Annotated in this window: 55 protein-coding genes and 3 pseudogenes (2 of these 58 only partly in view); 33 read left to right on the forward strand and 25 right to left on the reverse strand. The window is 70.9% G+C overall.

Features of this window, described 5'->3' with window-relative positions; genetic code table 11:
* Positions 1 to 1,174, reverse strand: partial view of a MoxR family ATPase gene (locus tag AB0D59_RS12960; protein ID WP_362564278.1) — the 5' portion only. The gene continues 53 nt to the left of window position 1, outside the view; only the first 1,174 of its 1,227 coding nucleotides appear in the window; it begins with the start codon at positions 1,172 to 1,174; its stop codon lies beyond the left edge, outside the window.
* On the reverse strand, positions 1,155 to 2,789 hold the full coding sequence (locus tag AB0D59_RS12965) for a hypothetical protein (protein WP_362564280.1): 1,635 nt from the start codon (positions 2,787 to 2,789) through the stop codon (positions 1,155 to 1,157). The genes AB0D59_RS12960 and AB0D59_RS12965 overlap by 20 nt, the downstream gene beginning before the upstream one ends.
* Positions 2,790 to 3,323: 534 nt before the next feature.
* On the opposite strand from AB0D59_RS12965, the gene AB0D59_RS12970 reads away from it, so the two are divergent.
* Entirely contained in the window at positions 3,324 to 4,988 is a 1,665-nt protein-coding gene (locus AB0D59_RS12970) for a phospholipid carrier-dependent glycosyltransferase (RefSeq protein ID WP_362564282.1), read from the forward strand.
* Between the two features lie 139 nt (positions 4,989 to 5,127).
* Here the strand turns inward: AB0D59_RS12970 and AB0D59_RS12975 are convergent, their stop codons facing one another.
* Positions 5,128 to 6,045 carry an aminoglycoside phosphotransferase family protein gene (locus tag AB0D59_RS12975; protein WP_362564284.1) on the reverse strand — a complete coding sequence of 306 codons (918 nt, stop codon included), beginning with the start codon at positions 6,043 to 6,045 and terminating at the stop codon, positions 5,128 to 5,130.
* A gap of 320 nt (positions 6,046 to 6,365) precedes the next feature.
* Here AB0D59_RS12975 and AB0D59_RS12980 point away from each other — a divergent pair, with 320 nt between their 5' ends.
* Entirely contained in the window at positions 6,366 to 7,154 is a 789-nt protein-coding gene (locus AB0D59_RS12980) for an SAM-dependent methyltransferase (RefSeq protein WP_362564286.1), read from the forward strand.
* 160 nt (positions 7,155 to 7,314) lie between these two features.
* Here the strand turns inward: AB0D59_RS12980 and AB0D59_RS12985 are convergent, their stop codons facing one another.
* From AB0D59_RS12985 to AB0D59_RS12995, 3 genes and pseudogenes are all read right to left on the reverse strand, one after another.
* On the reverse strand, positions 7,315 to 7,848 hold the full coding sequence (locus AB0D59_RS12985; RefSeq protein ID WP_362564288.1) for a GNAT family N-acetyltransferase: 534 nt from the start codon (positions 7,846 to 7,848) through the stop codon (positions 7,315 to 7,317).
* Positions 7,849 to 8,246: 398 nt separating this feature from the next.
* Entirely contained in the window at positions 8,247 to 8,624 is a 378-nt protein-coding gene (locus AB0D59_RS12990) for a TetR-like C-terminal domain-containing protein (protein WP_362564289.1), read from the reverse strand.
* An 18-nt stretch (positions 8,625 to 8,642) separates the two neighbouring features.
* Positions 8,643 to 8,735: pseudogene (locus AB0D59_RS12995) on the reverse strand (TetR family transcriptional regulator); the annotation flags it as partial.
* On the opposite strand from AB0D59_RS12995, the gene AB0D59_RS13000 reads away from it, so the two are divergent.
* From AB0D59_RS13000 to AB0D59_RS13025, 6 genes are all read left to right on the forward strand, one after another.
* Positions 8,712 to 9,086 carry an SDR family oxidoreductase gene (locus AB0D59_RS13000; protein WP_362564291.1) on the forward strand — a complete coding sequence of 125 codons (375 nt, stop codon included), beginning with the start codon at positions 8,712 to 8,714 and terminating at the stop codon, positions 9,084 to 9,086. The pseudogene AB0D59_RS12995 and the gene AB0D59_RS13000 overlap by 24 nt on opposite strands.
* A 509-nt stretch (positions 9,087 to 9,595) precedes the next feature.
* Positions 9,596 to 10,120, forward strand: coding sequence for a PadR family transcriptional regulator (locus AB0D59_RS13005; protein ID WP_362564293.1), 525 nt, complete (start codon positions 9,596 to 9,598; stop codon positions 10,118 to 10,120).
* Complete coding sequence (locus tag AB0D59_RS13010; RefSeq protein ID WP_362564295.1) at positions 10,117 to 10,803, forward strand: ABC transporter ATP-binding protein; 687 nt, start codon at positions 10,117 to 10,119, stop codon at positions 10,801 to 10,803. Before AB0D59_RS13005 ends, AB0D59_RS13010 begins: the two co-directional genes overlap by 4 nt.
* The gene (locus AB0D59_RS13015; RefSeq protein WP_362564297.1) at positions 10,800 to 13,052 is read left to right on the forward strand and encodes an FtsX-like permease family protein; all 2,253 of its coding nucleotides are present in this window, start codon (positions 10,800 to 10,802) and stop codon (positions 13,050 to 13,052) included. Before AB0D59_RS13010 ends, AB0D59_RS13015 begins: the two co-directional genes overlap by 4 nt.
* Positions 13,053 to 13,238: 186 nt before the next feature.
* The gene (locus AB0D59_RS13020; protein WP_362564299.1) at positions 13,239 to 13,445 is read left to right on the forward strand and encodes a DUF6191 domain-containing protein; all 207 of its coding nucleotides are present in this window, start codon (positions 13,239 to 13,241) and stop codon (positions 13,443 to 13,445) included.
* Positions 13,446 to 13,519: 74 nt separating this feature from the next.
* Positions 13,520 to 14,722, forward strand: a complete 1,203-nt coding sequence (locus AB0D59_RS13025) for an acetylhydrolase (RefSeq protein WP_362564301.1) — start codon at positions 13,520 to 13,522, stop codon at positions 14,720 to 14,722.
* A 171-nt stretch (positions 14,723 to 14,893) separates the two neighbouring features.
* Here the strand turns inward: AB0D59_RS13025 and AB0D59_RS13030 are convergent, their stop codons facing one another.
* The 4 genes from AB0D59_RS13030 to AB0D59_RS13045 are packed head-to-tail and all read right to left on the reverse strand — an operon-like array spanning position 14,894 to position 17,260.
* Positions 14,894 to 15,253, reverse strand: coding sequence for an ASCH domain-containing protein (locus AB0D59_RS13030; RefSeq protein ID WP_362564303.1), 360 nt, complete (start codon positions 15,251 to 15,253; stop codon positions 14,894 to 14,896).
* Positions 15,250 to 16,371, reverse strand: a complete 1,122-nt coding sequence (locus AB0D59_RS13035; protein ID WP_362564305.1) for a hypothetical protein — start codon at positions 16,369 to 16,371, stop codon at positions 15,250 to 15,252. The genes AB0D59_RS13030 and AB0D59_RS13035 overlap by 4 nt, the downstream gene beginning before the upstream one ends.
* A 45-nt stretch (positions 16,372 to 16,416) precedes the next feature.
* Positions 16,417 to 16,845 (reverse strand): hypothetical protein, encoded by a 429-nt coding sequence (locus tag AB0D59_RS13040; protein ID WP_362564306.1) that lies wholly within the window; start codon positions 16,843 to 16,845, stop codon positions 16,417 to 16,419.
* A complete protein-coding gene (locus AB0D59_RS13045) occupies positions 16,832 to 17,260 on the reverse strand; it encodes a hypothetical protein (RefSeq protein ID WP_362564308.1) in 429 nt (142 codons plus the stop codon). The genes AB0D59_RS13040 and AB0D59_RS13045 overlap by 14 nt, the downstream gene beginning before the upstream one ends.
* A 119-nt stretch (positions 17,261 to 17,379) precedes the next feature.
* Between AB0D59_RS13045 and AB0D59_RS13050 the strand changes: the two genes are divergently transcribed.
* From AB0D59_RS13050 to AB0D59_RS13070, 5 genes and pseudogenes are all read left to right on the forward strand, one after another.
* The gene (locus tag AB0D59_RS13050; RefSeq protein WP_362564310.1) at positions 17,380 to 18,423 is read left to right on the forward strand and encodes a hypothetical protein; all 1,044 of its coding nucleotides are present in this window, start codon (positions 17,380 to 17,382) and stop codon (positions 18,421 to 18,423) included.
* A complete protein-coding gene (locus tag AB0D59_RS13055; RefSeq protein ID WP_362564312.1) occupies positions 18,420 to 19,109 on the forward strand; it encodes a YdcF family protein in 690 nt (229 codons plus the stop codon). The genes AB0D59_RS13050 and AB0D59_RS13055 overlap by 4 nt, the downstream gene beginning before the upstream one ends.
* Positions 19,110 to 19,137: 28 nt before the next feature.
* Positions 19,138 to 19,863 (forward strand): WbqC family protein, encoded by a 726-nt coding sequence (locus AB0D59_RS13060; RefSeq protein ID WP_362564654.1) that lies wholly within the window; start codon positions 19,138 to 19,140, stop codon positions 19,861 to 19,863.
* A complete protein-coding gene (locus AB0D59_RS13065; protein WP_362564313.1) occupies positions 19,860 to 20,414 on the forward strand; it encodes a flavoprotein in 555 nt (184 codons plus the stop codon). The genes AB0D59_RS13060 and AB0D59_RS13065 overlap by 4 nt, the downstream gene beginning before the upstream one ends.
* Positions 20,415 to 20,640: 226 nt before the next feature.
* Positions 20,641 to 21,021, forward strand: a pseudogene (locus tag AB0D59_RS13070) (tyrosine-type recombinase/integrase); the annotation flags it as partial.
* A 67-nt stretch (positions 21,022 to 21,088) separates the two neighbouring features.
* Here AB0D59_RS13070 and AB0D59_RS13075 read toward each other — a convergent pair.
* A complete protein-coding gene (locus AB0D59_RS13075) occupies positions 21,089 to 21,763 on the reverse strand; it encodes a hypothetical protein (RefSeq protein ID WP_362564315.1) in 675 nt (224 codons plus the stop codon).
* A 302-nt stretch (positions 21,764 to 22,065) separates the two neighbouring features.
* On the opposite strand from AB0D59_RS13075, the gene hemL reads away from it, so the two are divergent.
* From hemL to AB0D59_RS13115, 8 genes are all read left to right on the forward strand, one after another.
* Positions 22,066 to 23,394, forward strand: a complete 1,329-nt coding sequence (gene hemL, locus AB0D59_RS13080) for a glutamate-1-semialdehyde 2,1-aminomutase (RefSeq protein WP_362564317.1) — start codon at positions 22,066 to 22,068, stop codon at positions 23,392 to 23,394.
* Positions 23,391 to 24,074 carry a histidine phosphatase family protein gene (locus AB0D59_RS13085; RefSeq protein ID WP_362564319.1) on the forward strand — a complete coding sequence of 228 codons (684 nt, stop codon included), beginning with the start codon at positions 23,391 to 23,393 and terminating at the stop codon, positions 24,072 to 24,074. Before hemL ends, AB0D59_RS13085 begins: the two co-directional genes overlap by 4 nt.
* A 135-nt stretch (positions 24,075 to 24,209) precedes the next feature.
* A complete protein-coding gene (locus AB0D59_RS13090; protein WP_362564321.1) occupies positions 24,210 to 25,469 on the forward strand; it encodes a hypothetical protein in 1,260 nt (419 codons plus the stop codon).
* Between the two features lie 66 nt (positions 25,470 to 25,535).
* The gene (locus AB0D59_RS13095) at positions 25,536 to 26,126 is read left to right on the forward strand and encodes a TlpA disulfide reductase family protein (RefSeq protein WP_362564323.1); all 591 of its coding nucleotides are present in this window, start codon (positions 25,536 to 25,538) and stop codon (positions 26,124 to 26,126) included.
* Between the two features lies 1 nt (position 26,127).
* Positions 26,128 to 26,904, forward strand: coding sequence for a cytochrome c biogenesis protein CcdA (locus AB0D59_RS13100; protein ID WP_351694294.1), 777 nt, complete (start codon positions 26,128 to 26,130; stop codon positions 26,902 to 26,904).
* A gap of 3 nt (positions 26,905 to 26,907) precedes the next feature.
* Positions 26,908 to 28,611, forward strand: coding sequence for a cytochrome c biogenesis protein ResB (locus AB0D59_RS13105; RefSeq protein WP_362564325.1), 1,704 nt, complete (start codon positions 26,908 to 26,910; stop codon positions 28,609 to 28,611).
* Positions 28,608 to 29,702, forward strand: coding sequence for a c-type cytochrome biogenesis protein CcsB (gene ccsB, locus AB0D59_RS13110; RefSeq protein ID WP_362564327.1), 1,095 nt, complete (start codon positions 28,608 to 28,610; stop codon positions 29,700 to 29,702). The genes AB0D59_RS13105 and ccsB overlap by 4 nt, the downstream gene beginning before the upstream one ends.
* A 114-nt stretch (positions 29,703 to 29,816) precedes the next feature.
* Entirely contained in the window at positions 29,817 to 30,215 is a 399-nt protein-coding gene (locus AB0D59_RS13115) for an SRPBCC family protein (protein WP_362564328.1), read from the forward strand.
* Positions 30,216 to 30,268: 53 nt separating this feature from the next.
* On the opposite strand, the gene AB0D59_RS13120 is transcribed toward AB0D59_RS13115, so the two are convergent.
* Entirely contained in the window at positions 30,269 to 32,461 is a 2,193-nt protein-coding gene (locus AB0D59_RS13120; protein ID WP_362564330.1) for an AAA family ATPase, read from the reverse strand.
* 232 nt (positions 32,462 to 32,693) lie between these two features.
* On the opposite strand from AB0D59_RS13120, the gene AB0D59_RS13125 reads away from it, so the two are divergent.
* Entirely contained in the window at positions 32,694 to 33,092 is a 399-nt protein-coding gene (locus AB0D59_RS13125; protein WP_362564332.1) for a hypothetical protein, read from the forward strand.
* Between the two features lie 132 nt (positions 33,093 to 33,224).
* On the opposite strand, the gene AB0D59_RS13130 is transcribed toward AB0D59_RS13125, so the two are convergent.
* From AB0D59_RS13130 to AB0D59_RS13155, 6 genes are all read right to left on the reverse strand, one after another.
* Positions 33,225 to 34,772, reverse strand: coding sequence for a hypothetical protein (locus AB0D59_RS13130; protein WP_362564333.1), 1,548 nt, complete (start codon positions 34,770 to 34,772; stop codon positions 33,225 to 33,227).
* Entirely contained in the window at positions 34,772 to 36,859 is a 2,088-nt protein-coding gene (locus tag AB0D59_RS13135; RefSeq protein WP_362564335.1) for a hypothetical protein, read from the reverse strand. Before AB0D59_RS13135 ends, AB0D59_RS13130 begins: the two co-directional genes overlap by 1 nt.
* 71 nt (positions 36,860 to 36,930) lie before the next feature.
* On the reverse strand, positions 36,931 to 38,073 hold the full coding sequence (locus AB0D59_RS13140) for a helix-turn-helix transcriptional regulator (RefSeq protein WP_362564337.1): 1,143 nt from the start codon (positions 38,071 to 38,073) through the stop codon (positions 36,931 to 36,933).
* A gap of 371 nt (positions 38,074 to 38,444) precedes the next feature.
* On the reverse strand, positions 38,445 to 38,627 hold the full coding sequence (locus AB0D59_RS13145; protein WP_362564338.1) for a hypothetical protein: 183 nt from the start codon (positions 38,625 to 38,627) through the stop codon (positions 38,445 to 38,447).
* A 345-nt stretch (positions 38,628 to 38,972) separates the two neighbouring features.
* Positions 38,973 to 39,950 carry a 2-oxoglutarate and iron-dependent oxygenase domain-containing protein gene (locus AB0D59_RS13150; RefSeq protein WP_362564340.1) on the reverse strand — a complete coding sequence of 326 codons (978 nt, stop codon included), beginning with the start codon at positions 39,948 to 39,950 and terminating at the stop codon, positions 38,973 to 38,975.
* The gene (locus AB0D59_RS13155) at positions 39,943 to 40,410 is read right to left on the reverse strand and encodes a nucleoside deaminase (RefSeq protein WP_362564656.1); all 468 of its coding nucleotides are present in this window, start codon (positions 40,408 to 40,410) and stop codon (positions 39,943 to 39,945) included. Before AB0D59_RS13155 ends, AB0D59_RS13150 begins: the two co-directional genes overlap by 8 nt.
* A 120-nt stretch (positions 40,411 to 40,530) precedes the next feature.
* Between AB0D59_RS13155 and AB0D59_RS13160 the strand changes: the two genes are divergently transcribed.
* From AB0D59_RS13160 to gcvH, 3 genes are all read left to right on the forward strand, one after another.
* Complete coding sequence (locus AB0D59_RS13160) at positions 40,531 to 41,790, forward strand: PucR family transcriptional regulator (protein ID WP_362564341.1); 1,260 nt, start codon at positions 40,531 to 40,533, stop codon at positions 41,788 to 41,790.
* A 220-nt stretch (positions 41,791 to 42,010) separates the two neighbouring features.
* On the forward strand, positions 42,011 to 42,988 hold the full coding sequence (locus AB0D59_RS13165) for a CorA family divalent cation transporter (RefSeq protein ID WP_362564343.1): 978 nt from the start codon (positions 42,011 to 42,013) through the stop codon (positions 42,986 to 42,988).
* 98 nt (positions 42,989 to 43,086) lie between these two features.
* Positions 43,087 to 43,470, forward strand: a complete 384-nt coding sequence (gene gcvH / locus AB0D59_RS13170; protein WP_362564345.1) for a glycine cleavage system protein GcvH — start codon at positions 43,087 to 43,089, stop codon at positions 43,468 to 43,470.
* Between the two features lie 23 nt (positions 43,471 to 43,493).
* On the opposite strand, the gene AB0D59_RS13175 is transcribed toward gcvH, so the two are convergent.
* The 3 genes from AB0D59_RS13175 to AB0D59_RS13185 form a co-directional block, all read right to left on the reverse strand.
* Positions 43,494 to 44,891 (reverse strand): cytosine permease, encoded by a 1,398-nt coding sequence (locus tag AB0D59_RS13175; RefSeq protein WP_362564346.1) that lies wholly within the window; start codon positions 44,889 to 44,891, stop codon positions 43,494 to 43,496.
* 147 nt (positions 44,892 to 45,038) lie between these two features.
* Positions 45,039 to 45,314, reverse strand: a complete 276-nt coding sequence (locus AB0D59_RS13180) for a chaplin (protein WP_362564347.1) — start codon at positions 45,312 to 45,314, stop codon at positions 45,039 to 45,041.
* 69 nt (positions 45,315 to 45,383) lie between these two features.
* Positions 45,384 to 46,034: an NAD(P)H-dependent oxidoreductase gene (locus AB0D59_RS13185; RefSeq protein ID WP_362564348.1), complete on the reverse strand. Its 651-nt coding sequence runs from the start codon at positions 46,032 to 46,034 to the stop codon at positions 45,384 to 45,386.
* Between the two features lie 132 nt (positions 46,035 to 46,166).
* Here AB0D59_RS13185 and AB0D59_RS13190 point away from each other — a divergent pair, with 132 nt between their 5' ends.
* Positions 46,167 to 46,520: a helix-turn-helix domain-containing protein gene (locus tag AB0D59_RS13190; protein WP_362564349.1), complete on the forward strand. Its 354-nt coding sequence runs from the start codon at positions 46,167 to 46,169 to the stop codon at positions 46,518 to 46,520.
* Positions 46,521 to 46,686: 166 nt separating this feature from the next.
* Here AB0D59_RS13190 and AB0D59_RS13195 read toward each other — a convergent pair whose 3' ends face one another.
* The gene (locus tag AB0D59_RS13195; protein ID WP_362564350.1) at positions 46,687 to 47,628 is read right to left on the reverse strand and encodes a helix-turn-helix domain-containing protein; all 942 of its coding nucleotides are present in this window, start codon (positions 47,626 to 47,628) and stop codon (positions 46,687 to 46,689) included.
* 71 nt (positions 47,629 to 47,699) lie between these two features.
* Here AB0D59_RS13195 and AB0D59_RS13200 point away from each other — a divergent pair, with 71 nt between their 5' ends.
* Complete coding sequence (locus AB0D59_RS13200) at positions 47,700 to 48,332, forward strand: HD domain-containing protein (protein WP_362564352.1); 633 nt, start codon at positions 47,700 to 47,702, stop codon at positions 48,330 to 48,332.
* Here the strand turns inward: AB0D59_RS13200 and AB0D59_RS13205 are convergent.
* On the reverse strand, positions 48,239 to 48,961 hold the full coding sequence (locus AB0D59_RS13205) for a hypothetical protein (RefSeq protein ID WP_362564353.1): 723 nt from the start codon (positions 48,959 to 48,961) through the stop codon (positions 48,239 to 48,241). The two genes, AB0D59_RS13200 and AB0D59_RS13205, sit on opposite strands and share 94 nt — an antisense overlap.
* A 114-nt stretch (positions 48,962 to 49,075) precedes the next feature.
* On the opposite strand from AB0D59_RS13205, the gene AB0D59_RS13210 reads away from it, so the two are divergent.
* The 5 genes and pseudogenes from AB0D59_RS13210 (at position 49,076) to AB0D59_RS13230 (ending at position 52,770) form a co-directional block, all read left to right on the forward strand.
* A complete protein-coding gene (locus AB0D59_RS13210) occupies positions 49,076 to 49,993 on the forward strand; it encodes a helix-turn-helix transcriptional regulator (RefSeq protein ID WP_362564355.1) in 918 nt (305 codons plus the stop codon).
* Positions 49,962 to 50,072, forward strand: a pseudogene (locus AB0D59_RS13215) (DUF397 domain-containing protein); the annotation flags it as partial. The gene AB0D59_RS13210 and the pseudogene AB0D59_RS13215, both read left to right, overlap by 32 nt.
* The gene (locus AB0D59_RS13220) at positions 50,039 to 50,188 is read left to right on the forward strand and encodes a hypothetical protein (protein WP_362564357.1); all 150 of its coding nucleotides are present in this window, start codon (positions 50,039 to 50,041) and stop codon (positions 50,186 to 50,188) included. The pseudogene AB0D59_RS13215 and the gene AB0D59_RS13220, both read left to right, overlap by 34 nt.
* A 99-nt stretch (positions 50,189 to 50,287) precedes the next feature.
* A complete protein-coding gene (gene haaN / locus AB0D59_RS13225; protein ID WP_362564657.1) occupies positions 50,288 to 50,737 on the forward strand; it encodes a cyclophane-containing RiPP N-acetyltransferase HaaN in 450 nt (149 codons plus the stop codon).
* 323 nt (positions 50,738 to 51,060) lie between these two features.
* A complete protein-coding gene (locus tag AB0D59_RS13230; protein WP_362564358.1) occupies positions 51,061 to 52,770 on the forward strand; it encodes a protein kinase in 1,710 nt (569 codons plus the stop codon).
* 14 nt (positions 52,771 to 52,784) lie between these two features.
* On the opposite strand, the gene AB0D59_RS13235 is transcribed toward AB0D59_RS13230, so the two are convergent.
* Both AB0D59_RS13235 and AB0D59_RS13240 read right to left on the reverse strand, forming a co-directional pair.
* On the reverse strand, positions 52,785 to 53,051 hold the full coding sequence (locus AB0D59_RS13235) for a PLD nuclease N-terminal domain-containing protein (RefSeq protein WP_362564359.1): 267 nt from the start codon (positions 53,049 to 53,051) through the stop codon (positions 52,785 to 52,787).
* Positions 53,052 to 53,221: 170 nt separating this feature from the next.
* A complete protein-coding gene (locus AB0D59_RS13240; RefSeq protein ID WP_362564361.1) occupies positions 53,222 to 53,782 on the reverse strand; it encodes a TlpA disulfide reductase family protein in 561 nt (186 codons plus the stop codon).
* Between the two features lie 76 nt (positions 53,783 to 53,858).
* On the opposite strand from AB0D59_RS13240, the gene AB0D59_RS13245 reads away from it, so the two are divergent.
* On the forward strand, positions 53,859 to 54,305 hold the beginning of the coding sequence (locus AB0D59_RS13245; RefSeq protein ID WP_362564362.1) for a menaquinone biosynthesis decarboxylase. 1,011 nt of this gene lie beyond the right edge of the window; only the first 447 of its 1,458 coding nucleotides appear in the window; its start codon is at positions 53,859 to 53,861; its stop codon lies beyond the right edge, outside the window.

The following is a 54,305-nucleotide window of genomic DNA, read 5'->3' on the forward strand; positions in this document are numbered from 1 at the left end:
CCACGAGGTCCTCCAACGCGCTCTCGTCGCCCAAGAAGCGCCCCGAGGTCGCCACGAACGCGGCGTTGAGCAGTTGGTCGATGGCGAGGCCGCCGCGTTCCCGGCTGCTGCGCAGGAACTGGTCGATCAGGCCCTCCGCCGCCGAGATCCCCGATGCCGCGGACCCGGCCCGCTGCAGGTGGGCCGCGACCATGCCGACGAGTTGCGGCCGGTCGGGATCCGGCATCTGCAGCCGCAGACACCGGCGCAGAAAGGCCGGCGGGAACTCCCGCTCTCCGTTGGACGTGATCACCACGACGGGGAAGGCGCGGCACTTGACGACGCCTTCGACGATCTCGGCGTCGCGGCCGGGGTCGTCGATCCCGACGGTCACCTCGGGGTGCTGCCGCCGGGCCCGCACCAGTTCGGGGATCCGGAACTGCCCCTCTTCGAACACGCTCAGCAAGTCGTTGGCCAGATCCTGGTCGCTCTTGTCCAGCTCGTCGACCAGAAGCACCCTCGGGACCTCGTACGGCAGCAACGCCGTACCCAGTGGGCCGAGTTGGAGGTAGTCGCCGATCCCGGGAAGCTGTTCCTCGGCCTGCTGCTCCGCCCCGGTGACGGCGGTGCCACCCGCCGGGTGGAGGGTGTGCCGGGCCGCCGAGTCCTGGACGCGGCCGATCGCGTCGTACTCGTACAGGCCGCTGCGCAAGGTGGTACGGCTGGTGATGTGCCAGCGCAGCACCCGGCCCAGCCGCAGCTCCCTGCTGATCCGGTACGCGAGTGACGACTTGCCGGTTCCCGGACGTCCTGTGACCAGCAGCGGCCGACGCAGCACCAGGGCCGCGTTCACCATGTCCACTTCACGCCTGAGCTGGTCGGAACCAGTGGATAACGCGCTGATCCGCCCCAGCCGACGCTCGATCTCCTCGTCGTCCGACGGGGGCGGAGGCACGAGGGGGCCACCCGTGAAGCGGCGCCAGGGCGGCGGCTCGGGCAGCAGGTCGCTGACATCGTCGTAACGGGGCTGACCGGTGCCGTGGTAGAACCACCAGCGGTGGTCCGCTCCGTGCGGCCCCGCAGTGCTGCCGTCGGGCCCGAAGGCACTCTTCGGGTCCGGAGCCGTCGTGCCGCCTTGCACCGGTGCGTCCTCGCCCGGACGCGTCCTCTCGCTCTCACCGTCCTCTGGCAGCATCTCGTCCCTCCCCTCCCCCCTGTGCGGAAGACTCCGCCGCTTCGGCCCGCCCGCCCGGAAGGCGGTAGGGGTCGTCCCAGAGCACGGCCGCGTAACGGCCGAGCGATGAAACGCCGTTCATAGCAGGATCCTCGCCTCCGGCCGCAATGCGCAACGACCTGACTTCGTCAGGTAACCGGTGTATGCGTTTGCCCTCGGCCAGTTTTAGCAACTCTCTGCGGAAGACGGGGTCGATTCCCCCACGCCGGTCCCAGACCACGATCGGCACGCCGGCCCGGAGCGAGGCGTCCAACTCGTCGCTCCCCGCGCCCGTGCCGCCCTGCTCGCCCGGCGGTTCGCTGAGGACCGCCATCACCGGGTGCGGCTCGGAGAGCAGCCGGTCGGGGTGCTCGTCGGGGAACCAGTGGACGGGGCCCTGGCCATCGGGTTTGAGGGCGTCCCAGCGCTTGAGCCAGCGTCCATGCGTGGCTCTGCCTTCCACTCTTTCGAGACTGCGCAGCACCACCGGGTGGTCCTTCCCCAGGGTGGCCTCGGCCTTGCCGAACGCCTTCTTCGCCCAGTTCTCGACGTCCAGGTGCATCAGATCCTTGGAGAGTACGAACTCCAGTGCTATGTCTTCGCGACACAGATAGGCCCATCCGGTCTCGGCCTCGTGCACCAGTGACTTCACCCGCTCGGGCAGGTCGGTCTCGTCGACCTCCAGATCGCCGCCCTTGACCGGATACGGGTTCGGGTCGCCGCCGTTCCGCCACCAGTAGGTCAGCTGCCGCCTGCCCTCGTGCTCGGAGTAGAACAGCGGGCGCAGCCGGATCAGCAACCAGGTGGACGGTGCCCAGACGGTCTCCGCGCCGCCCCCCACGCCGTCCCCCGTGCCGTTCGCCGGCAGCGGCAGCGGCAACGGCAACGGCTCCGGACCGGGGCGGTCTGGAGGGCCGAACTCCGTGTGGGAGCGGGCAGGCGGAGGAGCCTGGCCCCCGCCGGCGGCCGGCCACGGCCCGTCGGGTCCGGCCGCGTCGGCGGGATACGCCTCGGGTCGGTCCCGGTGCTCCGCGACCCAGTCCAGCAGGTCCTGCCGTTGCTGTCCCTCCGCGTACCGCGCCAGGTGCTCGACGAGAAGGACACAGGGCAACGGCCGGCCAGGGCGTGCGTTGAGATTCGCGGCGTACAGCACCGCCGACCAGGGTTCCTGGTAGTGCGCGGGCAAGGCGTCGGGGCGGTCCCCTACGGCCTCGCGGAAGACCCGTGCGATGTCGAGCACGTCGAGGCCGCCGAGGAGGATCATCAGCCGTTCCCAGCTGCTCCCGTCGAACAGCGGCACCTCGGCGATCGCGATCGCGGCGCGCAGCCGTGCCATCGGGCGGGTCTCTCCTTCCAGCGCCGAGACCACGATGCCCAGCGCCTGCAGGCCCTCCGGGTGCGGCATCACCTCGCGGAGCAGGATCAGCAGTGCGTTGCGCGGGCGGCCGGTGCCGGGCAGCTGGATCCTGATCCGCAGTGCCCGGCCCACATGGCGCGCGCACTCGTGCAGCATCGCCGGATCCTCGAAGCACGAGATGGCTTCCAGCGCGTCGACCAGCACCTTGGGCGGCCCCCAGGAGCCCTGGGCGTCCGTCATGACCGGCCCCCTGCCGGCCGCGAACCGCCGTCGAGCAGCCGCACGGCCCGCCGGACGCCGGTCGGCACCACGCCGGGCAGGACCAGGAGCCCGGAGCCCCTGACGACTCCCTGCGGTGACAGGACGCGCACTCTCCCTAAGGCCGGGCGTCCTGCCGTGTCCCCCTTGACCACTGTCATGTCCCTTCCCCCGCGCGAAGCCGTCGACGGACGCCCCCACGAATGAACCAGCGTACGGAGCGCACGCGTTTGACACATCCGACGTGCGCACCCCGGAGTTTTACCGGCCGGGGCTTTCGTGAACCATCCGGCGTCGTCGCCGTGCAGGAGCCGCCCGGTGATGCCCGCTGATGCCCGGTCATGTCCGGTGAGAGGAAGCCGGATGCGCGCTGCGCGCATCCGGCTCCGCGGCCCTGGCCGCCGCTCCGCCATGACGGCTGATGCGCCCGTGACGCCGGAGACCCCCGGAACTACAATCCCCGCGGGGAAGACGCGTCCGACTGACGTGACTCAGTTGTTCGACGGAATGGACGCGATGGAACGCCTCCGGGCTCGCAGGATCGTGGGGGCGGTTCCCGGGCAGGCCCCTTCCGATGTCCGGAAACGGCTTGTCCCGCCGTTTCCGGAGCCGTCTCCCCGTCTGTGGGCGCTTGTCGGGCTCGCGCCCGCGTCGGCGAGCCGCGTCGCGAGGGCGACGGAGTGGCTGGGGCCGGTGCTGGTCGCCGTGCTGGCTGGGGCGATCCGGTTCTGGCGGCTCGGCCGGCCGCGGGAGGTCGTCTTCGACGAGACCTACTACGCCAAGGACGCCTGGTCGCTGCTGCACCTCGGCTACGAGGGCACCTGGCCGGACCGCAAGATCGCCGACCCGGAGATCCTCGCGCATCCGCAGGTGATCCCGCTCTCCGACGCGGGTTCCTTCGTCGCGCACCCGCCGACGGGCAAGTGGGTGATCGCCCTCGGCGAGGGGCTGTTCGGCCTCACCCCGTTCGGCTGGCGCTTCATGACGGCGTTGCTGGGCACGCTGAGCGTGCTGCTGCTCTGCCGGATCGGGCGCCGCCTGTTCCGGTCCACCTTCCTGGGCTGCCTGGCCGGCGCCCTGCTGGCGGTGGACGGCCTGCATGTCGTGATGAGCCGTACCGCGCTGCTGGACCTGGTCGTGATGTTCTTCGCCCTGGCGGCCTTCGGCTGCCTGCTCGTCGACCGGGACCGGGCGCGGGCCCGGCTGGCGGCGGCGCTGCCGGCCGACGCGGACGGCCGGGTACGGCCCGACGGCGACACCGGTGACCGTGCGGGAACGGGATGGCGGCCCTGGCGGCTCGCGGCCGGCCTCTTCCTGGGCCTGGACGCCTCCACCAAATGGAACGGCCTCTGCTTCCTGGCCTTCTTCATGGTCCTGACCCTGCTGTGGGACGTCGGCGCGCGCCGGGTGGCCGGAGCCCGGCACCCGTACCGGGCGGTGCTGCGCAGGGACCTCGGCCCGTCGCTGTTCTCCCTCGCGCCGGTAGCCGTCGTGACGTACCTGGTGACCTGGACCGGCTGGTTCCTGTCCGACGACGGCTGGGGGCGCCACTGGGCGGACGGCCGGGGCGGCCCCTGGTCGTGGATCCCGGCCCCGCTGCGCAGCTTCTGGCACTACGAGTACCTGGTGTACCAGTTCAACGCGGGGCTGCACACACCCCACAAGTACCAGTCGAATCCATGGAGTTGGCTGGTCCTCGGCCGCCCCGTGCTGTTCTCCTACGACTCGCCGCAACCCGGCGAGGACGGCTGCCACACGTCGTCCGCCTGCTCCCGTACGGTCCTCGCCCTGGGCACCCCGGTCCTGTGGTGGGCCGCCTGCTTCGCCCTGGTCTATCTGCTCTACCGCTGGGCACTGCGCCGCGACTGGCGGGCCGGCGCCATCCTGTGCGCGGTGGGCGCCGGCTACCTGCCGTGGTTCCTGTACCAGGACCGTACGGTCTTCTCCTTCTACGCGGTCGTCTTCGTGCCGTACCTGTGCCTGGCCGTGGCGATGATGATCGGAGCCGTACTGGGGCCGCCGGGCGCGACGAAGCGGCGCCGGCAGACGGGCGCGGTGGCCGCGGGCGTGCTGGTCCTGCTCATCGCCTGGAACTTCGTCTACTTCTTCCCGATCTACACCGGGCAGACCATCCCGTACTCCGGCTGGCAGGCCAGGATGTGGCTCGACAGCTGGGTCTGAGGGCGGTGCGGTTGCCGGCGCCGACGTGGGCCCGGACGGCCTCCAGAGCGGGGGCACCGGCGCAGCGGCGTCACGGCAGCCCTCGCCCGCCCCAAGGGACTGCTCCGGCCGGCTGCCGCGCCCCGGTTGCCCGGCTCGCTCAGCGGGCCGTCGCGACGAGTCGCCGTAGGGCGGCCTGGGCCGGCGGACCCCAGCTGGGCTTGCCGCCGGGGCGGCCGCGGACGCCGGCCTCGCCGACGAGGATCCCGCCGAGGGCCTGCCGTACGGCCCAGCCGCGGGCCCGGCGCAGGGTCGCCGCGTTCGGGGCCGGCCGGTAGGCGTCGAGGAAACGGTCGGCGGCGCCGTCCGGGAGCAGCGCCCAGGGGGCGGCGAGGTCGCGGGCCGGATCGCCCGCGCAGAGGTCACCGAAGTCGATCACGCCGCAGAAGGTGCCGTCCGCGGTGAGGACGTTGGCGGGATGCAGGTCGCCGTGGAGCCACCGCGCCGGACCGGCCCACGGGGGCGCGGCGACGGCGTCCTCCCAGACGGCGCGGACGGCGTCCGGGTCGGGGATCAGCCCCATCTCGGTGGCCGAGGCGAGGCCCGCGACGAACTGCTCGGTGTGGGCCTCCAGCGGCCCCCCGTTGCCGTCACGACTGGCGGGCACCCCGTCGGGAGCGGGCCGGTGAAGGGCCGTCAGGAACGCGGCCAGGACGTCGGCGGCCTCGTCGCCGCGCGTGACGGGAGCGCGGTCGGCGGGCGCACCCGCCACCCAGGTGGTGACGATCCAGGGCCGCGGAAACCGGGCGGAGGGCTCGCCGAGGCGTTGCGGGACCGGGACCGGCAGGGGAAGACGCGGGGCGAGACCCGGCAGCCAGGCGTACTCCTTGCGCAGCAGGTCGTCGGCGGACTGTGTCGCCCACGGCAACCGGACGGCGAGGTCGTCACCGAGCCGCCACAACTGGTTGTCCCACCCGCACGCACCGAGCCGCACAGGACGATCGGCCAGATCGGGATGCTGCTCGCGCAACAACTCCCGGACCAGCTCAGCGGTGATCTCGATCTCGGCGAGGGCCATGTGGGGCGACGCTAGCAGCACGCGGGCCGACCCCGCCCTTCTACGGTTCGGAGGTGTCCGCCGCCGTGCGGCAAACCTGGGCGGGTGGAGGTCGCCCTCCGTCTGGAGACGGACCACCCGCCGTCCCCACCAGTACCGGTAGCGAATCCCGGCTCCGATCCGGCGCCGCAGGACTCGTCGCAACTCGTGGGATCTCCCGGGGTGCGCGCCCCAGGCTGCTCAAGTCGCCCCCGGTACAAGCCAGATGAGACGCCCGAGTACGATCACCGCGAACTCGCTCTGTACCCCTCAGCACCCCTCATCGGCGCGATGGAGTTGCCATGACGACCACCCCTCAGCCGTTTCAGTCGGTCGACACCAGCAGGGCACACCCTGCGCGGGTCTATGACTGGCTGCTCGGCGGCAAGGACAACTACCCGGTCGACGAGGCGGTCGGCGAGAAGCTGCCGGCCGAGGCGAGGGACGCCGCCCGGCAGAACCGTCAGTTCATGCACCGCGCTGCCGCGTGGCTCGCCACGCAGGGCGTCGATCAGTTCCTGGACATCGGCACCGGAATTCCCACCGAGCCGAATCTCCACCAGATCGTGCAGAACGTGGTGCCGTCGGCCAAGGTCGTCTACACCGACAACGACCCGATCGTCCTGCGGCACGCGGAGGCGCTGCTGATCAGCCGTCCCGAGGGGGTGACCGACTACATCCAGGCGGATGTGCGCGACCCGGAGGCGATCGTCCGGCACGCCCGGCACGTCCTGGATTTCGACCGCCCGGTCGCGCTGTCGCTCATCGCGCTCATGCACTTCATCAGCGACGAGCAGGGCGCCCACGACATAGTCCGCGCCCTGGTCGAGACGCTGCCGTCGGGCAGCCATCTGATCCTGTCGCACGCCGCGTCCGACCTTTACCCGGACCTCGTCGAACAGGTCGTCGCCGAGTACGCCAAGGGCGGCATCCAGCTCGCCTTCCGCACCCGCCCGGAAGTGGAGCGGTTCTTCGACGGCATGGATCTCGTGTCACCCGGCCTGGTGACGGCGACGGAGTGGTTCGCCGCCACCCCGGCCCCGGAGCCGGAGGGCAGCGGCATCTACGCGGGCGTGGCCCGCATCCGCTGAACCAGCGCGAGGTCGGCCGGAGGTCCAGCTTCGGCCGAAGGTCCCGCTTCGGCCGAAGGGCAGGCTTCGGCCGAAGGTCAGGCTTCGGCCGAAGGTCAGGCTTCGGCCGGACGTAGGGGCAGTGGTCGGCTCTCTTGTGGTGATCGACGACCTGGCGGCCTCACGCCTGGAACTCGGTGAGATCGATGGTGTGGACGTGCAGCGGATAGCCGTGCACCGGGTGCGTCGTCTCCCGCTCCGGCACCATGCCGAGCTTGCGGATGACGTTCTCGGAGGCGTCGTCCCCCGCCCGGCTGATGCTGATGACGCGGTCGAGGCCGCGGTCCTGGAGCGCGAACTCCAGCGTGGCGTGGGCGGCTTCGGACGCGTATCCCTGGCCCCAGAACTGTGAGCCGAGCCGCCAGCTGATCGCCACGGCGGGCAGTACCTCAGGCAGGAACTCGGGCACGGACAGACCCGTGAAGCCGGCGAGTTCCCCCGAAGCCAGCAGCTCGACGGCGAAGAGTCCGAAGCCTTCCTCGTCCCACTCCTCCTCCCACTGCTCGATGGCTTCCGCCGTCTGGTCCAGGTCGCGCACCGAGCCGTCGTCGATCCAGCGCATGACCCGAGGGTCCGCGTTGATGTCCGCCATGGACGCGAGGTCGTCGTCATGCCAGCGACGGAGGAGAAGGCGGGGTGTGTGGATCTCGGTCATGGCGCTCATCCTGCCGAAGGCGACGGCGACATGGGTAATCGGCGCCAGCCCGTGCGGCCGCTCCGGGACGCCCCTGACCTCGGATGCCACGAAGACCGCTGACAGAACCCCTGAAACCGGCCAGGGCCGCTCTTGGCTCCCCAGCGGGCCGGCGTCGGCGATGTGGGTCGGCCCGTCGCGTGCCCGGCGGCGGTTCCGGTCCGCGCCGGGCGCGCCGGTGGGCGCGGTCAGCGTGCCGCGGTGAACAGGCTGTTGAGTACCGGATAGTCGATGGCGTGCCCCGCTGACTTCCGTTGCTGCACGAGCTGGAGACGCATTCGACTGAGCGCATCGCCGAAGCCCGCCGGCAGGTTGTGCTCGGCGAGGTCGCGGGCCTGGTCGAAAACTCAGGGACCGACTCAGCGAGTGGCACGAACCACCAGCGACGCGAGCTGCTGGCCCGCTGCCTCGTCCAGTGGTGCGTGGTCGAGCAGCAGCCGGTACCACAGAACGCCGTACACGATGTCGATGAGGAGCTCGGGGTCGATGTCGGCGGCGATCTCTCCGCGCGCGATCGCCCGGTCGAGGAGTTCGCGCAGCGCAGCGCGACGGCTGAAGAGGAAACGGTCCCGGAACGCGACAGCGAATACCGGATCGAGCAGGGCCTGGGCCATCAGCCCGATCAGGACCGGACGCTGGCCGCGCTGGCGGAACGTGCTGCGCAGGAACGCCGTCAGATCGGCGGGCAGTGAACCCTCGTCCGGGACCGTGATCCCGGTCTCTGCCAGGTCAAGCATGGCGTCGAGGACGACATCGGCCTTGGATGGCCACCAACGGTAGATGGTCTGCTTGCCGACGCCGGCACGGGCGGCGATGCCTTCGATATGTTCGCCATCCAGCGCGGGCAGGTGACAGGTTCGATCACGCTGATCTCCGCCTCCACCGCACGATCGGCGCTGGCCGGAACGGTGGCCTTCGCCGCGGTCAACGGCGCGATCGAGCGGATCGTGTCACCCCTGGCCGCCGAACTCGCGCCGGTTCGGATCAACGCCGTCTCGCCGGGCGCCATCGACACACCCTGGTGGTCTTTCCTGCCGGAGGAACAGAAGCAGGCCCAGTTCGCGGCTGCCGCCGACACTGTGCCGGCCAAGCGGATCGGCCACCCGGCGGACGTCGCCGACGCTGTCCGCTACCTCATCGGCGCAACCTACGTCACCGGCTCGATCCTGCCCGTCGACGGAGGATTCACTGTGGCCTGACGCCACCCAGGTCGCCCGAGAGCGGCGGCGGACCCGCTGAGAACCGATCGGTCACCCGCATCAGCTGAGCAGCATGGCCCTCCCGGTCGTTACGGGGAAGGTCATGCTCTTGCTCGCTCAGTCAGGGCGAAGCCCGAAGACCCCGCCCGCTACCAGCGAAACCCCGGCTCAGGGCCACACAAGGCAGTACGGCTGATGCCCCGCCTCATGCAACCGATGGCTGAAGTCCTGCCACTCGTGCAGCGAATGGGAGCGGGAGGGGGCTGACCTGGGGTTTCGCAGGGGAATGGGCGTTGACCTGGGAAAACTCTGCTCCGTAGTTCTCACAGGTCAACGCCGTTTCCCAGGCTCATGTGCCCTGGATGTGCCCTCGCGGCCCTCTCACCAGAGGGCGCCCTGCTCGGCCGACGGATGGGTGGGGGGCATCGTCGCCAGGCTCACTCCCCTGGAGCAGAACGCACTCTCAGCAGATATACACTCAGGATATATCTGCGGTGTATGGTCCTTGCATGAGTGTTCCTCTCACCCTGTTGGGGCTGTTGGAGCGTGAGCCGAGCCACGGCTATGACCTCAAGCGCGACTACGACGCCTTCTTCAACCGCGGCAAACCGTTGCCATACGGGCAGGTCTACACAACGCTTGGCCGGTTGGCGCGGGACGGGAAGGTCATGGCCGGCGAGGCGGAGCCCGGGGTCGGCCCCGAGCGCAAGCGCTACGTGATCACCGAGGCGGGGGCGACGGAGTTCGAGACCTGGCTCACCGAGCCGGTGGCCCCCGAGCCCAATCTGCAGACCGTGCTGTTCACGAAGGTGGTGCTGGCCCTGATGCTCGGCCGCGACGCCCAGCAGTATCTCGACACCCAGCGGGCCGCCCACCTGCAGCGGATGCACGAGCTGACGAAGCTGCGCCGCACCGGCCCGATCATCGACGCGCTGCTCGCCGACCACGGCCTGTTCCACCTGGAGGCCGACCTGCGATGGATCGAGCTGACCACGGCCCGGATGGATACGCTGGCAGCGGCGGTGCGCACATGACCGCCCTCATCGAGGCCCGCGACCTCACTCTCTCCTTCGGCGAGACCCCCGCCCTGCGCGGCGCCAGCCTGGCCGTCGAGGCCGGCGAGGTGTTCGCCGTGATGGGCCCGAGCGGCTCGGGCAAGTCCACCCTGCTGCACTGCCTGGCCGGCATCCTCACTCCCGACTCGGGCGAGGTGCACTTCGACGGACGCCGCATCGACACCCTGAACGAGGCCGAGCGCAGCGCCCTGCGCCGCGACACCTTCGGCTTCGTCTTCCAGTTCGGCCAGCTCGTCCCCGAGTTGACCGCCGAGGAGAACGTCGCCCTGCCGCTGCTGTTCTCCGGCGTGCGCCGGGCAGCCGCGCTCGCCGAGGCCCGGCCCTGGTTCGCCCGGCTTGGCCTGGACGGCCTGGAGCGGCGCCGCTCCGGGGAGTTGTCGGGCGGTCAGGCGCAGCGGGTGGCTCTGGCCCGCGGTCTGGTGGCCCGGCCCAAGGTGCTGTTCGCCGACGAGCCGACCGGGGCGCTGGACTCACTGACCGGCGAGCAGGTGATGGACCTGATGGTGGACGCGGCCCACGAGGAGGGCACCACCATCGTCCTGGTGACCCACGAGCCCCGGGTCGCCGCGCACGCCGACCGAGAGGCCATCGTCCGGGACGGCAAGGCCAGCCTGCTCATGACCGGACGGATCGCCTCATGATCGCCTTCGCCTTCCGCCTCGCGGTCAGCGGCGGCCGGGAGGCCCTCGCCCGGCTGGCCATGATCGCCGCCGCGGTCGCCATCGGGGTCGGGCTGCTGCTGTCGACCTTCGCCAGCATGAACGCCGTCGAGCGGACGAACCAGCGGCAGGTGTGGCTCGACACCGGCGCCGCGACTCGTACCGAGCAGGCGTCGGCGGACCCACTGTGGTGGTGGCCGCACGACGACTACTACGACGGCAAGTCCCTCACCGAGGTCGACGTCGCCGCGACCGGCCCGACCTCGCCCGTCCCGCCCGGCCTGACGCACCTGCCGGCGGTCGGCGAGTACTACGCCTCCCCCGCGCTGGCCAAGCTGATCCGCGACACCCCGGCCGACCAGCTGGGCAACCGCTTCCCCGGGCGGCTCGCCGGCACGATCGGCGACACCGCCCTGGCCTCTCCGGACTCGCTGACCGCCGTCATCGGCCGTACCCCCGCCCAGATCAAGGGCGCACCTGGGGCGAGAGCGGTCACCACCATCGCCAGCACCCGGCCATCCGTCTGCGACAACGAGTGCTGGGACAACGCCGTGCGCGGCGACGCCATGACGCTCATCTCCTCCGTGGTGGCCGGGGCACTGATCTTCCCGGTACTGATCTTCATCGCCACCGCGACCCGCCTGTCCGCCGCCACGCGAGAACAGCGGTACGCGTCGATGCGGCTGGTCGGCGCCACTCCCCGGCAGGTGTCGCTGATATCGTCGGTCGAGTCCGCGCTGGCGGCGGCCGCCGGGACAGTGATCGGCTTCGGGCTCTACGCCGCGCTGCGCCCGCTGGTCGCCACCATTCCGCTCACCGGGCAACAGCGGTTCTTCCTTTCGGATCTGACGCTCAGCGCCCCGCAGGCCCTCGGCGTCGCCGTCGGCGTGCCGGTGGCGGCGGCAATCGCGGCGCGCCTCGCACTGCGCCGGGTCACCATCTCCCCGCTCGGCGTGACCCGCCGGGTGACCCCGCGCCCGCCGCGCGCCTGGCGGCTGATCCCTCTGCTGGCGGGCCTGGCCGAGCTGGCGTACTTCGTCTTCGCCGGCCGCCGCCCGGCGACCGGGAACGGCCAGACGGCGGCCTACCTCCCGGGCTTCCTGGTGGTGATGCTGGGCCTGGTGATCGCCGGGCCCTGGCTGACCATGATCGCCGCCCGGGCGGTGGCCCGGCGCACCCGACGCCCGGCCGCCCTGATCGCGGTGCGCCGGCTCGCCGACGACCCGAAGGCCGGCTTCCGCGCGGTCAGCGGCCTCGTCCTGGCCCTGTTCGTGACCACCGCGACAGTCAGCATCATCGGCACCATCAACGACTACCGCGGCACCCTGGGCGGCGACCGGCAGACCCGAACCGTGGTGGAGGTCGGCGGCGACGGCGATGCGCCGCTGGCCGGGGCCATCCCGACACGGCTGCTCACCGAGGTGCGGGCGATCCCGGGCGTGCGGGGCGTGGCGGTCGTCCACGCCAACCCCGACGGCGTCGGCAAGGTGGTGAACCGGCGAGTCCACCCGGGTGATCCCGGCCCGGACGCGCCGGCACTGGTGACCTGCTCCGACCTGGCGCAGATTCCCATGGTGGGCCGCTGCCCGGCCGGGGCGAGCGTCACGGCCGTCGACTTCTACGCGTTCGTCAGCCTGCAGTCGCACCCGAGCTTGCCGTGGCCCGCCGCCGCGATCAGCACCGCAGCCGTCGCCAAGCTGCCCGTACAACTGATCTACGTGGCCAACGATGGGTCGACAGCCGCCATGGAACGCGTACGGACCCTGCTCACCATCGCCTACCCGCACCAAGAGGCCCGCACGGTGGGCGACTGGGGCACCGACTTGCAGCAGGAGCTGGCCGGTTGGCGGCAACTGGCCAACGTGGTGCTGCTGACCACCCTGCCGATCGCAGGCTGCAGCCTGGCGGTAAGCGTCGTCGCGGGCCTGTCGGATCGCCGACGCCCGTTCGCGTTGCTGCGGCTCACCGGCGCGCCGCTGCCGTTGTTGCAGCGGGTGATCGGCTTGGAGAGCACCTTGCCGCTGCTGGTGGTGACCGCAATCTCGATCGGTACGGCCTTCGCCGCCTCCGCCCTGTTCCTGAAATCCCAGATGCACTACGACCTGGTGTCGCCGGGCGCGGCGTACTACGCGCTCATCGCCCTCGGCCTCGTCACCTCGCTGGGCATCATCGCCTCGACCCTCCCCCTGCTCAAACGCATCACCGGGCCAGAGGCCGCCCGCAACGGCTGACACGCCAACTCCCCGCTACGGCCCCGGACACCCCTCCAATCGGCGTCCGGAGCTGATGGAGCACTCGGCAACACGACAACGGTTGTCTCTGAATCCACAGCCAGGAGCCTTGATGATGTACGTCCCTTCAGGCCATCCGTCTGGTCGGCGTCGGGAACCTCGGCCCGATCACGGCAGTGTCCTGCGGTGAACATCCTCGAAGAGGTCTTCCTTCCGAGCGCCCGCCACGTTCAGGACGAGCGACAGCGTCTGGAGTGGATGCGCGACGACGAAGGCGAGGGCCATCCCTACCGCGGGCCGATCGACCTCGACAGCGGCATCGTCCACATCAGGATCAGCCCGAAAGCGGCCGCCTCGGCGGAGCAACGTCGAGGACCTGACGCGAGGTCATGACGATGCCACGCCACACCCAGCGCCACGGGCTACAAGCCCGGTTCCGACCAAGAAACCCAGACTCGGGAGGATTCATGACCATCACGGCGTCCAACAGCCGAAAACCAATGACGCGCCGCCGCATGCTCGGGGCAGCGCTGACCGCTGGGCTCGGGTCTGCCGTGCCGCTCGGCGTCGCATCCCGCGCGTGGGCGGCTCCGACCGCCTCCGGCCCGGCGCGACTCACCCTGCCTCCGCCCACCGGACCGCACGCGGTGGGCACGGTGGCGCTCCACCTCGTCGACACCTCACGTCCGGATCCCGTGGCCGGCCCGGGGCATCACCGCGAGTTGATGGCCGGCGTCTGGTATCCCGCCCGCAGGGCGGAGAACCTGCCGCGCGCCCCTTGGATGACCGAGGACGCGTTACGGGCGTTGCTGACAGACGCCGGCTTCCCTCTCGACCCCGCCCTCGGCCCGCTTACCGCCGGGCACCTGGGCGCACCCGTGCGCCGTACGGGCCACCGCCTGCCCGTCATCGTGTACTCGCACGGCTCGGGCAGCCACCGTGGCGACCACACCATCATGGTCCAGGAACTTGCCAGCCACGGCTACGCCGTGGTCACCGTCGACCACACCCACGACACGTTCACTGAATTCCCCGACGGCCGGGTGCTCACCCCGGGCAACGTTCCGATGTTCCCGAGGGACTTTGCCGCCGACCTCCGGTTCCTGCTCGACTGCGTGGAGGGGCTCGCCGCCGGGCACAACCCCGACGTCGACGGCAAGCCACTGCCCCCGGGCCTGCTCGGCGCTCTCGACCCGCAGTGCATCGGCGCGTTCGGGTGGTCGAAGGGCGGCACCGCCACCGCGCTCACCATGCTCGCCGACCGGCGCGTCACGGCCGGGCTCAGCATCGACGGCCCGATGCAGCCGACCATCACCGCCGACCTGGACCGGCCGTTCATGATGATGACCGCCGTGTTCACCCGGGCCGCCATGCCGGACGTCGCCGAGTTCTGGAGGCACCTTCGCGGCTGGCGGCTCAACATCCAGGCCGACGGGGCCATCCACAACTCATACGGCGACAACGCGACGCTCATCCCACAGGCAGGCAAGATCCTCGGCATGACCGACCAGCAGATCCAGGACTGGATCGGCACCCTCGACCCGGCCCGGTCGGTACGGATCCAACAGGCATACCCGCTCGTCTTCTTCGACCTGCACCTGCGGCACCGTCGAGGGCATCTGCTCGACGGCCCGAGCGCGGCCTTCCCAGAGGTGAAGTTCCTTCCATGAAGCCGTGGACCGCGGCGAAAAGCTGCGGTGAGAACCGCTGTCCCGTCGAGCAGAACCCCGTCCGGAAACCTTCCCAGCAACTCCCTCTGGTCAGGCGCCGACAGCACAAGCCTCGGCACGTGGGCGCGGGAACGCGTCCCAGACCTGTCCGTCCAGGGGATGGGTAGGGCGTCAGGTGTCAGCTGATGAGCCTGATCTGGATGGCAGGGCGCCGAGAGCTTCCTTTTCCGGTGGGTAGATAGCCCGAATGTCGACGAGCTGCTCGTTGCGGGTGGCCGTGGGGTTCACGTTGGAGGGGCCCTCGCCGTCGAGCAGAGCCTCGAAGCTGGGGTATTCCGTGACTCGCTCGACCGTGACCTCGCGATTCTCGTCTGTGCCCTTGATACGGAAACGGATCGTGTCGCCGGCGGCGAGGTCGGCGAGGTGGGCGTATTTGACCCGCACCTCGATGGTCTTGGTGCCTGCGGCCACGAGGTCGAAGTACTGGCGGTAGAGGTTGAGTTCGTGGACGCGTGGGGTGGTGTTGCTCATCGGGCGGGGATGCTCCTGGGTGCTGGTGTGGTGATCAGGCGGCCGATCTCGGCCGCGGAGTACGAGCGGAAGAAGTGTCGCGGGTCGGACAGCAGAGTTTCGGCCGTGGCCAGCAGTTGATCGGCGTACTCGGTGACGGTGCCGGGCCATTGCCGGGTGTCGAGCATCCAGTCGGCGGTGCCCTCGGGCAAGGCGGCGCCGCCTTCGCGGATGAGGGACTTGGACAGCTTCGCGCCGGTGTCGGTGACGACCTGCGGGCAGAAGAGGCGGGCGGGGAGTTGGGCCCGAGTGAGGCCGACGGCCTGGAGAGCTTCGTCGACCAGGAGGGAGCCGAAGATCCAGTCGCCGCCCTTGACCATGACGTGCAGGGTCCCATAGGGCGGGGTGTCGGTGAGGGCGAGCTCCTTGACGAGGTTGCGGTAGAGGGTCGCCAGGTCGAGGTAGGCGCCGGCGGTGGGTGTGATGGTGGTTCGGTAGGGGCCGTGGTAGAGGCATACGGCGGCGACGGTGGCCTCTTCTCGGTCGGTGAGATGGACCCGGGTGTGTTCCGCGTGCTTCTCCGCCCAGCCACAGTCTGCGTGCGGGCAGGGGATGCGCAGGTGCGGCGTCCCGGTGGAGGGGGCGAGCCACCAGCGGGCGGCGTCGAGCCGGGGGAGCAGTCGTAGCCAGGTGCGGCGGAAGTGCTCGCTGGCCTGCTGCTGGGTGTAGGTCTCGATGCGGTGCGGGATGCCCAGGCGTCGGGACAGAGCTGTGAAGAGGGGTTGGTAGAGGGCGTTGACGAAGCCGACCACGGCCGTGACGCCGAGGGCTTGGGCGTAGGCGCGTTGGTAGCGGTGGCCGTTGGTGGGGTCGGTGGCCAGTTCGTACGGGGCGTTGTCGAGGGCGCTGAAGAGGACCTCGGTGGGGATGCCGAAACGGTCGCGCAGGCGGGCGGCCATCGCGAAGGCCAGGGACTGCACGAGCGAGGTGCCGATGTGCGGTGCGCCGTTGATCTGGGTGCCGACGACCAGCACGATTCGCTCCGGCGGAGTGGCCAGGATGCGTGGAGTCAGGATGTCCTCGGCGCGGAGAAGGGCGTTGGCGAGCACGGTGTTCGGTGAGACGAGGCAGGTCGTCACAGGTTTCCCCTTGAGGTTGGGGTAGTGGGGCGTGGGGCCCGGGGCCTAGAGATAGGCGTCGGCGTGCGCTTCGTCCTTGGCCGCGGCGACGTACGGGTGCTGGAGCGCGGCACGGAGGGCGTCCGCGTCGGTGAGGGTGTCGTCGTCAGGCAGCTCGCACCACCCGCCGAACCAGTCGTCGAGCAGCTCCAGGCCGGGTGCGACGAGCCAGGAGTTGGCGGAGAGGTGCCGTACCGGCAGATCGTCCCAGCTGGCTGCGGTGCCGGTCGGGACGGCGTAGTAGAGACGCCCGTTGGGCCTGTCGTAGAGCACGGGGCCGACGGAGGTACCGGTGCCGCGCAGGTAGGCCAGGGCCAGGAGGCCGATCTCGGCGGAGGTGCGCACCACGTCCCAGCCGTCGCCGACCTTCAGCAGCCGTAGTCCTGGCACGTCGTTGACCATGGGCGCGCTTCGCAACGCGTCACGCACGGACATCACACACCTCCCTGTGGCCGAGACTGTGGCTCGCGCTGAGCGAAGAGACGGATCGCGTGGTCGGCGTGAGGAGGCGGATCACGATCAGACGAGCGCCTGTTGCTGCTATCTGCCGCTTGCGCTCGGTGCCGAGGCCCTTCGGGCCGAGGTGGCTGAGAGCCGGAACCACGGCACCGTAGGCATCGGGGAGTTCGAGCGCGTCGAGCAGACCGACGAAGGCGGGGGAGTGGATGACCACGGTGCGGTCGCGTTCGGTGAAGACGCCGCAGAGGGCCAGTTCGTGCCGGTCGCAGTACTCGGTGAGGCAGTCGACGAGCGCCGCGTGGCGGGGCAGCCCGCCGGTGACGTGGCGTACGTAGCCGAAGACCTGAGGGAAGGCGACGGGGCGGCGTTCGGTGATGAGTTCGTCGTCCATGCCCACAGCCTCGGCCGTCGCCAACGGCCTCGAAATGACCTGCTGTTGCACTTCCGTTGCACTTCCCGCCCCACACCGTCACCGAGAGTGCTTCCATACGCGACAGAGGGAGGTCATCCGTGGTCAGCGTGCAGCAGTGGACGGGTCGGGAGGCGAGCGCCCTGCGCGCCGCGTTGCGTATGAGCACGCGCGCTTTCGCCGAGCACCTCGGTGTCGCGCTGCGCACGGTTGCGAAGTGGGAGAGCCTCGGCGCGGAGACGCAGCCCCGACCGGACACCCAGGCCATCCTCGACACCGCACTCGCACGGGCGGATTCCGCCGCCCAAACCCGTTTCGAGGCAGTGCTGTTCCCTGAGCGGAAGAGCGCGCGGCCGGCGGACTACGAGACCTGGACCGAGGACATCGAGCGGGCTGTTGTCTGCATCAGCCGCCAGGACTTCCCTTTTGCCGCAGCCCTGTTGAACCGCTGGTTGAGCAGTCGTGCACCCCAGCAGCTGGACGACAAGGGCCTTTATTTGTACGGCCGTTCCCTTGTGCTCCTTGGCGACCTTCAACGCGATCAGGGCGCGATCCTCGGCCCACTCTCAGCCCGGCACTCCTACTTGACCGCCCGCGGCATGTTCACCGAGCTCGACATCCCACGCCGGGTGGCTCAGATCGAGCTGTCTTTGGCCGTCGTGCAGGAGATGTCCGGCAAGCTGGAATCCTCCGCCCGCCACTACGAACTCCTCGCCGGGGATGAGCGCTTGAGCCCGCGCGACCGTGCCAGGGCCCGGCTCTGGGTGGGTACGGCGCTGAGCAAGGAGGGCGACAACGAGTACGCGACCGGCGTCATGGTCGAGGCCACTCGCTCCTTCGAGGACCTGGGCGAGCCGGAGGACTGGTCGGTCGCCCACCAGAAGCTGGCCCTGGCCCACCGGGGCGCCGGTGACCTGAAGCAGGCCCTGCATTACATCGGCATCGCGCGGACCACCGGCACGGTCGACTCCCCGATGCAGCGGGTGCGGTTGGACACCGCGTACGGGCACATCCTTCTGTCGGATGCGGCGACCCGGAATGATGGGCTGTCCGTCCTCGATCAGGCGGCACAGGTGGCTCGCCAGTACGGGCTGAGCCACCAGCTGCGCAGCATTGAGGGCATCCGGAAGGACCAGCAGGGATGAGCCAGGGAGTGCCAGTGCCGGAGCACGAGCAGCGCCAGATCACCGACGAGCAGTTCCACGACGCGACGCTGATCTGGAACTACCACCAGATGGGCCACGAGCAGCGGCCCTGCTCGGCGGCGATCGGCCTGGGCAGCCACGACCTCGGTGTCGCCACGGCGGCCGCCGACCTCTACCGCGCCGGCCTCTTCCCGGTCGTGGTCTTCAGCGGCGGCAACAGCCCCACCACACGGGCCCGCTTCCCGCGCGGCGAAGCGATCCATTACCGCGAGCACGCTCTGAGCCTGGGTGTGCCGGACGAGGCGATCCTGGTCGAGGCGAAGGCGGCGAACACCGGCCAGAACATCACCTTCTCCCATGAGCTGCTGGCCGGGGCAGGTATCGGGGTCGAGTCGCTGCTGCTGATCTCCAAGCCGTACATGGAGCGTCGCTCGTACGCGACGTGCCGCAAGTTGTGGCCGGAGGTCGAGGTCGTGTGTGCGTCCGAGCCGCTGGAGCTGGACGACTACATCAAGTCGATCGGCGACGAGAAGCTCGTTGTCGACATGCTCGTCGGTGACCTGCAACGGGTGATCGAGTACCCGAAGCTCGGGTTCGCCGTCGAGCAGGACGTACCGGGGGATGTGCATGACGCTTACGAGCGCCTTCTACACGGCGGATTCGACAGCCGCCTCATCAGTACCTGAGTCACCCCGCGTCGGGCCGCCGGGCGGGGTGTGCGCGATCCACCAGCCGAACCTGTTTCCGCGGCTGTCCACGTTGGCCAAGCTGTACGCCGCCGACCGGTGGATCGTTCTCGACGACGTCCAGTTTGCCCGGCGCGACTATCAGCACCGGGCCCGCCTTGCGGCACTGGACGAGCCCGCACATCAGCAGTGGCTCACGCTTCCTACGCATCTGCCGGACGGGCGCCGGACGCTGATCAGTCAGGCGCGGCTCGCCGACCCCGGCCGCTCCCGTCGCACCGCCAGTCTTCTGATTCGCCAGTACTACGGCCGCAGCCGCCACTGGCCCGCGGTGCGTGAAGTCCTGGAGGCGGTCCTCGATGAGCTCGAGGACACCGACCGTGTATCCGACGTTGCCAGAGCGTCGACGGTCGCCCTGCTCACCGCGCTGGGCTGGAGCGGCGAGGTACTGAACAGCAGCGCGATCCCGACCCGAGAAGGCCGCTCGGAGCGACTCGCCGACCTCGCCGCGGCCACCAGCAGTACCCACTACCTCTGTGGCACGGGCGGCTGGCGCTACCTCGACACCCAGGCGTTCGACGCCCACGGCATCGAGGTGTTGTCCTTCCACACCCCTGTGGACATGGGCGACCCGCTGTGGCGGTGGGCCCGCCAGACCAGCAGCCTCTGGGCGATGAGCAGCTTGGGGCCAGCGGCCTTTGGGGAGAAGCTGATCGAACATCGACCGGCTGTTGCCCTGGGGGTTTCCGCGTGACTGAGCCGAGCGCTCCGGAGAAAAAGCCCTTCCTGTACGTCGTCGTCTGCGCGTGCGGCATCGCCAACGACGTCGGTAAGCTGATCACAGCCGCGCAGGAACAGCACTGGGACGTCGGTGTCATTGCCACCCCGCAGGGCTTGGGCTTCCTCGACACCGAGGCGATCGGCGCACAGACCGGCTACCCCATCCGCTCAGCCTGGCGCACACCGGGTGAGGCGCGTCACCTGCCGCCCGCGGACGCCATCTCCGTCGCGCCGGCCACCTTCAACACGGTCAACAAGTGGGCCGCCGGGATTTCCGACACCCTCGCCCTGGGCATCCTGTGCGAGGCGTACGGCATGGGCATCCCCACCGCGGTCCTGCCGTACCTGAACTCGGCCCAGGCCACCCACCCCGCCTACCGCCGCAGTCTGGACTGGCTGCGGGAGATGGGTGTGCTGATCGGTTCGTACGAACCGCACCGGCCGAAGGCCGGGGGCGGGGCGGACCTCTTCCGCTGGGAGGAAGCGCTGGAACTGCTCACTCCCAAGCTGTCCGCCCCGACCTGATCAGCGCCGTCGTGCCGATTGCGGCGGAGATCGGACGGGCAGGGCCGGGTGTTGCCTGACGCTGCGAGCCCTCGCCTCGCTACCTCGGCTCGTGGACCGGGCGCGTGGCGCTCGCCGAGGCGTTGGATGCGCCAAGTCAGCGCGCGGGCGGGGCTGTGGGCATCGTGCAGGGTGCGTTGGCCGAGCGCCTGGTCGAGGACGATGGCAGCGTTGTGTCCTGCTGCCCTACAACCGCAGCGTCTTCAACATGGGTGCCTGGAAGCTCGCCCTGGCCGCCGCCGGCGTGATCCCTCCGCGCGAGCGCGGCGCGTGCTACCTCCAGGCGGCCCCGGAAGATGGCATGCACGCCCTCCGGCACGCCTACGCCTCCGTGCTCCTGGACGCGGGGGAGAGCATCAAGGCGCTCTCCGAGTACCTCGGCCATTCGGACCCGGGCTTCACGCTGCGGACGTACACGCACCTACTGCCGTCCAGCGAGACCCGCACCCGCAAGGCGATCGACGACGCCCTCACGGAAACCGAGGCGGAAGGCAACCCACCCGGCGCCCAGGGCACATCAGCGCCCCCAGCGAAACCAATGTGCCCTCAATGTGCCCTGGCCGCCTGACGGCCCCTCCCGGCACATGACAAAGGCGGGACCCGAAAGCCCCGCCCGCACCAAACGAAACCCCAGGTCAGGGCCACACCAGGCAATAAGGCTGATGCCCCGCCTCATGCAGCCGGTGCGAGAAGTCCTGCCACTCGTGCAGCAGCTGGTACACGTTGAACGCGTCCCTCGGGCCGCCCCGGTCCGGGACCGTCGACCAGATGAAGGCCGCCGCTCCTACCGCTTCCTCGCCGATGCCGCGCAGGGGGTCGACGACCGTCATGGGGAGCTTGACCACCGCGTAGTCCGGGTGCAGGACGACCAGCTCCAGGGGTGGCACCTTGTTCAGAGGTACGCCTTCGATGCCCGTCAGCACCATCGCGGCCATGGTCTCCGGCTTGATCTTCGTGAACATGCCGTTCATGCCGAGCTCGTCGCCGCCGAGTTCCTCGGGGCGCATCGAGATCGGGACCCGGGCCGCGGTCGCGCCGTCGGGTGCGCCGAAGTATTTGTACGTCACCCCCACCCGACCACCATTCCTGCTCCCGGTCTGAAGGCGGTCGATCCGGCGATCGATCCGCTGGCCCCGCTGGTCCCACTGATCCATACGTCGGTCGCGCCGCTCGGACTCACTCGGTACGCCGCCCTGTTCCTGACGTGCTGCCTCAGCCGCTTCCTCCGCGTCGCGTCGGTGCCTTCCCCGCCGGGCACGTCGAGGACCCAGGTCGTCAGTCCCCTCGCCCAGTCCGCCACCGCGATGCATATCTCCACCCGACTGCTTTTCTAGGACGCGTGGCCCCCGCCGCGCAACCCGATCATCGTGTCAGTGACCTCCCCCACGGCCGCCCGCCGAAACGTGCGTCGAAACATCAGTCCGCAGGATCTTTACAGCCTCCGGCCGGCTACGTACCGGATGAGCTGGGTGTATCGGGTCACAGTCTCGCAGATGCCCCGGGCACCGCGCGGGTACCGCCGTCCTCCGCTGCGAGAAGACCACCGTCCTCCGCCTACCCTGAGGAGGTCACCCAGCAACCGGAGTCCGAGAAGCCGGAGAAGCCGCACGTCATGAGCGCCCAGAGCGAAACGCCCTATCCCTACGACGCGCCCGTCTCACAGGCGCTCTTCGACCGCGCCTCCGCGGTCACGCCCGGCGGCGTGAACTCCCCGGTGCGCGCCTTCCGTGCCGTCGGCGGCACCCCCCGCTTCATGGTCTCCGGCAAGGGGGCCTACCTCACCGACGCCGACGGCCGCGAGTACGTCGATCTTGTCTGCTCCTGGGGACCGATGATCCTCGGGCACTCCCACCCCGAGGTCATCGCCGCCGTCCAGGACGCCGTCTCCCGCGGTACCTCCTTCGGTACGCCCGGCGAGGGCGAGGTCGCCCTCGCGGAGGAGATGGTCGCCCGGATCGAGCCCCTGGAGCAGGTCCGGCTCGTCAGCAGCGGCACCGAGGCCACGATGAGCGCCATCCGGCTGGCCCGCGGCTTCACCCGGCGCACCAAGGTGATCAAGTTCGCCGGGTGTTACCACGGCCACGTCGACTCGCTGCTCGCCGCGGCCGGGTCAGGGGTGGCGACCTTCGCGCTGCCCGACACCCCGGGTGTCACCGGCGCCCAGGCCGGGGACACGATCGTGCTGCCGTACAACGATCTCGAAGCCGTGCAGGAGGCCTTCCACCGGCACCCCGGGGAGATCGCCTGTGTGATCACCGAGGCCTCGCCGGGCAACATGGGCGTCGTGCCGCCCGCGCCCGGGTTCAACCAGGGGGTCAGGGACACCTGCCACAAGAACGGCGCCCTGTACATCTCCGACGAGGTCATGACCGGGTTCCGGACCAGCCGGGCCGGGTGGTTCGGGATCGACGGGGTGGTGCCCGACCTGATGACCTTCGGGAAGGTCATGGGGGGTGGCTTCCCGGCCGCCGCCTTCGGGGGTCGGGAGGACATCATGGCGCACCTGGCCCCGGCCGGGCCCGTCTACCAGGCCGGCACCCTCTCCGGGAACCCCGTCGCCACCGCCGCCGGACTCGCCCAGCTGCGACTGCTCGACGACGCCGCGTACGAGAAGGTGGACGCCGTCTCCGCGCAGATCCAGGGGCTGGTCGGCGAGGCGCTGAGCAAGGAGGGCGTCGCGCACCAGCTGCAGAACGCCTCCAACATGTTCTCCGTCTTCTTCACCAACCGCCCGGTGCGCAACTACGAGGACGCGCGGGGCCAGGAGTCCTTCCGGTTCACCGCCTTCTTCCACTCCCTCCTCTCCAACGGCGTCTACCTGCCGCCGTCGTCCTTCGAGTCCTGGTTCGTCTCCACGGCCCACGACGAGCGGGCCATCCAGAAGATCGCCGACGCCCTCCCGGCGGCGGCCCGAGCGGCCGCGGAGGCCACGGCAGCATGAGCGAGCAGCAGGACATCACCGTCGTCCACGTGATGCGGCACGGCGAGGTCGCCAACCCCGACGGGGTGCTGTACGGCAGACTCCCCGGCTACCACCTCTCCGAGCTGGGCCGGCAGATGGCCGACCGGGTCGCCGAGCACCTCGCCTCCCGGGACGTGACGTACGTCGTCGCCTCGCCGCTGGAGCGTGCGCAGGAGACCGCCACCCCGATCGCCAAGGCGCACGGGCTCGACCTCGCCACCGACGAGCGGCTCATCGAGGCGGAGAACATCTTCCAGGGCAAGACCTTCGGGGTCGGCGACGGGGCGCTGAAGAAGCCCGCCAACTGGAAGTACCTCGTCAACCCGTTCCGGCCGTCCTGGGGCGAGCCGTACGTCGACCAGGTCGTCCGGATGAAGGGCGCGCTGGACGCGGCCAGGGACCAGGCACGCGGTCATGAGGCGGTGCTGGTCAGCCACCAGCTGCCGATCTGGATCCTGCGGTCGTACGTCGAGAAGCGCCGGCTCTGGCACGACCCGCGCAAGCGGCAGTGCACCCTCGCCTCCCTGACGACTTTCACATACGAAGGCGACAGGATCGTTTCCGTCGGATACAGCGAGCCGGCCATCGACCTCGTCCCGGCCCACCTCCGTGCCGGCGCCAAGCCGGTGAAGGGGAAGGACAAGGCCTTCGGGGCGTAAGGCCCCCATGGCATACGGTACTTATCCACTCCTTCGTCGCATTCGGCTTGAAACGGCGAAGAAGTGAAGGAACCCGATCGTTCGTCGCGCCCTCTGACTGGGTGACCACCAGAGGACGCGACGAATCGGGGAACCATGCGCACCTTCACCCGAAGGGGAATACTCGGCGTCGGCGCGGGCGCCGCGGCCGGACTCGGCCTCGCAGGCTGCGGCACTCACACATCGTCGGACGGGACGACCCATGTCGGCGGTTCCGGCGGGACGCCCTCCGGAAAGCCCAAGCCCAAGCCCACCGCCCGCCCCCTCGGCGACGGTTCCACCTCGAACAGCGGCAAGCAGCCCCACCAGCCCGGCGCCCCCGAGCCGCTGGAGCCCGGCCAGACCCCGCCGCAGTTCGTGATCTTCTCCTGGGACGGCGCCGGCGAGGTCGGCAACGGCCTCTTCCCGCGCTTCCTGGACCTCGCCAGGGAACACGGCGCGTCGATGACCTTCTTCCTCTCGGGCCTCTATCTCCTCCCCGAGTCGAAGAAGCGGCTGTACAACCCGCCGAACAACCCCCGCGGCGCCTCCGACATCGGCTACCTCACCGACGAGCACATCAAGGCGACGCTCACCAACGTCCGCCGCGCCTGGCTCGAAGGGCACGAGATAGGCACCCACTTCAACGGCCACTTCTGCGGCGGCTACGGCACGGTCGGCAACTGGACGCCGAAGCAGTGGCGCAGCGAGATAGACCAGGCGAAAGCGTTCGTGAAGGAGTGGCGGACCAACAGCGGCTGGACCGACCTGCCGTCCCTGCCCTTCGACTACGACAAGGAGCTGGTCGGCGGCCGCACCCCCTGCCTCCTCGGCCAGAACAACCTGCTGCCCACCGCCCGCGAGCTCGGCTGGCGCTACGACGCCTCCTCGCCCGGCGGCCGCCAGACCTGGCCGGACAAGAAGCTGGGCATCTGGGACCTGCCCCTCCAGCAGATACCTTTCCCCGGTCACTCCTTCGAGGTCCTGTCCATGGACTACAACATGCTCGCCAACCAGTCGGTCAACTCGACGAAGGCCCCCGCCTACAACTACCCGGGCTGGCGGCGCCAGTCGGCAGGGTCGTACATAGCGGGATTCGAGCGGGCGTACACGACAAACCGGGCGCCGTTCTTCATAGGCAACCACTTCGAGCAGTGGAACGGCGGCATCTACATGGACTCCGTCGAGGAGGCCTTCAAGCACATCGCCCGTGAGAAGGAGAAGGGCGCCGACGTACGCCTGGTCTCCTTCCGCCAGTTCGTGGACTGGATGGACGTACAGAAGCCCGAGGTCCTGACGAAGCTCCGCACGCTGGACGTGGGGCAGCAGCCGACGGGCGGCTGGAAGGCCTTCCTCAAGCAGGGGGCCGCGGCCTGAAAGGGACGTTTCCCGGACCAAGGGGGGTGCGCAAGATCCTCAGAACGGGCATGCGAAACTTTTCACATGAGTACCCGTAGCCGCGCCGTCCTGCTTGGCGCCATGGCCGCCGCGGCGGCCCTGACCCTGTCCGCGTGCGGCAACGGCGGCGCCTCCGGCGGAGGCGGCAACACCAACTTCGTCGCCGGCAAGGACGGCATCGACACGGTCGCGAAGGGCCACCGCGCGGCGGCCCCCGACCTGTCCGGGAAGACCATCGACGGCAGCACGCTGGACGTCGCCGACTACAAGGGCAAGGTAGTCGTCATCAACGTCTGGGGCTCCTGGTGCAGCCCGTGCCGCGCCGAGGCCCCCTACTTCGCCTCCGTCTCCAAGGAGTACGCGAGCAAGGGCGTCCAGTTCGTCGGCATCAACACCCGCGACACCAGCACCGGTTCCGCGGTCGCCTTCGAGAAGCAGAACGGCATCGGCTACCCGAGCCTGTACGACCCGACGGGCAAGCTGATGCTCCGCTTCAAGAAGGGCACGCTCAACCCGCAGGCCATCCCCTCCACCCTCGTCCTCGACCGGCAGGGCAACGTAGCGGCGCGCTCGCTGGCGGCGCTCAGTGAGGAGAACCTGCTGAAGATGATCAAGCCGGTTCTCACGGAGAAGTGACGTGAGTGCCCTCCTGACGTTCGCGGCCGCGACCGACGGACCGAACACGACCGTCATGAACGGCGCGCTGCTGCTCGCCCTGCCGATCGCCCTCCTCGGCGGACTCGTCTCCTTCTTCTCCCCGTGCGTGCTGCCGCTCGTGCCCGGATACCTCTCCTATGTCACGGGGGTCGCCGGCACCGACCTGGCCGAGGCCCGGCGCGGCCGGATGGCCACCGGCGCCGCGCTCTTCGTGCTCGGCTTCACCGCCGTGTTCGTGTCGAGCGGAGCCCTGTTCGGCTACTTCGGCCAGGACCTTCAGGAGGAGTCCGGCACTCTCGGCAAGGTGCTCGGGGTCCTGATGATCGCCATGGGCGTGTTCTTCATGGGCCTGATGCCCTGGTTCACCCAGCGCGAGTTCCGCTTCCACCGGCGGCCGGTGGCCGGTCTGGTCGGCGCGCCCCTGCTGGGCGCGCTGTTCGGGATCGGCTGGACGCCGTGTATCGGCCCGACGCTCGCCGCCGTGCTGAGCCTCTCCGCCCAGCAGGGCAGCGCGGGCCGCGGCGCCATACTGACGGTCGCGTACTGCCTCGGCCTCGGCGTGCCCTTCGTGCTCGCCGCGGTCGCCTTCCGCAAGGCGCTCGGCGCCTTCGGCTGGGTCAAGCGCCACTATGTCTGGGTGATGCGCATCGGCGGCACGATGATGATCGTGACCGGTGTGCTGCTGCTGACCGGGGCCTGGGACAGCCTCGTGCAGGAGATGCAGGGCTGGTCCGACGGCTTCACTGTAGGGATCTGATCGATGAGTACGACTTCGAAGAACGCCTCCGACGATCAGGATCTCGGCGCGGCCGGCTCGCAGCTGTCCACCGCGCCCTCCCAGGACGAGCCGCCGATCGTCCCCGGCATCGGTGTCGTCGGCTGGGCCCGCTGGTTCTGGCGGCAGCTGACCTCGATGCGGGTCGCGCTGCTGCTGCTCCTGCTGCTGTCACTGGGCGCGATCCCCGGCTCGCTGATCCCGCAGAGCGGCGCCGACATCAACAAGGTCGCCGACTTCCAGAAGGCCCACAGGACGCTCTCGCCGGTCTACGACAAGCTCGGCCTGTTCCACGTCTACAGCTCGGTGTGGTTCTCGGCGATCTACATCCTGCTGTTCGTCTCGCTCGTCGGCTGCATCATCCCGCGCGCCTGGCAGTTCGTGGGCCAGCTGCGCGGCCGCCCGCCGGGCGCCCCGAAGCGGCTGAACCGCCTCCCGGCGTACACGACCTGGCGGACCACGGCGGAGCCCGAGGAGGTCCGTGCGGCGGCGCTGAGGCTGCTGAAGAAGCGGCGCTTTCGCGCCCACCTCGTCGGGGACGCGGTCGCCGCCGAGAAGGGGTACGTCCGCGAGTTCGGCAACCTCGCCTTCCACATCGCGCTGATCGTGCTGCTGATCGCGTTCGCCTCCGGCCAGATGTACAAGTCGGACGGCACCAAGCTGGTCGTCGAGGGCGACGGGTTCGCCAACTCGATCCTCCAGTACGACGACTTCAAGTCCGGCTCCATGTTCAGCACCGACGACCTGGTGCCGTTCAGCTTCGACCTGAAGAACTTCCGCGCCAGCTATCAGACCAGCGGCCCCAGCAAGGGCACGCCGGTCACCTTCAGCGCGGACATCGACTACAGCGAGGGCGCCTACGGCAAGGCGAAGCGGACCACCATCAAGGTGAACGAGCCGCTGCACATCGACGACGCCAAGGTCTACCTCGTCAGCCACGGCTACGCCCCGGTCATCACGGTCCGCGACGGCAAGGGCGACGTCGTCTACCACGACGCCGTGCCGCTGCTCCCGCTCGACGCCAACGTCACCTCCCAGGGCGTGGTCAAGGTGATGGACGGCTACAAGAACGCCCAGGGCGTCGGCGAGCAGCTCGGCATCTCGGCGTTCTTCCTGCCGACCTACGGCGGCGGCTCCTCCGTTCTCTCCACCTTCCCGTCGCTGGACAACCCCGTGCTGAACCTGACGCCGTACCACGGCGACCTCGGCGTCAACGCCGGGATCCCGCAGAGCGTGTACCAGCTCGACAAGACCCACATGAAGGAGTTCAAGGACTCCAAGGGAGCGCAGCTGCGGGACAACCTGAAGCCCGGGCAGACCATGCAGCTGCCGAACGGCGCCGGTTCCGTGACGTTCGAGAAGGACGTCAAGGAATGGGCCGGCTTCGAGATCGTCCAGGAACCCGGCAGCGGCTGGGCGCTGGGCGGTGCCCTCACCGCGATCTTCGGCCTCGCCGCCTCGCTGTTCATCCAGCGCCGCCGCGTCTGGGTGCGGGCCGTGCCGGGCCCCGACGGCGTCACCGTCGTCGAGATGGCCGGCCTCGGCCGCAGCGAATCGGCGAAGGTGCCCGACGAGCTGGGCGACCTCGCGGGAATCCTCTACGACCAGGCGCCGGGGGCTCCCGACCCCGACGAAGACGACCGTTCCGCAGAATCCCCCGTACCTGCCGAAGGGGCTGAGAAGCGATGACTTCCGCCGCCGCAACCACGCTCGCCGCGACCAACGAGCATCTCGCGAGCATGAGCAACACGCTCATCTACTCCTCGATGGCCGTCTACACGCTGGCCTTCTTCGCCTACATCTTCGAGTGGCTGCTGGGCAGCCGCAGCCGGGTCGCCCGTACCGCCAACGCGCTCACCACCGAGGGCACGGCGAAGAAGGCGCCGGCGGTCACGGTCAAGAAGGCCGGCGGCACCGCCGTACTCGAACGCCCGCAGATCGTGGTGCGCTCCGCGGCGGGCTCGCGTGACGTGCCGGACGGTCCCGGCGCCCACGGCGGCGACGAGCAGGGCGACCTCTACGGCCGGATCGCGATCTCCCTCACGGTCCTCGCCTTCCTCGTGGAACTGGCCGGCGTGATCACCCGGGCGGCCTCCGTGCAGCGGGCGCCGTGGGGCAACATGTACGAGTTCAACATCACGTTCTCCACGGTCGCCGTCGCCATCTACCTCGGGCTGCTGACCCTGAAGAAGAACGTCCGCTGGATGGGCCTCTTCCTCATCACCACGGTCCTGCTCGACCTAGGTCTCGCGGTCACCGTCCTCTACACGGCGAGCGAGCCGCTGGTCCCGGCCCTGCACTCGTATTGGCTGTACATCCACGTCTCGACCGCCATCTTCTGCGGCGCGGTCTTCTACGTCGGCGCGGTCGCCACGATCCTGTACCTCTTCAAGGACTCCTACGAGAACAAGCTGGAGACCGGCGGCACCCCCGGCCGCTTCGCCGCCTCGGTCCTGGAGCGCCTCCCGGCGTCGGCCTCGCTGGACAAGTTCGCCTACCGGGTGAACGCGGCGGTCTTCCCCCTGTGGACCTTCACGATCATCGCGGGCGCGATCTGGGCGGGCAGCGCCTGGGGCCGTTACTGGAACTGGGACCCCAAGGAGACCTGGTCCTTCATCACCTGGGTCGCCTACGCCTGCTACCTGCACGCCCGCGCCACCGCAGGATGGAAGGGCCGCAAGGCCGCCTACCTGGCGATGCTCGCCTTCGGCTGCTGGCTGTTCAACTACTACGGCGTCAACATCTTCGTCACCGGCAAGCACTCCTACGCGGGCGTGTAGATCCGTTGTCGGCAGAGGCCGGTTCCCGTGACCCAGGTCGCGGGGACCGGCCTTCGTCGTACGGGGAGCGACCCCAGGGGTGCGGATCCCGGGGGCCGGGGTCAGGCTGGTGTCATGACCGGTTCCGTCGAACAGGCCACCAGTCAGACCCACGGGAGAACGCACATCCTCCACTTCCTGGTGCGGCTTCCGAGGTCGCCGCACCAGGTCTGGCCCAGTCTGACGACCCCGGACGGCCTGGCCGCCTGGTTCACCCCGGCCGACGTCCTGCAACCCCGCCTGGGAGGCACGGTCACCCTGCGTGATCTGGGCACGGGCCGGGTCACGGCGTGGGACGTGGACCGGGTCGCCGAGTACACGGTGGAGAACGGCGGCCGGATCCGCTTCCACCTGGAGCGCGACGGGGAGTCGGGCAGCGCCCTGCGCTTCACGCACGAGTTCAAGGGCGAGGTGGACACGGAACAGCGCTGGCGGACCAGATTCGAACGCTTGATTGATGTCGATGTTCCGTAGCGGCGCCTCCTGGCCGGCGGCGCCTCCTGGCGGAAACCGAAGCCCGGAGCAGTTCATTCACGCAGCCCGGGATAGCGGTGGGAGAGTTCCGTGCGGTTGCGGACGCCCAGCTTGCGGTAGACGTTGCCGAGGTGGAACTCCACCGTCTTCGGGCTGAGGAACAGCGCCGAGGCGGCCTGCTTGTTGGTGGCTCCCCGGACGACCGACTGGGCGACCTGGACCTCCTGCGGCGTCAGGCCCCCGGCTCCGGACGGCTCCGACCGCGCCCGTACGGTCTCCCCGGTCGCCGTCAGCTCCCGGTGGCAGCGCTCCGCCCAGACCTCGGCGCCCAGCCGCTCGAACCCGTCCAGCGCGCACCGTAACTGCTCCCGTGCCCTCGCCCGCTGCCCGGCACGGCGCAACCGCTCCCCGTAGACGAGCCGGGTCCGGGCGGTCTCCAGCGGGCACGGCACCTCGGCATGGAGTGCCAGGGCCTGCTCGAAGCAGCCTTCCGCCCTCGGTCCCGCGGCCAGGCCGCGCAGTCTGAGGGCGATCGCGGCGCGCAGCGGAAGGCGCCCCTGCCCCGCATGCCGTGCCAGGGACACCCGTGCCCTCTCCGGCAGCGGCATTCCGCTGCGTATCCGTGCCTCCATGGCGTCGAAGTCGCCGTCGAGCAGCCAGTCGGGATCGTCTGTGGACGTGGACATCGCTCCCTCGCGGAATCGGCGGAGTGCCTCCGGGTAGTCGCCGATGCTCAGCTCCAGCAGTCCCAGGGCCTCACTCGCGTCACGCGGACAGTCGGTGCCGGCGCGTCGCAGTGCGAGCGCCCGTTGCCCGTGCTCCCGGCAGAGCTCGGCCTTGCCGCGTACCGCCTCGACGTGCGCCAGGGCGGACAGGGACAGGTACTGCCAGAACTCGTTGCCCGTGAACGCGGCCAGTTCGACGGCTTCGGTCGCCGTCGCACGCGCCGCCTCCGTACGACCCGTGAACATGTCCGCGTACGAGGAGACGTACAGCGCGAAGGGCAGCATGCCGGGGGCTCCGGCTGCCCGCAGCCGCTCCAGGAACGTCCTGACGGTCCGCCGGCCCAGCAGGTGCTCGGAGCTTTGCCCCAGGTGCAGCAGGGTGATGCCCCGGATCAGTCCGGTCACCGGTGCCCCGGGCGGCCGAGCCCCGTCGAACGGTTCCTCCGCCCGCGCGGCCGCGTCGAAGGCGGCGGCGGGATCAACGGACAGCAGCGACGCCATGGCGGCGTCCGCGAACAGCTCGGAGCTGCGCCGTGGGTGGGTGTCGCAGAGTTCCTCGGCGGCCTGGAACACGGCCCGGCGGGCGAGGGCGGGATGTCCGGTGAACAACTCGACGCGGGACTCGACGCGGGACTCGACGCGGGACTCGACGCGGCCGGGCCCGGCGGCCGTCGCCGCGCGCGGTCCGGGTCTGCCGACGAGAGCGTCGGCCTCCGCGAGGAGGTCCCTGGCGGGTGTGTCGCGTCCGCCCGGGAGGGCGTCCCCGGCTGCCGCGGTGACCCTCGCCGGCAGCGAGCCGGGCAGTGGGTGGCGCCCGCTCAGCTGCGGGCCGGTGAGCCCGTTCACCAGCTCGATCAGGGCCCCCGGGTTGCCGGCGCTGCCGAGCGCGAGCCGGTGCCGTACGTCCCTGTGCGGTCGTACCCCGGTCCGGTCGGCGACCAGCTCGCCGACGGCCGTCTCCGTCAGCGCGGCCACCTCCAGCACGGGGAGCGCGACGATCAGCGAGTCGACCGCCGGATCCGGCCGGGCCGTGACCAGCATGCCCAGGTCCTCGGCCAGCAGCCGGCGGGCCGCGAAGGCCAGCGCCCCGGCGGAGGCGGGGTCCACGTCGTGCACGTCGTCCACGGCCACCAACAGCGGTCGTTCCCCGGCGAGTTCGGCGAGCAGGCTCAGGGTCGCGGCGCAGACCCCGAAGCGGTCGGCGGCGGGTCGCGGGGGCCCCAGGGCGACGGCTCCGCGCAGTGCCTGGGCCTGGGCCGCCGGGAGCCGGTCGATGAGCTGGGCGTCGAAGCGGACGAGCTGGGAGAGACCGGCGAAGGCGAGGTGCTTCTCCGGCGCCCAGCCCCGCAGCCAGAGCACCCGCATGCCCTCTTCCCGGGCCGCGTCGGCACCGTGGCGCAGCAGCGCGGTCTTGCCGATTCCGGCCTCGCCCCGCAGCACCAGGACACGGCTTCTGCCCCGGCGGGCGTCCTGTACCAGTCGACCGATCCGCTCGGTCTCCGTGTGCCGTCCGAAAAGCATGGCCCAGGGTAGGACGGGCGCCCCCCGGGGGCGGGGCGGGTGACGGGCAGTGGGGTACCGCGGGCGATTCGGGCTGCCGAGGTTCGCAACCTCCCCCATCCGGACCCGGGCGGCGTACGCGGTGTGGCGTACCGGATTCGTACCGGCAACCCTGGGGATTTCCCCGGGGCGACCCGGGGACCGGTGAACCTACGGTGAGGGCACTCGACTTCAACGGCGAAGGAGAACCGTCATGCCCGAGGACTACAACGCGAGGATCAAGGCGCTTTCGGTGGTCAGGAAGGGTACGTCCTCCACGGTGGACGTACTCGGTGTCACCAACGACTTCGACGTCGTCGCGGACATCGAGGTGGGGGCGTCGATCAACGCGGTCAGCAGCCGCGTCCAGATCCGGGCGTCGGTCGGTAACCAGACCCAGCTCGTCCAGGTCCAGACCCAGATGTACGACCAGCCGGCCTCGCCTGCGAGCGCGACGCTCACCGAAACGATCCGCATCCCGTTCAACGCCCTCGACACCACCAAGGTGACCGAAGGCGACCTCCTCCAGGCGGTCGCCACGCTCAAGGTCATCGCGGGTGCGCTGTCCGACGTCTCCCACACGAACAGCGAGACGTTCGTCTACGCCTCGTGAGGCATCCGCACCACGCGCCGCGGCGGCACCTGACCGCCGCGGCGCGCAGGCGTCGGGGCAGCACGGTGAGCGGCGGCCGAAGAGGCGGCGGATGGGCGCTGCTGGTCCACCCGCATTTCCTTCCGGTCGTGGCTAGGACGGCGGCAGACACTCCTTGCTGGGCGGCTTCCCCTGCGGCCACGCGATCGTCACGAACCGCGACCCGCCCTCCGGTCGCAGCTCCACGATCGGCACCGCCTTGTCGTACGGGTTTCCGTGCACGTCGAGGCAGATCCACCCACTCGCCCCGTCCACCCGCAACGATCCCTTCACCTGAGGCCACTGCAACCCCACGTCGGCCAGTGTCGGCACCGACCTCCCCGCCGGCACCGCCTCGCGGATGCCGTGCACCGCGAGCCGCATCGCGTCGTAGCCGATGATCAGCTGCCCGTCCTGCAGTGCCACCTGCCCGATCGGCCCCACCGGCGACTTCTCCGCGCTCTTCAGCAGCCGTGTCAGCGTCTGCGCCTCCGCGGCCGAACCCCCGGTCTTCGGGCTGTCCTTCAGCCACGCGTCCGGATGGGCGAGGGCGGTGTACCGGACCGACAGATTGTGCCGGAGGGCGTCCCGGTCCAGGTCCTTCTCGCCGGTGAGGTAGGACCCCTCGTCACCCGTCAGCACCGTGAACTTCCGGTCCTGGCAGCCCCGTCCGCCCAGCGCGTTGATGAACTGCCGCAGCTGTGTGTGCCGGCCGGCGAACAGGATCGTGTCGGTCGACCGCGAGGTGTCGCAGATCAGGTTGGTGATCTGCCGGAAGGTGTTCGCGGTCGTCCCCTCCCGGCTGCGGTCGGCCGGCGGCGTGAACGGCTGGGGCTCGTACGGCGAGTCCTTGATCAGTGCGGCGAACGACGTCTGGAGCGTCCGCGTGTACGGGTCGCCCGGCCTGTCGTACACCAGCAGCGCCCGGCCCGCGCCGACCTTGGCGAAGGAGGCGAGCGCCCGGGCCTCGTCGGTGTTGGTCGGGGACACCCGTGCCAGACCGGGGTAGGGGTCCTTGCCGCTCGGCCCGTTGGCGAGGTCGTCGGCGGTGATCGACGAGCCCACCACCGGGATCCCCAGCCGGGTCAGCTCCTTGACGGCCTTCTTGTTGTTGTCGGTGCTCTGCCCGACCCCGGCCACCGCCCGCAGCCGGTCCGCGCCGCCGGTCATCCGCGCCAGCTGCGCGACCATCTTCTGCCAGTACTGGCTGGTCGCACCGGGGTTGGCCAGGACCAGCCGGATCGCCGGGGACTCCCCGTTGGAGTCGTGGTTGGCCTGGTACTGGGCCAGGTAGGAGCCCTGGAGCTCGTGATGGATGTCGGCGAGGTTCGCCGCCGCCGTCGCGGTGTACGGCAGCATCACCGCCACCGTCACGTAACTCCCGGGCTTCAGCCGGGCGTTCTCGCGGGCGATCGCCCGCACGGTGTCGCGGAGCTGCGGATGCCCGAAGTCGAACGCCGTGGTCGCCACGCCCACGCACTCGTCGCTGTCCTCGGGCCGGGCCACCCCCGGCGCGCAGGACCGGTCGTCGTGGATCGCCAGCCGGACCCCGACGACCAGGCCGGCGATCAGCCCCGCCGTGACCAGCAGGGCAAGATAGCGGCGCAGGGGGATCTCCCAGACGCCTTCGCGCAACCACGTGCCCACGCCCCGCCGCGCCATCACGCCACCCCGCTCCGCTCGTCGTCGCCCTCGTCGTCCTCCGGGTCGGCGGGCGGGCGGCCCGCCAGCGCGGCCGCGGGCCAGTCCCGGGAGGCCCGCCACAGCAGCGCGTTGCCGGCCGGCCGCAGGTTGGACAGCTGCTCCAGCTCGAAGCGGAGCCGGTCGCCGACCTTCGGGTCGGGCAGCACCAGTGGATCGGTCAGGTGCCACACCGCGTGCAGCAGCCGCCGTATGCGCAGATGCAGTACGGGATCCACGCCGTCCGGCACCTGCTGTCCGGCGTCCGTGCGGCCCAGCGCCACCGCCGCCCGCCGGTCGCCGTGCCCGGCGGCGTCGCGGCCCTCGGCGTCATGGGCGTGGAAGTAGGGCGCCGAGGCGATGAACCGCAGGGTGCGCAGCCACCCGCGGGTGTCCAGGACCGGGAAGGTGTCGCGGAGGTGGGCGACCGCCGACTCGGTGCGGCCCAGGGCCAGTTGGTGGTGGAGCCGGAAGCGGGCCCGCTCGTCCGGGTGGTCGTCCGTGTAGTGGGCGACCAGCGTCTCGTGGACGGTGCGCCAGCCGCTGTGGTCGGGGTCCCGCAGATGCAGCCGGAGCAGCAGCAGGGTCCGGACGAAGGGGTCGCCGACGAACTGCCCCGGCACCACCGGCAGCCCCTCCCCGGCCAGCCGGCTCTGCAACGCCCGTACGTCCGCCGGGCCGAAGTCGTCCGGGAGCAGTGCGGCGGCCAGGGCGCACGCCGAGTCGTGGTCGTGCGCGGCGGCGAGCACGGTCAGTTCGTCGAGCCGGTCCCCGGGGACCAGCCGGTCGAGGAGTTCGCGGTAGACCGGGGCGGCCGGTCCGTCCTCGGTGTGGCGCACCTCGGCCGTGAGCAGTTCGCCGAGCGCGCCGGCCCGGTCCGGGTGCTGGGCCGCCGCCTCCGCGAGCACGGCGCTGCCCAGCGGATTGCCGGCGGTCAACCGGTGTACGGAGTGAGGGAGTTGGGGTGTGTCCGGGGTGGCGACAAGGTGCAGGGTGTCGTCGGGGGAGAGCGGCGGCAACGCCACCAGCAGCGCCCGCGAGGACGGTACGGCCGCGTCCGGTGCCCAGTCGGTGCGCCGGGCGACCTCGGCCAGCTCCCGTCGTACGCCGTTGCGCAGCAGCTCCCGGCCGTCGCCGCGCAGCCCGGCGACGAACGCCACCTGGTCGGCGACCCCGTCGGCGCGGTCGCGCAGCACGGCGTCCAGCAGGCCGGGGCCCGGTCCGGTCCCGGCGTTGTCGAGCAGCACCAGCGGGCGGCCGAGCCGCTGCATCCGCGGCAGCACGCCCGCGTACGCCTCCGTCAGGTCGGCGAGCAGGGCGCGTACGAGATAGCGCTCGGCGTGCTCCCGGGAGGTGCCGCCGGCCCGGAAGTGCCCGGACAGCAGGATCAGCCCGCGCTGGGCGTGGCCGCCCGCGTTGGGGTACGTGCGGTACCAGACCGACGCCTTCTGGTGCCGGCGGCTGGCGAAGCCCTCGGCGATCGACTCCAGGGTGGCCTCGATGGCGCCGGAGACCAGCGGCCCGGTGCCGGTGGCGGCGGCGACCACCTTCGCGGCCACCTTCCCGGCCCACCGCCCCGCGAACCCGCTGATCCAGGAGCCGCTCTCGTTCAGCAGCAGGATCCGCTCCACCTCGCGCCGGATCCGCTCCGAGTCGGCGTCGCCCCAGCCGCCGGCGGCCACCGCGACCAGGCCGGACATGAGGCGCGGGAAGGTGATCCGCCCGGCGCCCGTCACCGGTTCCGCGAGCTGCTCGGCGACGACCAGCAGGGCCTGCGCGACCGGCGACCAGGACTCGGCGGGACGCTCCGCGGGCGCCGCCGTGAACTGCGCCTCCGCACAGTCGACGAGCGCGACCGGAGTGTGCCCCTTGTAGGCGTCCAGCAACTCCCGGAGGACCGCGCTCTTGCCGAGCCCCCGGGCCCCGGTCAGCACCACGAACGGCAGCTCGCCGGGGTGTTCGAGGGGATGGGCACGGTGCTGGTACGGCCGCAGCCCGACGATTCTCGGTACGAGCCCGGCCGGCTCCACGTCGAACAGCGCCCCGCGCCCGTGCAACCGTCTGTGCAACTCAGTCCCCCCTCAACACAAGTGTAGGAAGGGGTAGTTGCTTCAGGCCATAGCGCACGGTGTCCGTATGGTTACGAAACCTGCCCGGCTGTGGGCCTGTTCTGAACGGGTGCGGCCGGTGTCCACCGTTTGCGGGCGTCGAGGAACCTGCGCCGGGCGATCACCCGCGCCGTGCGGGACGGCACCGGCACCCTGGGGTACAGGCAGGCGTACAGCCGGGCCTCGTGCAGTGCCCGGGCCAGTCCCGCGGTGGTGAGCACGAAGCCGCTGGTGCCGCCGTCGGGGGTGCGTTCGCGGGTGATCAGGCCCCGCGCGGCCAGCCCCTGCCAGGCCTCCAGTTCACCGAAGTCGAGCAGGCGCGCCTCCGGTACCGCCTCGGCGTTCAGCAGCCGCACCAGCAGCCGCCACTGCCGGCTGGTCATCGCCTCGGCCAGGAACCGGGTCCAGGAGACGGCCGCCTGGACCGCCGCCCGTTCTATCCGTTCGGTCAGCTGCTTGATCTGGTCCCGCGCCCGGCGGATGTCGTCCTCGTCCTGTCCGTAGGCGGCGGTCGCCTCCTCCCCGGCGCGTTCCCGGAGGTAGCCGCGCAGCCGCCCCAGCTCGTGGTCGACCAGCCGGCAGGTCATCCCGACCGAACGCCTCAACAACTGGGCCAGCGCGCGCAGTTCGGGCTCGTCGGCGCCGACGCCGGCCGGCCGGCCGGTCTCGTGGGCGCGGCGGAACAGGGCGGTCAGCAGCCGGGCGATCTCCTGGCGCCGCTCCGCCGCCTGCGGATGCGAGTCGAGCGAGCGGTGGACGGTGCGCGGACTGACCTCGAAGACCTCGGCGAGCCGCTGCGGCAGGGTGGCGTACCGGCGGGCCGGGAGTTTGGCGTGCAGTTCCAGGTCCCGGTAGGTGTTCCGGCTGATGCCGAGCCGCTCGGCCGTCTCGGCGCTGGTGAGGCCCGCCGCGACGCGCAGCCGGCGGATGCCGTCCGCCGCGTCGGGCACCGCCGGGCACAGCCGGCGCGGCGGGATGCCGAAGACCTCGGCGAGCTGCTCGATGCGCGGCGGCTCGGGCACCGAGGTGCCCTTCTCGTAGGCGAGGATCCGGGACTTGGAGGTGCCGACACGACGGGCGAGTTCGGCCGCGCTCAGCAGCCGGCCGTCGACGCGCCGCCGTCGTCGTACCTCGCGCAGTGCCGCGGAGCTGAAGGGTGCCGTGCCACGGGCCATGAGAACGCCTTCCCACGCGCGTCACGCCGGACACGCGCGCGGGATCGGTACCGTTTAGGCCCTGTTCCCGGTGGCCGCACACCCGGTGGGGGTGCCCGGCACGCCGACCGCGCCGCAGGCAGAGTGCTCTCCTGGTACCGTCTAGGGTTCGAGAGGGTTCTCCAAGTGGTGTGCCACGCGGCAGTATCGAGGAACGCGGAGCGCGCGACGTGGGGAATCCCATCGAACTCCCGCGGTGTTTCCGTGCGTGAGTGCGTATGTACGGGTCTGAGAGTGAGCGGGCCCGCGCCCTGGCGATGTTTCCCGCACCGGTCCAGGAGCGCGGACCCATTTGGCCGACCCGGCAGTGCGCGGCGGGTGAGGCTGCTACCTCATCCGCCGCACCCACGCCAGAGCCCGATGAGCCCGATCGCGACGCTCACCGCGTCGATGACCAGCTGCACATGCTCCCAGCGCAGGTTTGTACCGTCAGGGTGATCCGGCTCCTCGGGACCGGACGGCTGATCGGGAGGTTCTCCCGGTTCCTCCGACTCGGTCTCCTCGGCATTGGCCATGGATCGTTTCTCCTTTCCCTCGGTGACACGACGGCAGGCTGGATCTGTGCCTGCTGGCCTGACCCCGAGAGGGGAGTGCGACCACACTACCGAGTTCCTCGTGGCTTGCTGTGACCCTTCTCGAACACACAGTGCACAAAAACCAGCGCGAACGGTCCGGGGTAATCGGAATCCCAACTCCACTTGTGTGACAGTCCCTTGAAGGAACGTCAAAGCACCTGCTGGGAACGGGTTACCGGGAGGCCGTCCTGTGAGGGAGGGTGCAAACGACCGCAGATCGATCCGGTCATCCACGCAAACCGAATCGATCTGTGATCTGTGACACATGGAGACCGGGCGCCGGCCTCAGCCGACGGTGATGGAGTCCAGCTTCTCCCGCAGGTAGACGTGCGAGTCGACCGGCGGGTACGCCACCCGTCCGACCGGGGCCGGGACGGACTCGACGGTGGTGCCCGGGGTGCACTCGCCGAAGTAGACCAGGGACATCAGCTCCTCGCCGGGCGCGTCGGTGGGCGGCGGCAGCACCCGGTGCCGTCCCGACCGCCACCGGTCACCGGTCCAACGAGCCATCAGGTCACCGATGTTGATGGTGAAGGCGGCCGGGTCGAACGGCGCGTCCTCCCACCCGCCCTCGTCGGTGTACACCTGCAACCCGCCCTTGCCCGCCTGCCGGTCCAGGATGGTCACCGTCCCGAAGTCGGTGTGCGGCCCGATCCGGAACTGACCCGGCGCGGGCTCGCCGAGCACCTCGGTCCCCGGATACCAGTTGATGTTGAAGCCGTACGTCGGATGGTCCATGTGCCGGGAGAAGAAGTCCCGTTCGAGCCCGAGCGCGTACCCCAGCAGCTCCAGCAGCGTCTTCTCCAGCTCGCCCATCCGCTCCAGGTACTCCTCGCAGACCGCCCGCAGCTCCGGCACCTCCACCGGCCACACGTTGGGCGCGTACCACTCGGCGTTGACCACCGGGTCCTCGAACGGCTCGTGCGTCGCGAAGGTCAGCGACTCCTTGAGGTCGGGCGGGGTCTCGGTGCCCTCCGAGTAGCCGTTGGCCTCCGCGCCGGGCCCGAGCCAGCCGCGCCCGCCGACCTTCGCCTCGTACGCCCGCTTCACCTCGTCGGACAGCCCGAAGAAGCGCCCCGCGGCCTCCCGCACCCCACTCCGCAACTCCGCCCCGACCCCGTGGCCGGTCACGAGCAGGAACCCGGCGGTCCGAAGAGCACCGTCGACGGTCCGGGCGATGGCCCGCCGGTCCTCCTCGTCACCGGCGAGCCAGGGGCGCAGGTCGACGGTGGGGATACGGGGGCTGCTGCTCGTGTCATTCACCGATGTCCTCGTTCCACAGGGCCGGGTTGGCGTTGATGAAGTCGCGCATGAGGGTGGTGCACTCCGGGTCGTCCAGCAGGACGATCTCCACGCCGTGCTCGGCGAGCCAGTCGTGGCCGCCGTGGAAGGTGGCCGCCTCGCCGATCACGACCCGGGAGATGCCGAACTGGCGGACCAGGCCGGAGCAGTACCAGCACGGGGAGAGGGTGGTCACCATGGTGGTGCCGCGGTAGGTGCGCTGGCGGCCCGCCGCGCGGAAGGCGGCGGTCTCCGCGTGCATGGAGGGGTCGTCGTCCTGTACGCGCCGGTTGTGGCCGCGGCCGAGCAGTGCGCCGTCGGCGCCGTACAGGGCGGCGCCGATCGGGATGCCCCCCTCGGCGAGCCCGGCGCGGGCCTCGGCGACGGCGGTGGCGAGCCAGGAACGGGCCTGTGTCGGGTCCAGAGGGTCCAGCGGATCCATGGGCTGCATGACTTCACTCTCCTGTGGCCGAAACACGAGGGCAACGTGCGGAAAGTACCCTCCGGGCAACCCCCGGCCGGACGAAATGTCAGCGGCCGTGCCCGTCCCCTGGAGGTCGCCGTGCCCGCACTCACCCTCCGCGAAGTCCTGGCCCTCGAACCGGTGCGGGCGGCCCGCCCCGAACTGCTCGCCGGGGAGGACGCCCTGGACCGCCCCGTGCGCTGGGTGCACTCCAGCGAGGTCTACGAGGGCGCCAACTTCCTCGACGGCGGCGAACTGCTCCTCACCAACGGCTTCGGCCTGACCGACGCCGGCGACGAGGTCCGCCGCCGGTACGTGCGGGAGCTGGCGGCGCGCGGTGCGGCCGGGCTCGCGGTGGAGGTCGGGCGGGCCCTGCCCAGCATGCCGCCCGAGGTGACCGACGAGGCCTGCCGCCTCGACCTGCCGCTGTTCGCCCTGCACCGGGTGGTGCCCTTCGTCCGGATCGCCGAGGCCGCCAACCGGGCGATCGTGGCCCGGGGCCTGTCCGGGCGCCGTACGGCCGTCCGGCCCTGGGGCGACGACCACGCGGCGGCACTCCTCGCCGACCTGGCCGACGGGCAGGCCCTCAACCAGCCGGAAGTGGAGGCGCGGGCCGCGCTCGCCGGGTTCCACCCGGGCCCCGGCACCCGGCTCCTCGGCGTCTCGCTGCACGGCAGCCGGGGCGTGGGCGCGGTGGACCGGGCGGTACGGGTGCTGGGCGGGGCCGGAGTGCTGCGGGCCGCGTTCCCGGGTGACGTGCTGGCGCTGCTGGCGGTGCCTGCCGCGGTCCCCGGCGATCCCGTGCGAGCCGTGCAGGAGGCGTTCCGGGGCGCCGCCGAGCCGGGGGCCACGGTCGCCGTCGGCCATGCGGTCGGCCCCGGCGGCTGGCTGCACTGGAGCGAGACGCTGCGGGCGGCCCGGACCACCCTGGAGCTGGCGCTGACCGTGCCGCCCGCCGAACCGGCGCTGCCCGAGGGCCCGTCGGTGACCTCGGCCCGCGCCCTCGCCCTGGAGCGGGAGCTGACCCGGGGCGGCGTCGCCGCCAACCGCGACCGGCTCGCCGTCCTCGTCCAGCACACCCTCGGCCCGCTGCTGGCCTGGGAGGCGGCCCACGCCAGCGACCTGGTCCGCACCCTTGAGGTGCACCTGCGGCACGGCTGCTCCCCGACCCGCACGGCCGCCCTGCTGCACATCGGCCGCCAGTCCCTCTACCAGCGCCTGGAGCGCATCGAGTCCCTCCTCGGCCTGGAGATCGACGACCCGGACCTGCTGGGCGAGCTGCTGACGGCGGCCTGTGCGCACCGGGTGGTGCGGGGGACGGGCGCGGCCCGGGTGCGGGGGCTGCGCACGGTGGCCTAGCGAGCGGCCGGAACCGGTGGCAGGCGTGCACGGTGACGTAGCGGTTGTGGTTGTTCCGCGCCCGGTCGTGGAACCAGGCGGCCGTTCCCAGCAGCAGGGCCACGGCCGGCCCGTACAGCGGCAGCCACAGCGTGGTGGTCGCCGCCTCGCCCGGACGGCCCGCACCTGGCCGGCGGCGGCAGCGCGTGCGCGGGCCGCGGACTCCCCGCAGGCTGGGAGCGTGGGTGACGGGATGATCGTGACGATGGTGTCGGTGCCGGACGGGGGCACGACGCGCATCTCCGTGCCGGAGGCCCGTCGGCGGCTCGCCGGGGACCCGTTCCTGATCCTCGGAGTGGAACTCTCGGAGGGGCCGGACGAACCGGTGGCCGGCCGGCTCGGGCTGGACGACGACGACCTGGACTGGTTCGGCATGCCGGACGAGTCGCCGCGGGCCGAGTTCCTGGGGGACGTCGCCGGTTTCGTCGTGCCCGTGGTCGTGGACGACCGGATCACCCACGTGCACGCCCTCGCCGGCGAGCGCTTCCTGGTGGCCGCGCACTGGGGCCGGGCCGTCCTGGCGCCGGGCCTGACGGCGCAGGTGCGGCGGGAGCGGCCCCATGACGCCGTGGCCACGCTGTTCCTGCTGCTCCAGGAGGCGCTGGCGACGTTCCGCCGCGCCACGGTGGACGCACTGCTCCGGGTGGAGGAGCTGGAGGACGCCATGTTCGAGGACCGGCACCCCGAGCAGATCTATCTGCTGTCCCAGCTGCGCCGCCGTGCCGCTCTCCTGCACCACTCGCTGCTGCCCTACCTCCAGGCGGTCGACGAGGTGGTCACCCGCAGGATGATGAGCAGCGACTTCCCGGCCGACCGGCAGCACCTCGCCCAGGAGTTCACCCGCGCGGCACGCCTGGTCCGCACCGACATCGAGTCCCTCCAGGACGCCGCGCGCCGCGCCCTGGCCAGTTACTCGTCCCTGGTCGCGGGCGAACAGAACGGCGTGATCAACCGACTGGCCATCGTGTCGGTGATCTTCCTGCCGCTGTCGTTCCTGACCGGGTTCTTCGGCATGAACTTCACCTTCCTGACGGACCGGCTGGAGACCCGGGACGAGTTCTGGCTGCTCGCCGTGGGCCTCCAGCTGGTCACCCTGGCCGCCGCCGTCTACGTACTGCACCGCACCCGCGTCTGGCGACGGCTGCGGGACGAGGACTAGCGCGTGGCCGGTCACCCCGTCGGTGTATCCGGTCCGTTACGCGGGGCGACGGGGGTGGCAGGCTGATTGCGCCGAACCCACCTCGAAGGAGCCGCGCCATGTACCCGTCTGACTGCAAGTACACCCGGGAACACGAATGGATCCGCATGAACGGCGGCACCGCCGAGATCGGGATCACCGAGTTCGCCCAGAAGCAGCTCGGTGACATCGTGTTCGTGGAGGTGCCGGCCGTGGGCCAGGCGTTCGAGGCGGGTGATCCGTTCGGCAGCGTGGAGTCGGTGAAGGCGGTGACCGAGGTCTATGTGCCGGTCGGCGGCAAGGTGATCGCGGTGAACGAGGAGCTCGACTCCGAACCCGAGCTGCTCAACACCGAGCCGCACGCGGCGTGGGTGATCAAGATCGAGGTCTCCGACAAGAAGGCTCTCGAGGGCCTGCTGAGCGCCGAGAAGTACGAGGAGTACCTCAAGTCGGAGACCGAGTAGGGCTTCCGGTCACCCGGGCCGGGTCACGGCGTCCGCCTGGCCCGGCTCCGCAGCGCCGCGTACAGCAGCGCGCTCACCACGAAGCCGACGACCGGCGTGATGTCGCCGAAGGCGGGGTGGTGCTTCGGCACCCAGCCCACGTAGTCCTCCTGGTTGGAGAAGAGCGGGACGGAGACCGCGACGCCGATCAACAGGGACGCCAGTCCCGGCCAGTTGGTGAAGGAGCGGTCGGTCAGGCGGGTGGCCAGTTCCTCGTCCGTCGCCGTACGGCCCTGGAGCCACCGCTCCACCAGGACGACCCCCAGCCAGGGCGCCACCCAGTACGCGATGACCAGCAGGAACGCCTCGTACGCCGCTCCCGCGTCGTCCAGCGAGGCCCAGGCCGCCGCGGTGCCGGCGATGCCCGAGACCACGACCAGCGCGCTGCGGCTCAGCCAGGTCGGGAGTTTCAGGCCGAAGGAGGCGATGGAGATCGCCCCGGAGTACACGTTGAGGGCGTTCGCCGAGACCCCGCCGAGCATGATGGCGAGCAGGACGAGGTCGCCGAGCCAGCCGGGGAGGTGGCCGGTGAAGGCGGCCGTGGGCGTGGCGTCCTTCGGGGCGATGATCGTGGCCGAGGCGGCGCCGATGACGGCGACGATCGAGACCGACACGAACAGGCCGACCGCCGGCCACAGGACCGTCTTCGCCTTGTCCGCGGTGCGCGGCAGATAGCGCGAGTAGTCCGTGGCGTACGGGTTCCAGCCGGCCGCGTACCCCCAGGACGCGCTGAACGCGAGCAGGAAGCCGCCGACACCGCCGCCCGAGCCGCCCCCGCCGAGGTCCGCGTCCTTGAAGGTCCACACCCCGGCCAGCAGGAAGATCACCGCGAGCGCCGGGAACGCGTACTTCTCGAAGGTGTGCACGAAGTTGTGGCCGATGAACCCGATGAGGATCTCCGCGACCACAACCAGCAGGAGGGAGGGGAGGGGCCGCAGGCCGGTCAGCGTGTTGAGGGCGAAGGCCGCGCTCACGCTGTTCACCGCGAACCAGCCGACGCCCGCGAGCAGGCCGTTGGCGGCGGAGGGCAGGATGTTGCCGAGGTAGCCGAAGGAGAAGCGGCCGATCACCATCTGCGGGACGCCGAACCGCGGCCCGTCCAGCGACAGCACGCCCTGCGTGACCGCGCCGAACGCCGTGCCCAGCAGGATCGCGGCGGTCGCCGTCCAGAAGTCCAGGCCGAAGAAGAGGACGGCGATCACGCCGATGTAGACGGTCGCGAACTCGATGTTGGGGGACGCCCAGGTCCACAGGAGCTGGAGCGGACCGCCGTGGCGTTCGGCGTCGGGGATCGGTTCCGAGCCCGCCGCCTCCACGGCGATGACCCGGTCGCCATACTCGGGCGCGATGCTGGTGGTGGAACCGGCGGGAGCAGTCGTCATACGAGGTAAGTGTCGGGTTCGCGCCCGGTCCGGCCCAGGGGCGCGTTGTCCGTTTCGGACGGCTCACCGGCGTACAACCTGCACGCATGCCGGAGCTTCCGGAGGTGGGTCGTCCTCCGGAAGCTCCCGGGCAGGGCTCCGGCCGGGTCAGCGGTTGGTGCAGACGTTGCCGCCCGTCGGGTTGAGCAGGGCAAGCACGTTGATGCTGTTGCCGCACACGTTGATCGGAATGTTGATCGGCACCTGGACGACGTTGCCCGACAGCAGGCCCGGGCTCTTGGCCGCGGAGCCGTTGGCGTTGGCGCCGTTGTCGGCATAGGCGGCGGTGGTGCCCAGGGCGAGGGTGGCAGCGATGGCGCCGGTGACGGCGAGGGCGCGGATGCGCATGAAGGCCTCCTGGTAGCGGAATGAGAACGCGTCCATCACAACCGCCCGTCAAGAGGACCGCACGCGGAGCTGGGCCGATCGGCGCAATCCGCTCCGCCGAGGGCGCTACGCGGCGAGGCGTCCGGCCAGGTCCTTCGCCTTGGCGGCGGCCTCCTGGAGGGCGCGGTCGCGGGAGGCCTCGTAGAGCGGCACGAGTTCGGTCATGGCCGGGTTCTGCGGAGCCATCGTCAGTTCCGGCACGATGAAGTCGACTTCGAGGCCGAGGCCGCTGGAGAGGATCGCGGACAGGTAGTTCTGCACGTACTCGAACGTCTCCCGCGGGGTGCCCGGCGCGTACGAACCGCCGCGGCTGGCCACGACGGTGACCGGGGTGCCCTTGGCGGAGGGGTTCTCGCCCATCGTGCGGCCGAACAGGACCACGTTGTCCAGCCACGCCTTGAGCGTCGAGGGGATCGTGAAGTTGTACATCGGCGCGCCTATGAGAACCGCGTCCGCCCGCTCCAGCTCCTCGATCAGCTTCACGCGGTCGGCGAAGGCCGCCGCCTGCTCGGGGGAGTGGGCGGCGGGATCGGCGAAGCCGGCGGTGTGGCCGGCCGTGGTGAGGTGCGGCACCGGGTTCGCCGCCAGGTCGCGGTAGATCACCGTGCCCTCGGGGTGCTGCTCCTGCCATGCCGCGCGGAAGGCCTCGGTGACGGCACGGGAGGCGGACGCCTCGCCCGGGAGGAGCGAGGAGTCGATGTGGAGAAGGGTGGCCATGGGTGTCTCCAGACACAGGGGTAGCTGGCCCGGCGCGGGACGCGGAGGGCTGAGATTTCGTACTCAGCTATAGGTAACACAGGTGCTTACTTTTTTTCAGCCCCGCCCGTGGTGGGCCTGTACCCTGATTCCATGGCGGTGGACCAGGTGCACGACCCGGAGCAGTGCAAAGGTGTGGACGCCGGCATCACGCGCGTCTTCCAGGTGCTGGGGAAGCGCTGGAACGGCCCGATCCTGTCCGTCCTGATGGACCAGCCGACGCACTTCGCCAACCTGCGCCGCGCCATCCCCGGCATCAGCGAACGCATGCTCTCCGACCGGCTCACCGAACTCGGCGCCGCGGGACTCGTCGTGCGCGAGGTCGACGAGGGCCCGCCGCTGCGGGTCTCGTACCGGCTGACCGCGGCGGGCGCCGCGCTGGAGCCCTCGCTGAAGGAACTCGGCGAGTGGGCGAAGGAACACCTGCCCGACGATTCGCCCTGCTGACCAACGGCAGGGCCGCCGCCCTCCGTTCGTCGCTCGCGGTGGACGGAGGGTAGACGGCCGCCGGTTCTGCCGTGCGGGCCGAAGCGGTCGCCGGATCAGCTGTGCGGGCCGAAGCGGTGGTGCGCCGGTGCGCCGGGGAGGTGCGGAGCCGTGTGGGCGACAGGCGCTAGGTCAGAAAAGTGGCTCGGTAGTCCGCGGGGGACGTGTCGACGTGGCGGTGGAAGGCCGCACGGAAGGCGGCGGGGCTGCCCAGGCCGCTGAGGCGGGCGATCTGTTCGACGGGGGTGGTGGTCGTCTCCAGGAGTTCGCGGGCCCAGTCGATGCGGGCGGCGGTCAGCCAGGCCATCGGCGAGGTGCCCGTCTCCTGCTGGAAGCGCCGGATGAACGTCCGGCGGGACATGTGCGCGCGGTGGGCCAGCTCGTCCACGCTCTGCCGGTGGGCCAGGTTGTCGAGCATCCAGGTGAGGACCGGTGCGAGGTCCTCCCCGCGGCCGGCCGGCCGGAAGCGCTCGATGAACTGCGCCTGGCCGCCGGAGCGTTGGGGCGGGGCGACGAGTGCCCGGGCGCGGGTGTTGGCGGCCGCGGCGCCGTGGTCCCTCCTGATGATGTGCAGGCACAGGTCGACGCCCGCGGTCACGCCCGCGGACGTGAGGATGTCGCCGTCGTCGACGTAGAGCTGGTTCGGCCGGACGTCGATCCGGGGGTAACGGCGTCGCAGCTCGGCTGCCTCCTGCCAGTGCGTCGTCGCGGGGCGCCCGTCCAGCAGCCCGGCGGCCGCCAGCGCGAAGGCGCCCATGCAGATCGACACCAGCCGTGCGCCACGCGCGTGCGCCGAGCGGAGCGCCGCCAGCGCCGCGGCGGGAAGCGGGCCCTCCGGGGCCTGATAGCCGGGGACGACGACGGTGCCGGCGTCCGGCAGCGCCTCCAGCCCGGCGGACGTGACGATGGTGAAACCGCCGCTGCGGACCGGCCCGGCCGACGGATCGCAGCAGACGGTGACCTCGTAATGCGGGTCCATCCCGAAGGTCTGCACCGGAATGCCGAGGTCGAGCGGGAGGACCCCCGGAAGCGCCAGCACGGCGACGCGGTGCCCTTCGATGGCCGACATGGCACAATCCTAGCGATGACCGGCCTGCGTGCCACTGTCGAGGGCGGAGGCCCGATTCGTAACCTGCGGCCATGAACCTCTCGCTCGACCTGCCCACCGGCCCCCTCGCCGAGGCGATCCTCTCCACCGTGCGCACCTCCGAGACCCCGTCGGTGGCCAATCACAGCGTGCGCAGCTTCTTCTTCGCCGAGATCCTGGCCGCCCACGAAGGATGCCTGGACGACGCCGCCTACGACCGTGACCTGCTGTTCGCCGCGACCGCCCTGCACGATCTGGGCGCCGGCGACCTCGCACCGGGCGAAGCCCGCTTCGAGGTGGAGGGCGCCGACCTGGCTGCGGACCTGCTGCGACGGCACCAGGTCCCCCAGGCGGACATCGACCGCGTGTGGGAGGCGATCGCCCTGCACACCTCTCCCGGTATCGCCGAGCGCCGTGGCCTGCTCTATTACCTCACCCGCGAGGGCGTGGGCGTCGACTTCGGGCGCAACGCGGAGATCGTCTCCCCGTGGGAGCGGCAGATCCACGCCGCCTATCCCCGCCTGGCCATGGTCCGCTCGCTCGTCGACGCGATCGTGGAGCGCGCCGCCCGGTCGGCCGCCGCGGCCCCCCGCTACTCGATGGGCGGCGAACTGCTGCGCGAACGCCGGGCCGACGGCGTGACCAGCATGGAACGCGCCGCCGCCACCTCGCCCTGGGGCGAGTGAGCGGCCTGCGGCTCCAGGACCGCGTAGTCCGTGAAGCTGCGGCGGTAGCGCAGGTGCCGGGTGTCCCGGGTGTGCCGGCGCTGCCACTCCTCCACCGCTCCCGGAGAGCCGCACGGCCCCGACGCCGCCCCGCAGTCCGTCTCGTCGCCGGAGACGCAGTACGCCTCGTACTCCGGCTCGGCACTGTCGTCCTGCGTGATCAGGTACGGCACGAAGCGGAAGACACGGCGCGGGCGTGTGCCCCAGTGGTCGCGGCGCAGGTGCCTGCGGAGGAGTACGGCGGCGTCGGTCGTTCCGCTCGCGTCCGACCGTGCCTCGGCCTGTTCCCGCTGTCCGGCGAACTCCGCGCAGGCGGCACAGCCGGGGACCGGTTCCGGGGCCGGGGAGTCCAGCACCGGGTAAGTGGGTGTGGTGGAACGGCGGTTGGCCGCCCGTACCTCCGCGCTCAGCCGTTCCTCCGCGGTCGCCGGGCGGATCGACTCCGGCCGTGCCTCCCATTCCCGGCCGCCGCCGAGCGGTCGTAGCAGGGCGTAGGGGCCCGCCTTGCCGCGGTACTCGCCGACCTTGTCCGTACGGGGGTCGTAGACGACCGTTCCCGCTTCGATCCCGCTTTCGACGTGTTCAGTCATGTGCGCTCCGACGCCACTTCGTGACTCTGTGTGTATCGAGCGTGGCGGACGGGAACGGTCGGTATCAATGCCGGGCGCGTGCCACCGGCACCTGTCACGGAGGGGGCCAGTGTTGTGACCACCAACGCCGAGTTCTTCGGAGAGCTGTTACGGCACTACCGCGAGGCCGCGTTCCTCACCCAGGACGCGCTGGCCAAGCAGATCCCCTGTGACCGGTCGCTGGTCGCGAGGGTGGAGGCGGGGACGCGGGTACCGCAGGACGCGTTCGCGAAGAAGTGCGATGAAGTACTGGACACGAGTGGGGTGTTGGGGCGGTTGTGGGGGCGGGTGGACTGGTATCCGCAGGTGGAGCATCCGGACTGGTTCGCGCGCAGGGTGGAGATGGAGGAGAAGGCTGTCGCGCTGTACGAGTACCAGTCCATGGTCGTGCCGGGTTTGTTGCAGACATCGGACTATGCGCGGGCGCTGGTTTCCAAGCGAGGGGCCACCGGTGACTTGCTCGAAAACCGGGTCAGGGCCCGCTTGAGCCGACAGCAGCGCTTCCTCGCGGAAGGCGGACCCACCTACATCGCTGTACTGGACGAGAGTTGTCTGCGGCACGCGGTAGGCAGTCCCGCTGTGATGCGCGATCAGTGCGCGCACCTGCTGAGTGTGGGACAACTCCCCAACATCCGCATCCAGATGGCTCCGGCCAGTCGCTTCGACCTCACGCGCCCCGACCGCCCGGTATCGCTGATCACGTTGCCTGATGGCGAGCCCTGGATCTACACGGAATCGCTGAGCCAGGGCTACTTCAACAACGATCCGGATGCCTACGCCATGATGAGCCGAATCTATGATGTGCTCAGGGCAGACACTCTGTCGGCTCGCGAATCAGCCGCTTTGATCAGCGACTTGATGGAGGGGTACGGCGACGATGAACCAGCAGCAGCTGAGCGCGGCGACGTGGATCAAGAGCAGCTACAGCGACGGCGACGGCGGCAACTGCCTCGAATTCGCCCCCGAGTTCACCTCCGCCGTCCCCGTCCGTGACAGCAAGGCCCCCGACGGCCCGGTCATCGTCGTCGGGCGCTCGGCATGGTCGGCCTTCGTCTCGGGGATCCGCGGCTGAACCAGGAAGAGGACCAGCGCCTGGCCCGTATCGCCCCCGACATCCTCCAGATCACGGTGGATCTGCTGCGCCGTGTCGCGGGGATCGAGGCGATGCACGCAGCCGACGAAGACTGAGACTGGCCGATCTGTGCCAGGCCCGAGCACGGCCGGGCCCGTCGGCAGGGGGATCACGCGCCTCAGCCGTGGCACAGATCCGCCAATCGCTCCTCACTCCTGGACGTCCGGCAGCCGGCCGCGGTGATCGAGGAGGTCGAGCGCTTCTACGGCACCGCGGATGCCGACATCCAGCTGTTCGACGAGCGTCAGGCACAGGTCGAGGAGGCGCTCTTCGGATCGCCGCCGCTGGCGTCCGCCCTTGTGGTGGAGGACGAGACGGGCGACATCGTGGGCCTCGCCGCGTACTCGTTCCTGTGGCCGAGCGCGGGTTCCGCCCACTCCCTCTTCCTCAAGGAGCTGTACGTCCGGGACACCCTGCGTCGGCAGGGCATCGGGGTCCGGCTGATGAACGAACTCCGCGAATTCGCCGCGGCTCGCCCCGGTTGCAGCCGCCTGGAATGGATGACGGACCGGGTGAACGCGAACGCGCGCACCTTCTACCGGTCGCTCGGGTTCGAGGAGGACAACGAGAAGATCGTCTGCCGGATCGGCACCGGCACGGCGTGAGTCCCGCGAGAGCGGTCCCCGTCCGTGACGGTGCATGCCCCCATGGCCGGGTGGTCATCGTCGGCCGATGGTGCCCTCTGCCGACCGGCCGCAGGCCGTCGCCTGGGTGTAGGCCGCGTCCGTTCTGATCGGCCCCTCGGTGCACCCGTGACGCACGGAGAGGGCTCCGTGGTACCCGCCCGCACCGCACCGCACCGGGCTGGCGGCGTTGCCCTCAGGGGCAGACCGCAGGGCAAGTTGCCTTATGTGGGCGGGAATTGGCCATCCCGGGCGCTTGCCGGTCCTATGCTGACCGCGTCTTCGGGCGTTCGGCGGGAGGGATCGTGGCAGCTCTGGAGCCCGGTGACCCGCACTCCGTCGGGGAGTACCAGCTGCTGAGGCGGCTCGGCGCGGGCGGGATGGGCCGGGTCTACCTGGGGCGTTCGCCGGGCGGCCGGGCGGTCGCCGTCAAGGTCGTGCACGCCGAACTGGTCGCCGGGCAGCCTGAGTTCAGGTCCCGGTTCCGCCGTGAGGTGGCGGCCGCGCGCAAGGTCAGCGGTGCCTTCACCGCGCCCGTCGTGGACGCCGACCCCAACGCCCCGCTGCCCTGGCTGGTCACCAGTTACATCGCCGGGCCCTCCCTCCAGGACGCGGTCATGGAGCAGGGGCCGCTGCCCGCCGCCACCGTGCTCGGGCTCGCCGCCGGACTCGCCGAGGCGCTCACCTCCATCCACGCCGCCCAGCTGGTGCACCGCGACCTCAAACCGTCGAACGTGCTGCTCGCCGAGGACGGGCCGCGGGTCATCGACTTCGGTATCGCCCGCAGTGTGGAGTCCGCGACCATCACGCGGGCGGGGCTCATGGTCGGCTCGCCCGGTTTCATGTCGCCGGAGCAGGTGGCGGGCGGGGACGTGACCGGCGCCAGTGACGTGTTCTCGCTCGGCGCGGTGCTCGCGTACGCGGCGACCGGCGGCAACCCCTTCGGTGACGGGCCCACCCCCGCCCTGCTCTACCGCGTCGTCCACGACGAACCCGACATCACCGCCGTCACCGACCCGGCCCTCGCCTCCCTGATCGCCGCCTGCCTGGCCAAGGACCCGGCCCAGCGGCCCACCCCGCGCCAGATCCTGGCCCGGAACGGGCCCGCGGCCGACGCGACCGCCTTCCTCCCGAGACCCGCCGCGGACCCCCGGGACGAGGTCACGCACCCGGCGCCGCCGCCCGCCGCCACCCGCCCGCTCACCCGGCTCGACCCCGCCCAGCAGCAGGTGTCGTACGCCGGCCCGCCGACCACCCCCGCCGCGGCTCCGCCCGTGCGCCGGCGCGCGTTCCTCGTCTCCGGGGGAGTGCTCGCGGTCGCCGCGCTCGCCGCCGTACCGGTCGCGCACGTCGTCAACGGGGGTGGCGGCAAGAAGGCTCCGCGCAACTCCGGCGGTGGTGTCTCCGTGCCCTCGCCGTTCGGCGCCTGGCCGCTGGAAGAGACCTCCGGCACGGTCGCCGCCGACGACACCGGCCGCAACGACGGGATCGCCACCGCCGTCGGCTGGGGCCGGGGCAAGGACGGGACGGCCCTGTTCGACGGCGGCACCAGCCAGATCATGACCCGGGGGCCGGTGCTCCGCACCGGCAAGGGCCGCAGCTTCACCGTCTCCGCGTGGGTGTGCCTGAGCGGCCGGCCGTCCTTCTACGCCACCGCCGTCAGCCAGGACGCCGGCACCGTCAGCGGCTTCTTCCTCCAGTACTCGGCGGCCGAGAACCGCTGGGCCTTCGCCCGTCCCGGCCTGCGCGCCCTGTCGTACACCGTCCCGAAGCCCGGCGTCTGGACCCACCTGGTCGGCGTCTACGAGGGTCCCCGCAACCAGCTCGTCCTGTACGTCGACGGCACCCAGGAGGCGGGCATCGACGACAGCAACCCGGTCGCCGCCCACGGCCCCCTGGTGATCGGCCGCGCCACCGCCGACGGCGGCCCCTCCGACTGGTTCCCGGGCTCGATCAAGCAGGTGCAGGTGTTCCAGCGGGCGCTGACCGCGGCCCAGGTCAAGGCGCTGCTCTAGCGGGACGCGCCCGGTCAGTCCGTGCGCGGATCGTCCGGCTTCAGGGACTTCAGGAACTCCGGGTTGTCGTCCGGCGCGACCCACCGCTCCCGCGGCTGCCGTGCCCTGCCCGCGACCAGCCAGGCCACCGGGCCGACCAGCACCTCGCCGAAGAGCAGGATGATCAGCACCCACGCCAGCTTCGGCAGGGCACGGACCTCGTCCTCGGGGGTGTTCAGGCAGTCCACGAAGGCGTAGATCCACAGCGCGAGGACCAGCAGAAAAGGCAGATACCTGAGCATGGCGGCCAGAGTAGCGGGTGGGCGACCTCCGGTGACGGGCCGTGGGCATGGCGGGTCCCCGCGATACGGAGGGGGATCCGTGGTGGTGCGTGGGTGGTCTCGCAGGGGGCGGGCGAAGGCGGTTGGTCAGGCCTTCGGCAGTTCTTCGGCAGGCCTTCGGTACGCCCTCGTCACGCCTTCTCGGCCAGCAGCGGCCGGACGATCGTGCGCACGTCCGCCGCCGTGAGCGGGCTCAGGTACTTCGCGGCGATCTTCCCGTCCCGGTCGATGAAGAGGGTGTACGGCAGCGCCCGCGGCGCATAGCCCCGGGGCAGCCGGAGCAGCTTGCGGCTGCCGGGGTCGTGCAGACTCGGGTAGACCAGCCCGTGCGCCCGCTCGAACGACCGCCCCTTGTCCCGCCGGGCGTCCGTGTCCACCCCGAACACCTGGACCCCCTTGGCCGCCAACTCCTGCTGCGCCTTGGACAGTTCGGGCGCCTCGGCCCGGCAGGGCCCGCACCAGGACGCCCACACGTTCAGGACGACGACCTTGCCCCGGTAGTCGGCGAGCCGTACCGCCCTGCCGTCCAGGCCGCTGCCCGACAGGTCGGGGGCCGCCGCGCGGTCGGCGGCCGCGACACGGGTCAGTGCGGAGACCGGCGAGCCGCCGGTGTCCTGGCGCGGCGCACAGGCGGCGAGCACGAGCAGCAGGGCGAGCAGCGGTAACCGGCTGATCCGGCGGTGGACGGTCACGGCCGACGAGTATCGCAGGGGGCCTCGCAGGGGGTGGTGACCGGGCCGGGACCCCGGGTGGCCGATACTGGGACGCATGGCTTACGACGATCTTCGCTCCCTGCTCCGGGCACTGGAGCGCGAGGGCGACCTCAAGCGTGTCAAGGCCGAGGTCGACCCGTATCTGGAGGTCGGGGAGATCGTCGACCGGGTGCAGAAGGCGGGCGGACCGGCGCTGCTCTTCGAGAACGTGCGCGGCTCCAGCATGCCCCTCGCCATGAACGTCTTCGGCACCGACCGGCGCCTGCTCAAGGCCCTCGGCCTGAAGTCGTACGGCGAGATCTCCGAGAAGATCGGCGGGCTGCTGCGCCCCGAACTCCCGCACGGCTTCGTCGGTGTGCGGGAGGCCTTCGGGAAGCTCGGCGCGATGGCCCACGTACCGCCGAAGAAGGTGAAGTCCGACAACGCCCCGGTCCAGGAGGTCGTCCTGCACGGCGACGACGTCGACCTGGACCAGCTGCCGGCCCTGTTCACCTGGCCGCGG

The sequence above is a fragment of the Streptomyces sp. NPDC048417 genome (assembly GCF_040651615.1).
GTDB lineage: Bacteria > Actinomycetota > Actinomycetes > Streptomycetales > Streptomycetaceae > Streptomyces.

What these genes read in the sequence shown, in the direction of transcription:
- AB0D59_RS12965 (WP_362564280.1), bottom strand. Translation starts at nt 2,789, where the DNA reads ATGACGGACGCCCAGGGCTCCTGGGGGCCGCCCAAGGTGCTGGTCGAC.
- AB0D59_RS12970 (WP_362564282.1), top strand. Translation starts at nt 3,324, where the DNA reads ATGGAACGCCTCCGGGCTCGCAGGATCGTGGGGGCGGTTCCCGGGCAG.
- AB0D59_RS12975 (WP_362564284.1), bottom strand. Translation starts at nt 6,045, where the DNA reads ATGGCCCTCGCCGAGATCGAGATCACCGCTGAGCTGGTCCGGGAGTTG.
- AB0D59_RS12980 (WP_362564286.1), top strand. Translation starts at nt 6,366, where the DNA reads ATGACGACCACCCCTCAGCCGTTTCAGTCGGTCGACACCAGCAGGGCA.
- AB0D59_RS12985 (WP_362564288.1), bottom strand. Translation starts at nt 7,848, where the DNA reads ATGACCGAGATCCACACACCCCGCCTTCTCCTCCGTCGCTGGCATGAC.
- AB0D59_RS12990 (WP_362564289.1), bottom strand. Translation starts at nt 8,624, where the DNA reads ATGCTTGACCTGGCAGAGACCGGGATCACGGTCCCGGACGAGGGTTCA.
- AB0D59_RS13000 (WP_362564291.1), top strand. Translation starts at nt 8,712, where the DNA reads ATGTTCGCCATCCAGCGCGGGCAGGTGACAGGTTCGATCACGCTGATC.
- AB0D59_RS13005 (WP_362564293.1), top strand. Translation starts at nt 9,596, where the DNA reads ATGAGTGTTCCTCTCACCCTGTTGGGGCTGTTGGAGCGTGAGCCGAGC.
- AB0D59_RS13010 (WP_362564295.1), top strand. Translation starts at nt 10,117, where the DNA reads ATGACCGCCCTCATCGAGGCCCGCGACCTCACTCTCTCCTTCGGCGAG.
- AB0D59_RS13015 (WP_362564297.1), top strand. Translation starts at nt 10,800, where the DNA reads ATGATCGCCTTCGCCTTCCGCCTCGCGGTCAGCGGCGGCCGGGAGGCC.
- AB0D59_RS13025 (WP_362564301.1), top strand. Translation starts at nt 13,520, where the DNA reads ATGACCATCACGGCGTCCAACAGCCGAAAACCAATGACGCGCCGCCGC.
- AB0D59_RS13030 (WP_362564303.1), bottom strand. Translation starts at nt 15,253, where the DNA reads ATGAGCAACACCACCCCACGCGTCCACGAACTCAACCTCTACCGCCAG.
- AB0D59_RS13040 (WP_362564306.1), bottom strand. Translation starts at nt 16,845, where the DNA reads ATGTCCGTGCGTGACGCGTTGCGAAGCGCGCCCATGGTCAACGACGTG.
- AB0D59_RS13045 (WP_362564308.1), bottom strand. Translation starts at nt 17,260, where the DNA reads ATGGACGACGAACTCATCACCGAACGCCGCCCCGTCGCCTTCCCTCAG.
- AB0D59_RS13055 (WP_362564312.1), top strand. Translation starts at nt 18,420, where the DNA reads ATGAGCCAGGGAGTGCCAGTGCCGGAGCACGAGCAGCGCCAGATCACC.
- AB0D59_RS13075 (WP_362564315.1), bottom strand. Translation starts at nt 21,763, where the DNA reads ATGCATCGCGGTGGCGGACTGGGCGAGGGGACTGACGACCTGGGTCCT.
- hemL (WP_362564317.1), top strand. Translation starts at nt 22,066, where the DNA reads ATGAGCGCCCAGAGCGAAACGCCCTATCCCTACGACGCGCCCGTCTCA.
- AB0D59_RS13085 (WP_362564319.1), top strand. Translation starts at nt 23,391, where the DNA reads ATGAGCGAGCAGCAGGACATCACCGTCGTCCACGTGATGCGGCACGGC.
- AB0D59_RS13090 (WP_362564321.1), top strand. Translation starts at nt 24,210, where the DNA reads ATGCGCACCTTCACCCGAAGGGGAATACTCGGCGTCGGCGCGGGCGCC.
- AB0D59_RS13095 (WP_362564323.1), top strand. Translation starts at nt 25,536, where the DNA reads ATGAGTACCCGTAGCCGCGCCGTCCTGCTTGGCGCCATGGCCGCCGCG.
- AB0D59_RS13105 (WP_362564325.1), top strand. Translation starts at nt 26,908, where the DNA reads ATGAGTACGACTTCGAAGAACGCCTCCGACGATCAGGATCTCGGCGCG.
- ccsB (WP_362564327.1), top strand. Translation starts at nt 28,608, where the DNA reads ATGACTTCCGCCGCCGCAACCACGCTCGCCGCGACCAACGAGCATCTC.
- AB0D59_RS13115 (WP_362564328.1), top strand. Translation starts at nt 29,817, where the DNA reads ATGACCGGTTCCGTCGAACAGGCCACCAGTCAGACCCACGGGAGAACG.
- AB0D59_RS13120 (WP_362564330.1), bottom strand. Translation starts at nt 32,461, where the DNA reads ATGCTTTTCGGACGGCACACGGAGACCGAGCGGATCGGTCGACTGGTA.
- AB0D59_RS13125 (WP_362564332.1), top strand. Translation starts at nt 32,694, where the DNA reads ATGCCCGAGGACTACAACGCGAGGATCAAGGCGCTTTCGGTGGTCAGG.
- AB0D59_RS13130 (WP_362564333.1), bottom strand. Translation starts at nt 34,772, where the DNA reads ATGGCGCGGCGGGGCGTGGGCACGTGGTTGCGCGAAGGCGTCTGGGAG.
- AB0D59_RS13140 (WP_362564337.1), bottom strand. Translation starts at nt 38,073, where the DNA reads ATGGCCCGTGGCACGGCACCCTTCAGCTCCGCGGCACTGCGCGAGGTA.
- AB0D59_RS13145 (WP_362564338.1), bottom strand. Translation starts at nt 38,627, where the DNA reads ATGGCCAATGCCGAGGAGACCGAGTCGGAGGAACCGGGAGAACCTCCC.
- AB0D59_RS13155 (WP_362564656.1), bottom strand. Translation starts at nt 40,410, where the DNA reads ATGGATCCGCTGGACCCTCTGGACCCGACACAGGCCCGTTCCTGGCTC.
- gcvH (WP_362564345.1), top strand. Translation starts at nt 43,087, where the DNA reads ATGTACCCGTCTGACTGCAAGTACACCCGGGAACACGAATGGATCCGC.
- AB0D59_RS13175 (WP_362564346.1), bottom strand. Translation starts at nt 44,891, where the DNA reads ATGACGACTGCTCCCGCCGGTTCCACCACCAGCATCGCGCCCGAGTAT.
- AB0D59_RS13180 (WP_362564347.1), bottom strand. Translation starts at nt 45,314, where the DNA reads ATGGACGCGTTCTCATTCCGCTACCAGGAGGCCTTCATGCGCATCCGC.
- AB0D59_RS13185 (WP_362564348.1), bottom strand. Translation starts at nt 46,034, where the DNA reads ATGGCCACCCTTCTCCACATCGACTCCTCGCTCCTCCCGGGCGAGGCG.
- AB0D59_RS13190 (WP_362564349.1), top strand. Translation starts at nt 46,167, where the DNA reads ATGGCGGTGGACCAGGTGCACGACCCGGAGCAGTGCAAAGGTGTGGAC.
- AB0D59_RS13195 (WP_362564350.1), bottom strand. Translation starts at nt 47,628, where the DNA reads ATGTCGGCCATCGAAGGGCACCGCGTCGCCGTGCTGGCGCTTCCGGGG.
- AB0D59_RS13200 (WP_362564352.1), top strand. Translation starts at nt 47,700, where the DNA reads ATGAACCTCTCGCTCGACCTGCCCACCGGCCCCCTCGCCGAGGCGATC.
- AB0D59_RS13205 (WP_362564353.1), bottom strand. Translation starts at nt 48,961, where the DNA reads ATGACTGAACACGTCGAAAGCGGGATCGAAGCGGGAACGGTCGTCTAC.
- AB0D59_RS13220 (WP_362564357.1), top strand. Translation starts at nt 50,039, where the DNA reads ATGGTCGGCCTTCGTCTCGGGGATCCGCGGCTGAACCAGGAAGAGGAC.
- AB0D59_RS13235 (WP_362564359.1), bottom strand. Translation starts at nt 53,051, where the DNA reads ATGCTCAGGTATCTGCCTTTTCTGCTGGTCCTCGCGCTGTGGATCTAC.